The 57,671-nt window shown below is 71.9% G+C and carries 42 protein-coding genes (2 of these 42 cut by a window edge); 22 read left to right on the top strand and 20 right to left on the bottom strand.

Annotated elements, in window-relative coordinates; all coding sequences use genetic code 11:
- Together BJ961_RS19285 and BJ961_RS19280 are read left to right on the top strand one after the other, a co-directional pair.
- Positions 1-510 carry the 3' portion of a GNAT family N-acetyltransferase gene (locus BJ961_RS19285; protein WP_271414028.1) on the top strand. It extends 24 nt beyond the left edge of the window, so the window shows 510 of its 534 coding nt (coding positions 25-534); its start codon lies beyond the left edge, outside the window; its stop codon occupies positions 508-510.
- Positions 511-678: 168 nt separating this feature from the next.
- A complete protein-coding gene (locus BJ961_RS19280) occupies positions 679-1,170 on the top strand; it encodes a GNAT family N-acetyltransferase (RefSeq protein ID WP_271417098.1) in 492 nt (163 codons plus the stop codon).
- Between the two features lie 4 nt (positions 1,171-1,174).
- Here the strand turns inward: BJ961_RS19280 and BJ961_RS19275 are convergent, their stop codons facing one another.
- Positions 1,175-2,068 carry a helix-turn-helix transcriptional regulator gene (locus BJ961_RS19275; RefSeq protein WP_271414027.1) on the bottom strand — a complete coding sequence of 298 codons (894 nt, stop codon included), beginning with the start codon at positions 2,066-2,068 and terminating at the stop codon, positions 1,175-1,177.
- Positions 2,069-2,181: 113 nt separating this feature from the next.
- Positions 2,182-4,164, bottom strand: a complete 1,983-nt coding sequence (locus BJ961_RS19270; RefSeq protein ID WP_271414026.1) for an RICIN domain-containing protein — start codon at positions 4,162-4,164, stop codon at positions 2,182-2,184.
- 238 nt (positions 4,165-4,402) lie between these two features.
- On the opposite strand from BJ961_RS19270, the gene BJ961_RS19265 reads away from it, so the two are divergent.
- The 4 genes from BJ961_RS19265 (at position 4,403) to BJ961_RS19250 (ending at position 8,962) form a co-directional block, all read left to right on the top strand.
- A complete protein-coding gene (locus tag BJ961_RS19265) occupies positions 4,403-4,843 on the top strand; it encodes an OsmC family protein (RefSeq protein WP_271414025.1) in 441 nt (146 codons plus the stop codon).
- A gap of 121 nt (positions 4,844-4,964) precedes the next feature.
- On the top strand, positions 4,965-5,978 hold the full coding sequence (locus BJ961_RS19260; protein WP_271414024.1) for a hypothetical protein: 1,014 nt from the start codon (positions 4,965-4,967) through the stop codon (positions 5,976-5,978).
- A 324-nt stretch (positions 5,979-6,302) separates the two neighbouring features.
- Positions 6,303-7,502, top strand: coding sequence for a phosphatidylserine decarboxylase (locus tag BJ961_RS19255; RefSeq protein WP_271414023.1), 1,200 nt, complete (start codon positions 6,303-6,305; stop codon positions 7,500-7,502).
- A 209-nt stretch (positions 7,503-7,711) separates the two neighbouring features.
- Positions 7,712-8,962, top strand: coding sequence for an NAD(P)/FAD-dependent oxidoreductase (locus tag BJ961_RS19250; RefSeq protein ID WP_271414022.1), 1,251 nt, complete (start codon positions 7,712-7,714; stop codon positions 8,960-8,962).
- A gap of 213 nt (positions 8,963-9,175) precedes the next feature.
- On the opposite strand, the gene BJ961_RS19245 is transcribed toward BJ961_RS19250, so the two are convergent.
- The 4 genes from BJ961_RS19245 to BJ961_RS19230 all read right to left on the bottom strand — a co-directional run bounded on the left by BJ961_RS19245 (position 9,176) and on the right by BJ961_RS19230 (position 21,882).
- Positions 9,176-10,006 carry an ABC transporter permease gene (locus BJ961_RS19245; protein ID WP_271414021.1) on the bottom strand — a complete coding sequence of 277 codons (831 nt, stop codon included), beginning with the start codon at positions 10,004-10,006 and terminating at the stop codon, positions 9,176-9,178.
- A complete protein-coding gene (locus BJ961_RS19240; protein WP_271414020.1) occupies positions 9,994-11,001 on the bottom strand; it encodes an ATP-binding cassette domain-containing protein in 1,008 nt (335 codons plus the stop codon). The genes BJ961_RS19245 and BJ961_RS19240 overlap by 13 nt, the downstream gene beginning before the upstream one ends.
- A 95-nt stretch (positions 11,002-11,096) precedes the next feature.
- On the bottom strand, positions 11,097-11,300 hold the full coding sequence (locus BJ961_RS19235; protein WP_271414019.1) for an MbtH family protein: 204 nt from the start codon (positions 11,298-11,300) through the stop codon (positions 11,097-11,099).
- 97 nt (positions 11,301-11,397) lie between these two features.
- Positions 11,398-21,882: a non-ribosomal peptide synthetase gene (locus tag BJ961_RS19230; protein ID WP_271414018.1), complete on the bottom strand. Its 10,485-nt coding sequence runs from the start codon at positions 21,880-21,882 to the stop codon at positions 11,398-11,400.
- A 334-nt stretch (positions 21,883-22,216) separates the two neighbouring features.
- On the opposite strand from BJ961_RS19230, the gene BJ961_RS19225 reads away from it, so the two are divergent.
- From BJ961_RS19225 to BJ961_RS19210, 4 genes are all read left to right on the top strand, one after another.
- On the top strand, positions 22,217-22,531 hold the full coding sequence (locus tag BJ961_RS19225) for a hypothetical protein (RefSeq protein WP_271414017.1): 315 nt from the start codon (positions 22,217-22,219) through the stop codon (positions 22,529-22,531).
- Between the two features lie 68 nt (positions 22,532-22,599).
- Positions 22,600-22,737, top strand: coding sequence for a tyrosine-protein phosphatase (locus BJ961_RS19220; RefSeq protein WP_271414016.1), 138 nt, complete (start codon positions 22,600-22,602; stop codon positions 22,735-22,737).
- Positions 22,738-22,894: 157 nt separating this feature from the next.
- Positions 22,895-23,065 (top strand): hypothetical protein, encoded by a 171-nt coding sequence (locus BJ961_RS19215; RefSeq protein ID WP_271414015.1) that lies wholly within the window; start codon positions 22,895-22,897, stop codon positions 23,063-23,065.
- 5 nt (positions 23,066-23,070) lie between these two features.
- A complete protein-coding gene (locus tag BJ961_RS19210; protein WP_271414014.1) occupies positions 23,071-23,760 on the top strand; it encodes a haloacid dehalogenase type II in 690 nt (229 codons plus the stop codon).
- Positions 23,761-23,779: 19 nt separating this feature from the next.
- Here BJ961_RS19210 and BJ961_RS19205 read toward each other — a convergent pair whose 3' ends face one another.
- The 3 genes from BJ961_RS19205 to BJ961_RS19195 all read right to left on the bottom strand — a co-directional run bounded on the left by BJ961_RS19205 (position 23,780) and on the right by BJ961_RS19195 (position 25,748).
- Positions 23,780-24,151 (bottom strand): SpoIIE family protein phosphatase, encoded by a 372-nt coding sequence (locus BJ961_RS19205; RefSeq protein WP_271417097.1) that lies wholly within the window; start codon positions 24,149-24,151, stop codon positions 23,780-23,782.
- Positions 24,049-24,954, bottom strand: coding sequence for a SpoIIE family protein phosphatase (locus tag BJ961_RS19200; protein ID WP_271414013.1), 906 nt, complete (start codon positions 24,952-24,954; stop codon positions 24,049-24,051). Before BJ961_RS19200 ends, BJ961_RS19205 begins: the two co-directional genes overlap by 103 nt.
- A gap of 125 nt (positions 24,955-25,079) precedes the next feature.
- On the bottom strand, positions 25,080-25,748 hold the full coding sequence (locus tag BJ961_RS19195; RefSeq protein ID WP_271414012.1) for a Type 1 glutamine amidotransferase-like domain-containing protein: 669 nt from the start codon (positions 25,746-25,748) through the stop codon (positions 25,080-25,082).
- 107 nt (positions 25,749-25,855) lie between these two features.
- On the opposite strand from BJ961_RS19195, the gene BJ961_RS19190 reads away from it, so the two are divergent.
- The gene (locus tag BJ961_RS19190; RefSeq protein ID WP_271414011.1) at positions 25,856-26,548 is read left to right on the top strand and encodes an Lsr2 family DNA-binding protein; all 693 of its coding nucleotides are present in this window, start codon (positions 25,856-25,858) and stop codon (positions 26,546-26,548) included.
- Positions 26,549-26,577: 29 nt separating this feature from the next.
- Here the strand turns inward: BJ961_RS19190 and BJ961_RS19185 are convergent, their stop codons facing one another.
- Positions 26,578-26,889, bottom strand: a complete 312-nt coding sequence (locus tag BJ961_RS19185; protein WP_271414010.1) for a hypothetical protein — start codon at positions 26,887-26,889, stop codon at positions 26,578-26,580.
- 319 nt (positions 26,890-27,208) lie between these two features.
- Here BJ961_RS19185 and BJ961_RS19180 point away from each other — a divergent pair, with 319 nt between their 5' ends.
- From BJ961_RS19180 to BJ961_RS19165, 4 genes are all read left to right on the top strand, one after another.
- Entirely contained in the window at positions 27,209-30,223 is a 3,015-nt protein-coding gene (locus tag BJ961_RS19180; protein ID WP_271414009.1) for a glycosyl hydrolase, read from the top strand.
- Between the two features lie 216 nt (positions 30,224-30,439).
- A complete protein-coding gene (locus BJ961_RS19175) occupies positions 30,440-33,049 on the top strand; it encodes a glycoside hydrolase family 127 protein (protein ID WP_271414008.1) in 2,610 nt (869 codons plus the stop codon).
- 66 nt (positions 33,050-33,115) lie between these two features.
- The gene (locus tag BJ961_RS19170; protein ID WP_271414007.1) at positions 33,116-36,511 is read left to right on the top strand and encodes a glycosylhydrolase-like jelly roll fold domain-containing protein; all 3,396 of its coding nucleotides are present in this window, start codon (positions 33,116-33,118) and stop codon (positions 36,509-36,511) included.
- A 268-nt stretch (positions 36,512-36,779) separates the two neighbouring features.
- Complete coding sequence (locus BJ961_RS19165) at positions 36,780-40,034, top strand: family 78 glycoside hydrolase catalytic domain (protein WP_271414006.1); 3,255 nt, start codon at positions 36,780-36,782, stop codon at positions 40,032-40,034.
- A gap of 72 nt (positions 40,035-40,106) precedes the next feature.
- On the opposite strand, the gene BJ961_RS36030 is transcribed toward BJ961_RS19165, so the two are convergent.
- Positions 40,107-40,220, bottom strand: coding sequence for an NAD-dependent epimerase/dehydratase family protein (locus tag BJ961_RS36030; protein WP_333782088.1), 114 nt, complete (start codon positions 40,218-40,220; stop codon positions 40,107-40,109).
- A 362-nt stretch (positions 40,221-40,582) separates the two neighbouring features.
- On the opposite strand from BJ961_RS36030, the gene BJ961_RS19160 reads away from it, so the two are divergent.
- Complete coding sequence (locus BJ961_RS19160; protein ID WP_271414005.1) at positions 40,583-42,094, top strand: carotenoid oxygenase family protein; 1,512 nt, start codon at positions 40,583-40,585, stop codon at positions 42,092-42,094.
- 263 nt (positions 42,095-42,357) lie between these two features.
- Here the strand turns inward: BJ961_RS19160 and BJ961_RS19155 are convergent, their stop codons facing one another.
- Both BJ961_RS19155 and BJ961_RS19150 read right to left on the bottom strand, forming a co-directional pair.
- Positions 42,358-43,215, bottom strand: a complete 858-nt coding sequence (locus tag BJ961_RS19155; RefSeq protein WP_271414004.1) for an aldo/keto reductase — start codon at positions 43,213-43,215, stop codon at positions 42,358-42,360.
- Entirely contained in the window at positions 43,212-43,646 is a 435-nt protein-coding gene (locus BJ961_RS19150; protein ID WP_271414003.1) for a cupin domain-containing protein, read from the bottom strand. The genes BJ961_RS19155 and BJ961_RS19150 overlap by 4 nt, the downstream gene beginning before the upstream one ends.
- A gap of 559 nt (positions 43,647-44,205) precedes the next feature.
- Here BJ961_RS19150 and BJ961_RS19145 point away from each other — a divergent pair.
- Positions 44,206-44,541, top strand: a complete 336-nt coding sequence (locus BJ961_RS19145; RefSeq protein ID WP_271414002.1) for a lysine transporter LysE — start codon at positions 44,206-44,208, stop codon at positions 44,539-44,541.
- Between the two features lie 192 nt (positions 44,542-44,733).
- Here the strand turns inward: BJ961_RS19145 and BJ961_RS19140 are convergent, their stop codons facing one another.
- Positions 44,734-45,654, bottom strand: a complete 921-nt coding sequence (locus BJ961_RS19140) for a helix-turn-helix transcriptional regulator (protein WP_271414001.1) — start codon at positions 45,652-45,654, stop codon at positions 44,734-44,736.
- Positions 45,655-45,800: 146 nt separating this feature from the next.
- Between BJ961_RS19140 and BJ961_RS19135 the strand changes: the two genes are divergently transcribed.
- Complete coding sequence (locus BJ961_RS19135; RefSeq protein WP_271414000.1) at positions 45,801-46,754, top strand: aldo/keto reductase; 954 nt, start codon at positions 45,801-45,803, stop codon at positions 46,752-46,754.
- A gap of 167 nt (positions 46,755-46,921) precedes the next feature.
- Here BJ961_RS19135 and BJ961_RS19130 read toward each other — a convergent pair whose 3' ends face one another.
- Complete coding sequence (locus tag BJ961_RS19130) at positions 46,922-48,367, bottom strand: helix-turn-helix domain-containing protein (protein ID WP_271413999.1); 1,446 nt, start codon at positions 48,365-48,367, stop codon at positions 46,922-46,924.
- A gap of 268 nt (positions 48,368-48,635) precedes the next feature.
- Between BJ961_RS19130 and BJ961_RS19125 the strand changes: the two genes are divergently transcribed.
- Positions 48,636-49,259 carry a hypothetical protein gene (locus BJ961_RS19125; RefSeq protein WP_271413998.1) on the top strand — a complete coding sequence of 208 codons (624 nt, stop codon included), beginning with the start codon at positions 48,636-48,638 and terminating at the stop codon, positions 49,257-49,259.
- A gap of 195 nt (positions 49,260-49,454) precedes the next feature.
- Here BJ961_RS19125 and BJ961_RS19120 read toward each other — a convergent pair whose 3' ends face one another.
- Both BJ961_RS19120 and BJ961_RS19115 read right to left on the bottom strand, forming a co-directional pair.
- A complete protein-coding gene (locus tag BJ961_RS19120) occupies positions 49,455-50,984 on the bottom strand; it encodes a WD40 repeat domain-containing protein (protein ID WP_271413997.1) in 1,530 nt (509 codons plus the stop codon).
- A 213-nt stretch (positions 50,985-51,197) separates the two neighbouring features.
- Entirely contained in the window at positions 51,198-52,145 is a 948-nt protein-coding gene (locus tag BJ961_RS19115; protein WP_271413996.1) for a LysR family transcriptional regulator, read from the bottom strand.
- Between the two features lie 114 nt (positions 52,146-52,259).
- On the opposite strand from BJ961_RS19115, the gene BJ961_RS19110 reads away from it, so the two are divergent.
- Positions 52,260-52,787 (top strand): DapH/DapD/GlmU-related protein, encoded by a 528-nt coding sequence (locus BJ961_RS19110; RefSeq protein ID WP_271417096.1) that lies wholly within the window; start codon positions 52,260-52,262, stop codon positions 52,785-52,787.
- A gap of 412 nt (positions 52,788-53,199) precedes the next feature.
- On the opposite strand, the gene BJ961_RS19105 is transcribed toward BJ961_RS19110, so the two are convergent.
- On the bottom strand, positions 53,200-54,033 hold the full coding sequence (locus BJ961_RS19105; RefSeq protein ID WP_271413995.1) for a M55 family metallopeptidase: 834 nt from the start codon (positions 54,031-54,033) through the stop codon (positions 53,200-53,202).
- A 455-nt stretch (positions 54,034-54,488) separates the two neighbouring features.
- On the opposite strand from BJ961_RS19105, the gene BJ961_RS19100 reads away from it, so the two are divergent.
- Complete coding sequence (locus tag BJ961_RS19100; RefSeq protein WP_271413994.1) at positions 54,489-54,860, top strand: hypothetical protein; 372 nt, start codon at positions 54,489-54,491, stop codon at positions 54,858-54,860.
- A 359-nt stretch (positions 54,861-55,219) separates the two neighbouring features.
- On the opposite strand, the gene BJ961_RS19095 is transcribed toward BJ961_RS19100, so the two are convergent.
- Positions 55,220-56,614: an MFS transporter gene (locus tag BJ961_RS19095; RefSeq protein ID WP_381161393.1), complete on the bottom strand. Its 1,395-nt coding sequence runs from the start codon at positions 56,612-56,614 to the stop codon at positions 55,220-55,222.
- A gap of 153 nt (positions 56,615-56,767) precedes the next feature.
- On the opposite strand from BJ961_RS19095, the gene BJ961_RS19090 reads away from it, so the two are divergent.
- Entirely contained in the window at positions 56,768-57,157 is a 390-nt protein-coding gene (locus BJ961_RS19090; protein ID WP_271413992.1) for a winged helix-turn-helix transcriptional regulator, read from the top strand.
- An 84-nt stretch (positions 57,158-57,241) separates the two neighbouring features.
- On the opposite strand, the gene BJ961_RS19085 is transcribed toward BJ961_RS19090, so the two are convergent.
- Positions 57,242-57,671: the 3' portion of an SDR family oxidoreductase gene (locus tag BJ961_RS19085; protein ID WP_271413991.1), read on the bottom strand. The gene runs 335 nt beyond the window's last position; only the last 430 of its 765 coding nucleotides appear in the window; its start codon lies off the right edge, out of view; the stop codon is at positions 57,242-57,244.

Here is a 57,671-nt window from a genome sequence, read left to right as displayed (position 1 = left end):
CTCGTCCTGCGCCGTTGGCTGGACGACGACCTCGTTCCGTTGTCCGAGATCCACGCCGACCCGGTGGTGATGCGGAACATCGGCGACGGCGGGCCGCGCTCGGCGGAGCAGACCGCCGAGGACATCGAGGCGTGGGAGGAGGAGTGGGACGAGGAGGGCTTCGGGCTGTTCGCGGTCGAGTTGCTGGGCTCCGGTGAACTGGTGGGTGCCGTGGGCCTGTCTGTCGCCGACGCACCGGCCGAGGCAGTCGGTCAGGTCGCGATCGGCTGGCGGCTCGGGCGAGTGTTCTGGGGGCAGGGATACGCCTCCGAAGCGGCGCACGCCGCCCTGGAGTTCGCCGTGCAGGACCGCGGGCTCGACCGCGTGATCGCCGTGTTGCGGAGGGGCGACAGCGCTTCCGCGGGGGTGGTCGACAAGCTGGGCATGGAGGCGGAGGACACCGCCCCCCACCCGGTCCACGGCTACGACGTGTCGGTGTTCGGCATCGACCTGACGCAGTACCGGGAATAGCTTCAGCGCACGGTGGCCGGGGGACCTGCCCCCCCCCCCCCGCGAAACCGGTGGACACCCTTCGGGGCCGTCGGAGAGCATGCGCGGGTGGCAGATGAAACCGGCCGTCACCGGCCGCCCGCGCAGAGTCCGAAACGCGTCCGTTTCGTCGAGCTGTCCGGCGGGGCGATGTCCGCTTTGCTCGACGGGGACCTGTCCGAAGCCGGCAGGGTGGCCGGGGTCACGCTGACCGAGTACTTCGTGACCGACAGGGCACGGTGGCTGTGGCGGTACCGGCTCGACCAGATGGCCGCCGATCCCGGCCGTGCGCGGTGGATGGCGCGGCAAGCGGTCGTCGGCGACGAAGGTCTCGTCGTCGGGCATGCCGGGTTTCACGGACCGCCGGACGAGTCCGGCATGGTCGAGATCGGCTACTCCGTCGCTCCCGAATTCCGTCGCCAGGGGTACGCCCGAGCCGCACTGACCGAGTTGCTCCGCCGGGCAGCGGCCGAATCCGCGGTCAGGACCGTGCGGGCGACGATCGGCCCCGGCAACGTGGCATCCCTCGCCACGATCGCCGGCTTCGGCTTCGTCGAGGTCGGAGAGCAGTGGGACGAGGAGGACGGGCTCGAACTGGTCTTCGAGGTGTCTGCGGACTTCTCAGCCTCGGGAGCGGGGTAGCGGGTCAGCGGGCGGCGGACCGTTCCGTGTCCGGGACGGCGTCCTGGGTGGCGGCCCAGGACGCCAGGAGACGCAGGCCTTCTTCGGAGGGCGAGCCGGGTTCGGCGGTGTAGACGGTGAGGGTGAGGCCGGGGGCGGCGGCCATCTCCAGGCCCTCGAAGGCGAGGGTGAGGTCGCCGACGGCGTGATGGTGGAAGCGCTTGGTGCCCGTGCCGTGGTGGCGGACGTCGTGAGCACCCCATCGCGTACGGAACTCGTCACTGCGGGTACACAGCTCCCCGACCAGATCGTGCAGCTCCTTGTCGTGCGGGTTGCGGCCGGCTTCGGTGCGCAGAATGGCCACGGCGACGTCCGCGAAGGTGTCCCAGCCCGGGTAGAAGCGGCGCGAGGCGGGGTCGAGGAAGTTGAAGCGGGCCAGGTTCCGCTGGTTGCCGGGCGTGGCGTACACGTCGGTGTAGAGAGCACGGAAGAGCGGGTTGGCGGCCAGGACGTCCATCCTGCCGTTGCGCACGAACGCGGGGCCCGCGGTGATCGCGTCCAGGGTCCACTGCAGGCTGGGGTGGGGCTTCCACTGGTCCTTGGTGCGCCGTCGGCGAGGGCGGGTGAGGACGTCGGAGCCGTCGGCGGCCTGGGCCAGATTCACCAGGTGGGCGCGTTCGGCGTCATCGAGCCGGAGGGCCCGGGCGAGAGCCTGGAGGACAGCCGGGGAGACACCGGCGAGACTGCCGCGCTCCAGCTTCGAGTAGTACTCGACGCTCATGTCGGCCAGCGCCGCGACCTCGCTGCGGCGCAGACCCGGCACCCGGCGCCGGGTGCCGGAGGGCAGTCCGGCCTGTGCGGGGGTGATCTTCGCGCGCCGCGAGGTGAGGAACTCGCGGACCTCCTCACGGTTGTCCATGTCTTCGACGGTACGTCGTGCACGCGGCCACAGGGGTGTACTGCCAGTACACCCCTCGTCAGTGACTCGCTGGGTGCGGGAAGAGGCGGTTGCTTGGACTCAGGGCTCAGGGCTCAGGGCTCAGGGGTGAGGGTCCAGGTCTGGATGGCGTCGGGGGTCGCCGGTTGCTGGGTCAGCGGTGCTCCGTCGGCGGCGGACGCCGAGGTCAGCAGGAGGCGGCTCGACTGTGCGGCGAGGGTGTAGCCGCCGTCCTTCGGCGTGGCGATCCAGCGTTGGTTCGCGGCGCCCGTGCACGTGTACTGGATGACGGCCGCGCCCGCCCGCGTGGAGTTGGCGTCGACGTCGGCGCAGAGGCCCGAGTGCCGGTTCCTCAACGTGTGGGTGCCGTCCGGGTTCACGGTGACGGCCCACTTCTGGTTGTCGCCGCCGTGCCACTGGTACCCGATCAACTGTGTGCTCGGAGCGGTCGAGTTGGCGGGAACGTCCACGGCCTGGCCGCCGGCCGTGATGCGGTGGACGCCGTCGGCGGGCCCTTCGGGGGCCGTGCAGGACGTCGACGACTGGTGGGCGCCGCGGTCGGGAGCGCAGCCCGCCGTGACCGGGTTGCCGAAGTAGTCGCGGGTGCCGGGCGACGGCATGGCCCGGCCGTTGGCCAGCGCGGACGAGGCGGCCCGCAGACGGTAACCGTCGGCGTCCGTACGTGAGGTCGCCGAACCGGGCGCGGTCAGGCGGGGATCGGTGGTCACCTTGCGGGCGTCGGCCGGTTCACCGGCCGGGTGGTTGCCGTAGAAGACGTTCGAGTCGAAGACGAGGGCGGCGGCGTCGACGTAGGCGGCCTCGGACGTGGCCACGTGGAAGATGTTGTTGCTGAAGGCCACGGAGGCACCGGTGGAGCCGTTGGCGTTGTTGATGACGTCGACCGGCCTGGAGAGGAAGAAGGTGTTGTTGTAGATCTGTGTGTTGGTGGTCTTCGCGCAGACCATGTCGAAGAGTTGCCCGCCGTCGTTCTGGCTGATGTTGTAACGGACGACGTTGTCGGCGGTCGTGGATCCGGCGCCGTTGCACAGGAGGATGAAGCCACCCTCGTTGTCGTGGCTGTAGTTGTACTGGTAGACGGTGCCGATGTTGGCCTCGTCGAGGTCCAGGCCCTGGCCGTCGCACTCGCTCTTGCCGCCGCTGACCTCGTTGTACTGGTACAGGGCGCCGTCGGTGTTCCAGCCCCAGATGCCGGCGGCGCAGTGGGCCGGCTCGCGTTCGCGGAAGCCGTCGACTCTGTTGTACTCGACGAGGGCGCTCTCGGTGTGGTGCGGGACGATCGCGTCGCCGCCGATGTCGGTGACGGTGTTGCCGCGGACCACGACTCGGGTCTGCGGCGTCCACGGTCCGCAGGCCGTACCGCAGTTGGGGTTGTTCAGTTCCGGTCGCTGCATCCAGCGGGTCCAGAAGTGGATGCCGTAGCGGTCGACCGTCCGGACCGTGTTGTTCTCGATGACCACGTCGTCGAACCTGGTCGGCGTCGTCTGGCCGAGGACCTCGAAGAAGATGCCCGCGCTGGCGTCGTCGTCCTTCTTGGTCTGGTTGCCGTTGACGTCGTGGACGTCCAGACCGCTGAGGCGGTAGTGCGTCCCGGTGCCGGAGTCGGCGCGGGTGATGTGCACGCCGCGCCGGGTCGCCGCGGTGTCGCCCCGGTTGGAGACGTCGAGGTCGCGGATCTCCCAGTACTGCTGGTCGGCCAGCCGGACCACGTCGGTCACCCGGCCGGCTCCGGCCAGCGCCGGCTTGGCCCCCGAGCCGTACGTGTCGACGGTGATCGGCCGGTCCTCGGCCCCGGATCCCTTGGGGAACAACTGCTGTCCGGTGCACGTGGAACCGCGCTTGAGGAGGATCGAGTCGCCGGGCTGGAAGGTGTGGGCGTTCACCCGCGCCAGGTCGTTCCAGGGGCTTGCTTCAGTGCCGTTGCCCGCTGCCGTGGCGTCGCAGTCCACGTAGAAGGGCCGTGGTTGCTCCACCGCCTGTGCGAGCGGGGCGGTCCCCAGCGGCGTGAGGGGAAGGCACAGGGTCGAGAGGAACAGGGCGAGTCTTCTTCTTGCCTGCACGGATGGCTCCCTGCTGGGTCGTCGTGGACCGGACGGGTGGCGCGCTCGTTCCGTTGTGACGGCTGGCTCAACAGACGTCTGATGTCTGAACCTCTGGGAAGTTAGGCAGCCCGTGCGGTCCGCGTCAAGGGTCTGGACGCCTCCGCGGGTGAACCGTCGCGCCTCGGGCGGCCGGGCTTGTCCGGCTCACGTGCCGGCATCGTCCATGGATCGTGCCCCGGCGGCTAGTGTGACGGGCATGAGCGAACACTCGGAGCGTTCCGTCGTCGTGGAACGCACCAGCAGCGGCCAGTTCACGGCGACCAACGCCCGCGGTGGATCGATCAGTTTCGGCACGTCCTCGGAGAGCGGACAGGACACCGGATTCACCCCTGTCGAGCTGTTCCTGGCCGCGATCGGCGGCTGCGGGGCTGTGGACGTCGACATCGCCACCAGCCGTCACGCGGAGCCCACCCGGTTCTCGGTGACCGTCGTGGGGGACAAGGTCAGCGATGACCTGGGCAACCGCATGACGAACCTCAAGGTCTCGTTCACCGTGGACTTCCCGGACGACGAGGGGGCGGAGCGCGCCCGCGCGATCCTGCCCCGCGCCGTCAAGGCTTCCCACGACCGCCTGTGCACCGTGAGCAGGACCGTCGAGATCGGTGCCCCGGTGACCACGACGGTCGCCGACGCCTGACTTCTCGCTCCCCCTCTCCTCGCCACCCGTTCGGCCCTGAGGCGACGCCCGTGCCGCCACCCCTGCCATACTGGTGCAAATAGGGTGAAATCCTAGAGGGCGAGCCTGCGGAGGCGCAGCGATGCAGCAGCACGCCGAGAACGGCGGCGATCACACGACAGACGCCGAAGAAGAGCCGGAGCCGTACGACGACGAGGTCTACGACGACGAGTCCGAGGACGACGAGTCGGCCTACCAGGACGCGGTGGTCCCGGGCGGCGATGCGACGGCGGCACGCTCCTCGCAGGAGCGCGGCCCCGACGTCTTCCTGGACGTCCCCCAGCTCAAGGTCGACGAGCTGAACCTCGACGTGGAGAACCTGCGGGCCCACGTCTCCCTCCAGGCCGAGGTGCTCGACCTGCTCAAGCTGAACGTGGGCGCCGATGTCGCACTCGGCCAGGTCCATCTCGGCATCTCGGGAGTCGAGGCACAGGCCCGGCTGGAGGTCCGGCTGGACAACGTCGCGCTGATCATCAACCGGGTTCTCACCACACTCGACCGGAACCCCCGGATTCTGGAGGACCTGGCCCGCGGTGTCGGGTCGGCCGTGCAGGACGTGGGCCAGGGCGCTGGATCGGCCGTGCAGGATGTCGGCCAGGGCGCCGGAGCAGCCGTACAGGACGTCGGCAGGGGCGCCGGCTCCGCGGTGGAGGACGTCGGCGGCAGTGCCGGTGAGGCCGTCGGAGAGGTCGGGCGGGGCGTCGGAAGGGGAGCGGGGGATGCTCTCGGCGAGGTGGGTGGAGCGGCGGGCGAGGCTGCCGCGGATGTGGACGACGTGGCCCGGGGCACCGTCCGCTCGGCCGAGCGAGGCGTTGGACGCACCGCGGAGGAAGCCGGTCCGGGGGAGGAGGCGGCGGGACGGATCACCCGTGGCGCCGCCGGGACCGCCGAGTCCACCACACGCTCGGGGCACGGCACGGATCGCGCCGGCCCCTCGCGCCGGACAGGGGCACGGCAGACGCCCGGACGGACCGGAGACGACGCCGCGAGCCGGCGCTCCGCCGTCCGGCGCCGCCGCACGCGCGACGACGACGAGTCCGAGGCGGTGCGACCCGCCAGGCGCGGCATGGTCCGCAAGCGCGACGAGCCGCCGTGAACGGACGCGACGCCGGCCCCGGACTCCGAAGCCTCGGGCCGCGCCCCCGGCCCTGCCATCTCCTTCGACGCGGTCGTCAGCGGTGACCGGCTGCGTTTCGAGGAGGTGCCACGAACGACGGTCTCCTTCCCCGGGACCGGAGCGCGCGAATCGGTGTCGCAGACGGAGCGGACGAACCTTCCGCCTCGGGTCGCCCCGGGGCTGGAGTATCGCGACGTGACCGTGACATACGGCCTCGCCAGCCGTCTCGTCGGACCCGAGCCGGTCGGCGAGGACGGGACATCGGCCTGACAGACGGTGTTCGACCCCTTGAAGGAGTACCCCATGCAGGGACCCGACCAGATCGTCCACGATCTGCGGGCGACCATCGAAAGAGACGACCGGGGCCTCGGGGCATTGATCGAGAAGTCCCTGGTCAAAGCCAGAGAACGCGCCGAGGCCGACCTGAACGCCGATCTGTTCGGGGCACTCGACTGGCCGCGGACCCTACCGGAGTACTACGAGTATCTGAAGCGCTTCATCCGGTGGGTCCCGCGCCAGTCCGCCGCGGCGGCATGGAAGGTCTCGGCTCCGGAGCAGCGATACGCGAGAGAAGTCAGCGACCGGCTCGCCCACTTCTACTGGCTGATCGACCAGAAGGTGGACGACGGCCGCACCGCCATCGCCGAGAACTCGGAGCCCTTCCGGGGATGGCTCACCGCGTTCGCCCGCCAATGGGGGGACTTCTTGGATACGGCGGAGTCCTTCAGCCAGGAGATCCTGGACACGTTCGTCCGAGACGCGCCCGAGTACCACGTGCACGAATCCCTCGTGGGCGGTCGACCGAACATGCCCAGCGGTTGGTTGACGTTCAATCAGTTCTTCGCCCGCGAGCTGAACCCCGGTCTGCGGCCGGTGTGCGACCCCACGGACAACAAGGTGGTGACCTCACCGGCCGACTGCGTGTTCCAGCATGCCTACGGTATCGACCAGTCGTCGAACATCCCGCGCACCACCGTCAAGGAATCGCACCACTACGGCAATATCCGGCAGCTGATCGAGGGAAGCCAATACGCCGATTCCTTCGCCGACGGCACCTTCGTGCACTACATGCTGCCGCCCTCGGCCTACCACCGATACCACGTACCCGTCTCCGGGCTGGTCAAGGAGTCGTACGTGATCAGTGGGAAGGTCTATATGCAGGTCGACCTCGAGAACCACGAGCTGGTCTCCAAGGACAGCGCCCGGAGCGGCTACGAGTTCTCACAGACCAGGGGCGTCCTCACCCTTGACACCTCGGGTTCGGACCACGGCGACCTGGGCGTCGTCGCGGTCGTCGCGGTGGGCATGGCCCACGTCGCGTCAGTGAACCTCACCACGGTCGTCGGCACCCACGTGACGAAGGGTGAGGAGTTCGGCTACTTCCAGTTCGGAGGCTCCGACATCATCGTCCTGTTCCAGGCAGGGGTCACTCCCGAGGTGAGCACCGACGAAGGCTTCCGGCTTGTCGGCTCGGTCATCGCGCGATGCGATCGGACCGTCTGAGCTGACTCCCTGTCTGCCGCGGTCTCCGCTTCGACAACCCCTTCGATCTTCTGGGGGGACCTCGCGGCGTGCGCAGACGACCGGTACAACACCTCCGCGGCATCGACCACCAGGAGCACGCACATGCGCGGCCGCGACCGCCCCTGACAACGGACCCCTTCCGTAGCACGTCACTCCCTCCAACCCGTCGCGCAAGCGAGGAGCAGAGCATGACCGACGAACACCGCCGGGGGCCGAGCGCCGTCGTCGTGGGCGCGGGCCTGGCCGGCCTCGCGTGCGCGCTGGACCTGTGCCGTGCCGGATGGCGGGTGACCCTGCTGGAGGCATCGGACGGTGTGGGCGGCCGGATGCGCACGGACCGGCAGGACGGATTCCTGCTGGACCGCGGATTTCAGGTGTTCAACACCTCGTATCCGCAGGTGAAGCGACGTCTGGACCTGAGGAGCCTGAGACTGCGGCCGTTCACGGCGGGCGTCGTCGCGCACACACCGAAGGGCCGGGTCCGTGTCACCGACCCGACGCGGGAGCCCGGCGCGGTGGGGGAGCTGCTGCCGGGGCGGATCTTCTCGGCCCGCGACCTGGCCGCGCTGGCGGCACTCACCGCGCGCGACGCCGTGCTGCCCGCTTCCGTCACCAAAGGGCGCGGGGACGGCGCCACCTCGGCGGCCCTGACCCGGGCCGGAGTTTCGGACGGCGTGATCGCCGACATCCTGCGGCCGTTCCTGTCCGGCGTGTTCCTGGAAGACCGGCTGGAGACCTCCGCGCGCTTCTTCCACCTCGTCTGGCGAAGCATGGTGCGAGGGTCCCTGTGCCTTCCGGAGAAGGGCATCGGCGCCGTACCCGCCCGGCTCGCCGCCGGCCTGCCCGACGGCGTCCTGCGCCTCGGCACGTCCGTCGCGGAGGTCACCGACGCCGGAGTGCTGCTGAGCGACGGCAGCGAGGTGCCGTCCAGGACGGTCGTCGTGGCCACGGACCCGGCGACCGCCGCCCGCCTGCTCAGGGGCCTGACCGTGCCGGACACCCGTACCGTCACCACCTACTACCACGCCACCGACAGAACCCCGATGCCTGAACCGACCCTGATGGTGGACAGCAGCGGCGCGGTTCTGAACACCTGCGTACTCAGCGAGGTGGCTCCCGCCTACGCGCCTCCCCGCACCGCGTTGGTCTCCACCTCCGTACTGGGAGGAGACCTCCCCGGCAGATCAGAGGCGACGCTCCGGCGTCTGGCCGAGCTGTACGGCACCGACACGGGCGACTGGCACCAGGTCGCCGCCTACACGGTCGAGGGGGCGCTGCCGGCGATGCTCCCTCCCTGGCCGCTGAGCCGCACCGCCCGCCTCGGTCCGGGAAGGTACGTGTGCGGGGACTACCGGGCGACGGGCTCCGTGCAGGGCGCCCTGGCGTCGGGTGCGCGCGCCGCGCGGGAGGTGTCCGCCGACGCGGGACGGCAGCGATGACCGCGAGGATCAGGCGTCGTCGAACTCGGACCGGTCGGCCGGAGCGCGGCCGCGGTCACTCTCGCCCAGGTCGAGGTCCTGACGAAGCGTGGCCGCGGACAGGGGGGAGGCAGCGGTGGTGTCACGGTTGGTGGCCCCGCCGCGAACCCACCGCGCACCGCGCCTCGCCCGGCCCTCGGTCCGCCGGGCGACCGCACCGCTGCCGCCGACGCCTCAGCCCCGGGCGACGCGTCGGTACCGGCCCACGGCCAGGGGCATGAAGACGGCGATGATGGCGGCCGTACACAGCAGCGCGTACCCGGTCGCGTGCTCGACCGGCCAGGAGTCCGGCGGGACCATCGTCGGCGGGGCCTCGTTGCCGAAGAGGGAGCGGGCGGCCGTCGCGGTGGCGGAGACCGGGTTCCACTCGGCGATCGTGCGCAACGGGCCGGGCATCGTGGCGACGGAGACGAAGGCACCCGACACGAAGGTGACGGGAAAGAGCCAGACGAGCCCCGCGCTCTGCGCGACTTCGACGCTTCGGGCCACGAGGCCGATCGTGGCACCGACCCACGACATGGCGAAGGCGAAGAGCAGGATCAGTCCGTAGGCGGCCACGGCACCCAGCACGGAGCCCTCCACCCGCCAGCCGATCAGGAGCCCGCACAGCGAGGTGACGGTGAGCGTGACGGCGCTCATCGTGAGGTCGGACAGCGTGCGGCCGAGGATCACGGAGCCACGCGGCATGGGCAGCGCACGGAACCGGTCGACCATGCCCTTGTCCATGTCCGCGGCCAGCCCGATCGCCGTGAACGAGGCGTTGAAGGTGACGGCCTGCGCGAAGATCCCGCCCATCAGGAACGAGCGGTACTCCGCACCGCCCAGGCTGCCGCCGAAGACGTAGGCGAGCAGCAGGACGAACATCAACGGCTGGACGAGGGCGGCGACGAGCGCTCCGGGCGTGCGGCGCAGGTTGAGCAGGTTGCGCTCGGCGATCAGCAGTCCGTCGCGGACGGTACCGGCCGGTCCGGCCGGCTTCTGCGCGACCGGGTTCACCGTCGCCATGCGTGCGCTCCCTTCCCGGACCCGGCGCGCTGCCGGGGCCGCTCCGTGTCGACGGGATCGTCGCAGGGGCGGGGCTTGCCGGTCAGCGCCAGGAACACGTCGTCGAGAGTGGGTGGCGCCAGGGACACGTCCCGCACACCGAGGCGGGCCTCCGCCAGGGCGCCGAGGGCGCGCTGCAGTGCTGCCGCGCCGAGGTCGGTGGCCACCGAGACCCGACCGGTGCGCCGGTCCGTCTCCGGCCGGTACGGACCCAGCGCGGCCAGCACCTCGGCGATCGCCCCGACGGTCTGCGGCACCGCCGGGCTGAGCGTGATCCGCTCTCCTCCGACGGCCTCCTTCAACTCGTTCGAGGTGCCGCGGGCGATGACGCGGCCGTGGTCGATGACGGCTATGGAGTCCGCGAGCCGGTCGGCCTCCTCCAGGTACTGGGTGGTGAGCAGGACAGTGGTGCCGTCCGCCACCAGGTCCTGCACCGCCTGCCACGTCTCGGCGCGACCGCGGGGATCGAGGCCCGTGGTGGGCTCGTCGAGGAAGACGACGGCAGGCCGGGCGGTCAGAGCACCGGCGAGGTCCAGCCGGCGACGCATACCACCGGAGAAGCCTCCACTGGGCCGATCGGCCGCCTCATTGAGGGAGAACCGGTCGAGCAGGTCGCCGGTGCGCCGACGGGCCGCTCGGCGGCTCATGCCGTACAGACGGGCGACGAGGTGGAGATTCTCGCGCGCGGTCAGGCGTTCGTCGACGGCGGCGTACTGGCCGGACAGACCGATGCGTGTGCGTACGGCCTCCGGCGCATCCGCGATGTCGTGTCCGGCGACCGTGGCGCGGCCGCCGTCCGGGCGCAGCAGTGTCGTGAGGATGCGCACGGTGGTGGTCTTGCCCGCGCCGTTGGGGCCGAGCAGGCCGAGGACGCTGCCCGCCGGGACCCTCAGGTCGATGCCTGCGAGGGCCCGGCGGTCGCCGAAGCTGCGGGTGAGCCCCTCGGCCACGATCATGTCCCGCGTTCCGCCGGGCGCCGCCTCCGAGACGGCACGGCCTGGTCGGGGCAGGGGCTGCCCGACCGGACCCAGGAGGTTCACTCCGGAGGCCTTCACCGGGCGGCCAGCGCGCTGCGGGGGGTGAGGTCCGTCCAGTGGGCGTCGACGTAGGCGATGCATGCCTCGCGGGTCGTGGGCCCGTGGACGGGACGCCAGCCCGCGGGGACGTCGGCGAACTCGGGCCACAGGGAGTGCTGGCCCTCGTCGTTGACCAGGACGCGGTGCTGGACGGCGGGGTTGTCGAAGGGGTTGGTCATGGTGCGGACGCTCTCCTGTTTCGGTGGGGGAACTGGACTGCTCTGGATACCGCTTCGGTAGTCCGGCGGCCGGACGCGGTCGCCCGGTGCGGCCGGTTCAGGTGGCGCGCAGCGCCGCGTCGAGGACGGGTCCGACGACGGCCCGGGAGTCGGGACGGAGCATCTGGGCGTGCCCGCACGGCACGTCGTGCACCACCAGGGCGCCGTCGACGTACGGAGCCCACAGGGCGGGGACAAGGCCGTTCGCGGGGTCCTCTTCCGTGGCGCGGAAGAAGAGCACGTCGCCGCGGAACGTCCGCGGTACGTACCGGCGCATGAGCCGGGCCTGGTCGGCGAAGTTGCCGACCATGGTCCCGATGGCCTCCGGCTCCAGAGCGCCGAGGGGGCTGCCGGTGTCACGCAACGCGTCGCGCACGGCCCCCGCGTCCAGGGGCGCGTCGGCGTCCCAGGCGGACAGGTCGACGCCGAGGGCGGTCAGCAGGGCACGGAAGACGACATCGCGCCCCGCGTCCTCCAGACCGTCGGCGGGCGGCACGGGGAAGGCGTCCATGACGGCCAGCAGCGCCACCTCCTCGCCCGCTTCCTGGAGTTGGACGGCGATCTCCTGGACGACGTTGCCGCCGAAGGACCAGCCGAGCAACCGGTAGGGACCGTGCGGCTGCACGCCGCGCAGCCGGTCGACGTAGTGGGCCGCCATCGCCTCGATGCTGTCGGGGAAGCGCCGCGTACCGGCCAGGTTGGGCGTCTGGAGCCCGTACACCGGCCGGTCGGCGACGTGTTGGAGAAGGCCCCCGTAGGACCAGGCCAGGCCCCCGGCCGGATGCACGCAGAACAGCGGCGGCAGGGCGCCGTTGACACGCAGCGGCAGCAGGCAGTCGAGGTCCGCGCCCGGGCGGCCGGCGTCCGCGTCGCCCTCGCGCGCCGCGAGCGCGGTCGCGAGGCCGGCCGGGGTCGGCGCCTCGAACAGGTCCCTGATGCCGAGCTCGGTCCCGGTGGCCTCCCGGACCCGGGCCAGCAGTCGGGCCGCCAGCAGGGAATGGCCGCCGAGGGCGAAGAAGTCGTCGTCGGACCAGCACCGCTCGACGCCGAGCGATTCCGCGAACAGGGCGCACAGCAGGTCCTCGCGCGGACCGGCCGGCGGCCGGCCGGCCCCGCGTGCCAGATGCTCCTCGCCCGGTGCCGGCAGGGCGTTGCCGTCGAGCTTGCCGCTGGGGGTCAGGGGCAGCGCGTCGAGGGTGACGAACGCGGCGGGAACCATGTATCCGGGCAGTTCCGCGGTGAGGGCCGCGCGCAGCGCGTCACGGCCCGGGGCGGCCGGTCCGTCGGCCGTCGGCGTCTCGTCGTCGGTCACCACGTAGGCGATCAGCTGCGCCGTGCCGTGGGCGTCCGTCGAGCCCACGGAGCGGATCGCCACGGCCGCGCGGGATACGCCGGGCTGCCGCTCCAGCGCGGCGACGATCTCGTCGGGTTCCACGCGGAAGCCGCGCACCTTCAACTGCCCGTCGGCACGGCCGCGGAACTCCAGTCGTCCGTCCGTCGTGCGGCGCACGAGGTCGCCGGTGCGGTACATGCGTTCGCCCGGGGGACCGAACGGATCCGGCACGAAGCGAGCGGCGGTCTCGGCCGGCCGCCCGAGGTAGCCGCGGGCCAGACTCGTACCCGCCAGATACAGCTCGCCGGTCGCGTTCGGCGCGGCCGGCCGCAGGAAGCGGTCGAGCACGTGGCAGCGGGTGCCGGCGACGGGCTCACCGAGCACGGGCCGGTCGGTGTCCCGCACCGACGCGTAGAGGGTGTCCACGGTGGTCTCGGTGGGGCCGTACAGATTCCACACGGTGAGGCCGGGAACGTCACGCAGCCGCCGCCACAGGCCGGGCGGCACGGCTTCGCCGCCGAGCGCGAGGACGGCCGGGCGGTGCCCGGAAGCGTCCTGGTCGCACAGTCCCGCGTCCAGCAGCGCCGCCGCGTGGCTCGGAGTGGTCTCCAGCACGTCGACGCGCTCGTCGCGCACGGCCTGGACGAGAGCGGCCGGGTCGCGGCGGGTGTCGTTGTCGACGACCAGGAGCTCGTGCCCGTCGAGCATCCAGAGCACGGGGTCCAAGGACGCGTCGAAGGACAGCGACGCGGTCAGCGCGACCCGCAGCCTGTGCCGTCCGGTCGCCGCCCGGGCGGGCTCGAACAGCGCTTGCCGGTGGTGTTCCCGCAACTGGGCCAGGGACCGGTGCTCCACGACGACGCCCTTGGGGCGTCCGGTGGAACCCGACGTGTGCAGCAGGTAGGCCGCGTCGCGGGGCGCCGGCATCGCGCCGCGCGGCGGTTCGCTGGGGAGCGCGGCCAGCTCGGCCCGGACGTCGGCGGAGTCCAGCAGGACGGTCTGCCACGGCCCTTCGGGGATCGCGCCGGCGGTGGCCGCGGTCGCCAGCACCACGGCGGGCCGCGCGTCCGTCAGTACGGCGCTCACCCTCGCCGGCGGGAGGGAGTCGTCCAGCGGGGCGTAGGTGCCGCCCGCGGTCAGTACGCCGAACAGCGCGGTCAGCGAATCGGCGGAGCGCGGCAGCAGCACGGCCACCGCCCGGTCGGGACCAACGCCGCGACCCCGCAGCAGGTGGGCGAGGCGGGCGCTGTCCTGGAACAGCTCGGCGAAGGAGAGCGCGTGCGGTCCGCAGCGGACCGCGATGTCGCTGCTCCGCGCCGCCCGGGCGGTGGCCTCGAAGCCCGCGACCACGGTCGGGTGCCGCGGGACGGCCCGTGGGCCACGCCCGTGGTCGAGCTGTTCGGCACGCGGCTGTTCGGCCCGCTCGGGAGGGCCGAGCGGGTCGTGCCCGGACAGCGGGGTGTCGGGGGCGGCCACGACGAGCCGGAGCAGGGCCACGAAGGAATCGGCGAGGCCCTGTGCCGTGGCCGTGTCGAACAGGTCACGAGCGAACTGCAGCTCGCCGGTCAGCTCCTCGCCACCGGACTGCTCGGAGAAGTCGAACGACAGGTCGAACTTGGCGGCGGCCGTGTCCACACCCCGCACCTCGGCGCGCAGGCCGGGGAGTTCGAGGGCGGGACGACCGGCGTTGTTGAGGGAGAGCATCACCTGGAACAGCGGGTGCCGGGACAGCGAGCGCGGGGGCGCCAGGTGCTCCACGAGCGACTCGAACGGCAGGTCCTGGTGCGCGTACGCGGCCAGGTCGGCCTCCCGGGCCCGCTCCAGCAGGGCGCGGAAGCCGGGGTCGCCCCCGGTGCGCACCCGCAGGGTCAGGGTGTTGACGAAGAAGCCCACCAGTCCGGCGAGCGCCTCGTCGGTGCGACCGGCCACCGGGCTGCCGACGACGATGTCCTCGCCGGCCCCGTACCGGTCGAGCAGCGCAGCGAGTACGGCGTGCAGTGCCATGAAGGTACTGGCACCCTCGCGTCGGGCCAGCTCCGCGAGCCGGCGGCCGTCGTCACCGGTGAGCGGAAGGGTGACGCTTCCGCCGCGTCCGGAGGCGACGTCCGGGCGGGGCCGGTCCGCCGGCAGCGCCAGTTCGGCGGGGGCACCGGCCAGGGCGTCCCGCCAGAAGGCCAGTTGCCGTGCGTGCACGCTGTCCGGGTCGTCGGGGCTGCCGAGGAGGTCACGCTGCCACAGGGCGTAGTCGGCGTACTGAACCGGCAGGGGAGTCCACTCCGGTGTGCGGCCACTGGTCCGCGAGGCGTACGCGGCGGCGAGGTCCTGCGCCAGCGGCCCCATGGACCAGCCGTCGGCGGATATGTGGTGCACCGTCAGCAGCAGGACGTGTTCCTCGGCACCGGTCCGCAACAGCTCGGCCCGCAACGGCAGGTCGCGCGTGAGGTCGAACCCCGTGCGGGCCGCTTCACTCAGCAACCGGGGTGCTTGCTCGGGCGTGCTGTGCGTGACGGCGAGCGTCGGACGGCTCTCCCCCGGGGACAGGACACGCTGGACCGGGGAGCCGGTTCGGTCGGCGGCCTCCCGGAAGACGGTGCGCAGGCTCTCGTGCCGGGCCACCACGTCGCCCAGCGCGCTGCGCAGTGCCGAGGTGTCCAGGCGTCCTCGCAGACCGACCGCCATCGGCAGGTTGTAGGAGGCGTCGTCGGAGTGCATCCGGTTCAGGAACCACAGCCGTCGCTGCGCGAAGGACAACGGGAGGTCCACCGGCCGGTCCGGGTGGGGGCGCAGCGACGGGCGGCGGTGCGCGGCGCCGTCGAGGTGCCGGGCCAGTCCGGCGGGCGTGGGGTCCTCGAACAGCGCGCGGACCGGGACTTCGACGCCGAAGGCGCTCCGCACGCGGTTGACGACGCGGGTGGCCAGCAGCGAGTGGCCGCCGAGTGCGAAGAAGTCGGCGTCCCGGCCGACGGGGCCGGTGCCGAGGCACTCGGCGAACAGCGCGCACAGAATCTCCTCCTGCGGGGTGCGCGGGCGCTCGCCTCCTTCCTGTTCGACCGTTCCGGGCTCCGGGAGTGCGGTGAAGTCCGTCTTGCCGTTCACGGTCAGCGGGATCTCCGGCACCAGGGTGAGGTGCGAGGGCGTCATGTAGGCGGGGAGCCGGTCGCCGAGGAACGAGCGCAGTTGCCCGGGCGTCGGCCTCGCACCGGCCTCCGGCACGGCCCAGGCGACCAGCAGGCCGCCGTCCCCGCTCTCGCGGACGGTCACTACCGCCTGGCGTACGGCGGGGTGCGCGGTGAGCGCCGCCTCGACCTCGCCCGTCTCGACGCGGAAGCCACGCACCTTGACCTGGGAGTCGGTACGGCCCACGAAGACGAGGGAGTGGTCCGGCCGTCGGCGCACCAGGTCGCCGGTGCGGTACATCCGGCTGCCCGCAGGACCGTAGGGGTCCGCGAGGAACCGGTCGGCGGTCAGGCCCGTGGCTCCGTCGTACCCGCGGGCCACGCCGGCCCCGGCCAGGTACAGCTCGCCCGTGACCCCCGGCGGTGCGGGGTTCAGCCGGGAGTCCAGGACCCGGGCCCGCATGCCGGTGACCGCGTGGCCGATGGTGGCGGCGGTGGCGGGGGTGACCGGGGCGATCACGCTGTCCACGGTCGTCTCGGTCGGCCCGTACAGGTTCCACACCGTCACGCCGGGCAGGTCCGCGAGTTCCCTCCACAACCTCTCCGGTACCGGCTCTCCTCCGAGGGCCACGACGCGCGGCCAGGGCCTGCCGGGGGCGAACAGGCCGCAGACGCGGAGCTGTTCGAGGAAGGACGGCGTCGTCTCGATCACGTCGATCCGCCGCTCGTGCAGCAGTCGCACCAGCGCTTCCGGGTCGCGGCGGCTCAGGTCGTCCACCAGGTGCAGCTCGTGACCCGCGGCCATCCACAGCAGCGGGTCCCAGGAGGCGTCGAAGGTCGCTGCCGCCGTCAGGGCCACCCGCAGGGGCCGCCCGCTGTTGGCTCGTTCGGCGGGTTCGATCAGGTGGCGTCCGTGGTGGCGCAGCAGGTTCGCGAGCGCCCGGTGCTCGACGACGACGCCCTTGGGCCGGCCGGTGGATCCGGAGGTGTACAGCACGTAGGCGGGGTCGGCTCCCCGCGGTCCGTCGAACGGCGGCGGGCCGGAGGAGGGGCCGGTGCCGGCCGTTTCCTCCAGATACAGGGCGGGCGTGCGGGAAGCGGGGAGCGACGCCGCGCAGGCCCGCTCGGTCAGCAGCAGGGCGGGGCGTGCGGATTCCAAAATCCGCGCGTTGCGTTCGGCCGGATGCGCCGGGTCGAGCGGAACGTACACGGCTCCGACGCGCAGTACGCCGAAGACGGCGGCGATCTGGCGTGCGGACCGGGGCACCGCCACGGCGACACGGTCACGGGGACGGACACCGGCAGCGGTCAGACGCCGGGCGACGGAGTGCAGTTCGGCGGCCAGTTCACCGAACGACACCGTGTTCCGTCCGTCGGCCACCGCGGTACGGCCCGGGGTGACCGCCGCCTGTGTCTCCAGTACGTCGCAGACGCTGTGCACCAGTTCGTGCCCCGGCTCCGCGGAACCGTCGCGCGTCCCGGTGTCGAGGGCCGCGAGGCGCTGGTCCTCCGTGAGCATCTCAAGGGCGCCCAGCCGCGCCCCGGGCGCGTCCAGCGCCGACCGGAGCAGCCGGACGAAGTGGTCGGCGAAGCGGCGGACGGTGCTCTCGTCGAACAGCTCTGCGCTGTACTCCACCTCGCCCGTCAGCCCGTCCGGGCGACCGTCCGGGCCGTGGCTCTCCGTGAAGTCCCAGGTCAGGTCGAACTTGGCGGTGGTCCGCTCGGGCCGGAGCAGGTGTGCGCGGACGCCGGGCAGGTCGAGCCGGGGAGCGGGGGTGTTGTTCAGGGCGAGCATCACCTGGAAGAGCGGATGGCGGGAGAGCGACCGCTCCGGTGCCAGCGCCTCCACCAGCTGCTCGAACGGAAGGTCCTGTCGCCCGTAGGCGCTCAGGTCCGTCGTGCGCACCCGGTCCAGCAGCCCTCGGAAGGAGGGGTCGCCGCCGACGTCGACGCGCAGGACGAGGGTGTTGACGAAGAACCCCACGACGTCGTGGAACTCCTCCTCGTCGCGTCCGGCCACCGGGGTGCCGACGACGATGTCGTCCCCGCCGCCCAGCCGGTGCAGCAGGGTGGCGAGCGCGCCGTGCAGGACCATGAACGGGCTGACGCCCGCCTCCCGCGCCAGCGAGACGAGTGCGCGGTGCTCGGCGGCGTCCAGGCGCACCGGTACCCGGCCGCCGCGGAAGGTGGCGCGCTCCGGTCGCGGCCGGTCGCGGGGGAGGGGCAGCTCGGGCGGCAAACCCGCGAGCGCCGTCCGGGAGTGCGCCAGCTGCCGTGCCGCGAGCGAGTCGGGATCCTCCCGGTCGCCGAGCCGGGCCCGCTGACGCAGTGCGTGGTCCGGGTACTGCGCGGGCAGCGGTTCCCACCGCGGCGTGTGCCCGTCGGCGCGGGCCCGGTAGGCCGTGCAGAGATCGCGCACCAGGGGCCCCATCGACCAGCCGTCGGTAACGATGTGATGGAGGGTCAGCATGAGCCGGTACGACCCGGGACCGTCGCCGGCGCGCTCCGTGCCAGGAGCCAGCAGGGCATGTACCGGGGGGCGCCGGGCGAGGTCGAACTCCGGAGCCGGGAAGTCCCCGGGCCTGCCGTCCGGTGTCGCGGGGACGGTGTGCAACTCGATGCCGCACGCGTCGGGCGGCAGCACGACCTGGTGCGGTCCTTCGGCGTCTTCCGGGTAGACCGTCCGCAGACTCTCGTGCCGTGCCAGCAGGTCGCGGAAGGCCGCCCGCAGAGCAGGAACATTCAGGTCCCCGTCAAGACGCAGGGCGACGGGTATGTGGTAGCGGTCACCGCCCTCGCCCATGCGTTCCAGCAGCCACAGACGGTGCTGGCCCGCCGAGAGCGGCAGTCGCGCGGGCCGGTCGGCGACGCCGTTCCGGCCGTCGGCGGTGTCGCCCTGCCGCGGCGAGCGCCGCTCCGCGTCGACCAGTGCGGCGAGCCCGGCGACGGTGGGCGCCTCGAAGAGCGAACGCACCGGCAACCGGACGCCGGTCCGCTCGGCCAGGGCGGTCAGCAGCCCGCCGGCCAGCAGCGAATGGCCGCCGAGCGAGAAGAAGTCGTCGTCCCGCCCGACCTCGGCCAGGCCGAGCAGGTCCGCCATCACCGCGCGGACCGCTCTCTCGGCGGCGGTGCGCGGCGGGCTCTTGGGGCCCGTGGCGACCGCTGCCGCTTCGGGAAGGGAACTGGTGTCCAGCTTGCCGTTCGAGGTCAGCGGAAGCCGGTCGGTGACCGCGTACGCCGCGGGCACCATGTGCGCCGGAAGGGCCGCTGCCAGCGCGTCGCGGACCGGGCGCCGGTCGCACCGTACGTCCGCGCCCGCGTCGTCCGGGGTAGGGACGAGGTAGGCGGCCAGGGTGTCGCCCGGCCCGTCACCGCGCAGCACGACCGCCGCCTGCGCGATGCCGGGCAGCGCGGTGAGCGCCGACTCGATCTCGCCGGTCTCGACCCGCTGCCCGCGGACCTTGATCTGGGTGTCGCTGCGTCCGGCGAACTCCAGCGAGCCGTTCTCGTGCCACCGCACGAGGTCGCCCGTGCGGTACATGCGCGCCCCCGGTTCCCCGAAGGGGTCCGCGAGGAACCGGTCGGCGGTCAGCCCCGGCTGTCCGGCGTACCCGCGGGCCACCCCTTCGCCCGCCAGATACAGCTCACCCGTCGCCCCGCACGGCAGCAGGCGCAGGGCGGCGTCGAGCACGTAGCAGCGGGCCCCGCGGACCGGGCGTCCGATGACCGGCTCCCGGCCTCCCACCCGTGCGGTGACGGCGTCGACCGTCGTCTCGGTCGGCCCGTAGAAGTTGTAGGCGAGCAGACCCCGCTCGGAGGAGAGCCGCTGCCACAGCTCGCTGTTGACCGCTTCGCCGCCCAGCGCTATCACCAGGGGGCGGTGGAGGGAGCCGCCGTCCGACGCGGGGTGTCCGGCGGTGAGACCGGCGGCCACCATCTGCTGGAGGAAACTGGGGGTGGTCTCGACGACGTCGATCCGCTCGGCGCGCAGGAAGGCGACCAGCGCCTCGGGATCGCGGCGCGTGGCGTCGTCCACGATGTGCAGTCGATGGCCCGCCAGCATCCACAACAGCGGGTCCCAGGAGGCGTCGAAGGAGGTGGCGGCGGTGAGCGCGACACACAGCCGGCGCCCCGCGGCCAGTTCCGCGCTCGCGTGCGACTCCAGGCGGTGGTGGGCCAGCAGATTGCTGAGCGACCGGTGCTCGACCAGCACCCCCTTGGGACGGCCTGTCGAACCGGAGGTGTGGATGAGGTAGGCGGCGTCCTCGGCACGCGGCCCGGCGAAGGGGGCCCGTGACACGGTGCCGTGGGACTGCGACAGGCTACGTACGGCGGTTTCGGCGGGGGCCGTGCCCGCGACAGTGCTGCCCGGGTCGCAGACCAGGATCACCGGAGTGGCTTCGGCCAGCAGACGGGCGATGCGCTCGACCGGATGGGAGACGTCGACCGGCAGGTAGACCGCGCCGCTGCGCAGCACGGCGAGCGGGGCGACGACGGTGTCGACCGAGCGCGGCAGCGCGACGGCCACCGTCGTACCGGGGCCGGCGCCGTCGGCCCGCAGCGCCGACGCGGCCGTGTCGACCGCCCGGTCCAGCTCGGCGAACGTGAGGCTGCGGGTGCCGTCGTCGACGGCCGGCGCTTCGGGTGCCTCCCGCGCCAGTCGAGCCAGGACCTCCGGCAGCGTCGGCTCGCCCGCTCCGGCCGGCGCGGAGAGGGTGTCCGCGGCTGCCGAAGTCCGGGGCACGTGCCTTCCCAGGGCCAGTACCCGGTTCCGCTCGTCCGGACCGGTGAGGTCCAGAGTGCTGATCGGGCGTTCCAGGTCGGAGACGAGTTCCTCGGTCAGCCGCAGGATCCGCTCCAAGTGCCCCTGGGCCGCCGCCTCGTCGTACAGGGCCGCGTTGGCCAGCACATCCACGCGGGCTCCGGCGTCACCGGCGGCCGGGTGCACGGCCAGGGTGAGGTCCTCCACCGGGCCGAGCGAGAGATTGTGCAGGGAACCGGTCGCCGAGCCGAACCGCAGGTTCTCGTCGAAGGCCAGCACGTTCACCGACGGCCCCACCAGGGAGTCGCCCCTGACCAGTCCCAGGCCCCGGCGCAGTTCCTCCGCGGGGAACCGCTGGTGCCGCAGGGCGCCGCGCATCGCGAGGCTCACCTGTCGCAGCAGATCCTGCACGGATGCGGCGGGGGACATGCGCAGCCTCAAGGGAACGATCTGCGACATCATGCCCGGCGTCTGCCGTGCGATCCGGCTCCGGCGACCGGTCACCGGCATGCCGAGCAGGAGGTCCTGAGTGCCCCGCATCCGGTGCGTGTAGGCGGCCGTGCCGGCCACGAACAACGCCGGCCATGCCACCCGGCCCCGCCGGGCCCCGTCCCGCAGCCGCCGCCACCGCGCCCCGTCCAGCACCGCCGACTTCCGCAGCACCTCCGCGCCGGGGGACGCCGTGCCGTCCGTGAGCCGCTCGGCCGCGGGTGCTCCCTCCAGTTGATCGCGCCAGTAGGCCGCGTCCTCGACGTAGTGGGCCGACCGCGTGTACTGACGTGCCTCCGAGACCAGCGGGCCCAGCGGGAGCGGCTTGGCCGCGACGTCCGTCCCAGCGGCCAGGAGACCGTACGTCTCGGCGATCCGGCCGAGGGCCAGGGCGGCACCGTAGCCGTCGAGCACGAGGTGGTGTGTGCGCAGGTACAGCAGGTGGCGCGACGCCGACAACCGGTACAGGACGAGGGCCGTCACCGGTCCTCGCGTGACGTCGACGGGCGTGGCCAGGCCGCGCCGCATCGCCCGATGGGCGTCCGTTTCACCGTTCGCACTCGCGGACAGGTCGACGAGGGAGACGCCGAGGCCAGGGCCGGGACGGACACACTGGCCCGCCGCCCCACTGCTCGAGGCGTCGGTGATCGTGGTGCGGAGGGCCTCGATCTCCCGCGATACGTGCGTGACGGCCCGGCGCAGTGTGCCGAGGTCCAACTGCCCCTCGATGTCGACGTACTCGGCGATCGTGAAGCCGGGGTCCAGTGGCCGCAGGTGATGTGCGAACCACAGGGACTCCTGTGCCGCGGTCAGCGGCAGCCTGACGGTTCCCTCCTCAGCCATGTGTCCGCCTCCGTACCCATGTGACGCTCGCCGACACCGTCGACCACCCTCCCGATCTCACCTCGTCCAGTGCAGGTGCGAATTCCTCGCTGCACTGTCTCTCGTGGTTGATCCGCGACGCATGGGGCCTGTGGATTGGTGTGTGATGCAAGACACCATTTGTTACCAGTGCGTAGCCCGTCCCGTTCGCGCCAGTGGCCGAGGCATTTCAGACATCCGCGGGCTCGCGGCTCCGCACACCCATCCGGATCGGGGGAGTGCTACGGATCAACGCAGTCAGGTGCGGTGTGCGGTCAGCCCGCCGCCGGTCCCGAACGCGAAGGAGCACCTCCCTATGCAGCACCCACGAATCGCCCGGTCACTGCGCGGCATAGCCGTGGCCGGCGGTGCGCTGGCCCTGAGCATCGCCGGCGCCACGGCCGCTTCGGCCCACGGCGGGTCAGGAAAACCGGAAGGCGCATGGTCCCGGCAGGAGGCTCCCGCCCAGCGGGACGCCGCGACGACCAGCGGCTACCGCGGAACGCAGGGCTTCAACCTGTGCCTGCTGTCCCGCTGTTCGACGGGTTCCGCCGACGGCGGCGGAAGGGGCGTCGGCCTCGTGCAGGGCGGCAATCTCTGCCTGCTCTCCTTCTGTGAGTTGCGGCCCTGAGACGAAGCCGCGTCGCTGAGACTCCGTGAGGAGCGACCGGCAACCAGTACACCGGCAGTCCCCAGGCCGTGGAACCGAGCTGGCCGCGCGCGGCGTTCGCCGAGGTCGACCACCTCTACGGCGACTTCGACTCCTACGTAGGAGAGGGACTGCGGCTCGACGCGGAAACCGCGGAGACCTTGCGCGCCAAGCCGCTCACCGGCTGACGGGACCGGCGTCCACGTCTGCGGAGATCCGCCCACCGGAGCAGCCCGGAGCGCCATGGCGTCGGTCCAGGAGAGTGGCGAAGCGGGCCGCTCCGTTTACCTGCCCGGGCGAAGGGCCACCCACAGTCACACAGGGGAATGACCGAGGGAGGCCGTCATGACGCGAGCCACGGACGTCGAGATCACCGGGCTGCCCGGTGCCGGAGACCGGGCGGAGGGAGTCCGGAGCGGTGGGGTGCGAGCGCTGCCGGACGACGGTAGCCGTCGGCAGGACGCCGGGCTGGTGCGGGCCGCGGACGGCCCGGCGTCGCCGACCCCCGGGTGGTGACCGGCGTGCCCGACGGCGTCCGCCCCGAAGTTGTCGTCTTCGACGTCAACGAGACCCTCACCGACATGACCCCGCTCACGACTCGCCTCGTGGACATCGGACTGCCCGGGCGACTGCTCCCCGAGTGGTTCGCCGGTGTCCTGCGGGACGGCATCGCGCTGACCCTCGCCGGCGGCCGGGCCGACTTCGCCACCGTGGCCCGGGACGGCCTGCTCACCCACCTCGGCCAGGCGGGCTCCGACACGGCGGACCCCGAGGCCGCGGCGGCACACGTTCTGGACGCGCTGCCGGAACTCCCCGTCCACCCGGACGTCCCGGACGGCGTACGAGCCCTGCACGCGGCCGGACACCGCCTGGTCACGATGACGAACGGATCGGCGGTCACCAGCCGTGCCGTCCTGCGGCGGGCGGGACTGGAGCAGTACTTCGAGACCCATCTCGACATCGAAGGAGCCGACGGGCACTGGAAGCCCTCCCCGGCCGCCTACGCCTACGCCCTGGGTGCGGTCGGCGTCCCGGCCGGCGCTGCCGTGCTCGTCGCCGTGCACCCCTGGGACATCGACGGCGCGGCGCGAGCCGGACTCGGCACGGCGTGGCTGCGGCGCACACCGGTCCCGTACCCCTCGGCGCGGCGGCCCGCCGACCACTGCGCCGACGGACTGGGAGACCTGGCCCGGCAGTTGGGCGCCGTCTGAAACCGCGTGCGCCGGCGGGTCACTCGTCGTCGGACGGGGCGGGCTGGAAGGCGATGGCGACGAGGTCGTCGCTCAGGGTGGGCGCCCACCGGGCGACGTCCTCCTCGACGAAGGTGACGAGACCGGTGGGGGAGACCGGCCCCGCACTGTCGGCGCAATGGTCCTGGAGGCGTTCGCACAGCGGGTAGAACGTCCCGGTGCTGTCGCGCGCCTCGGTCACCCCGTCGGAGTACGCGAGCAGGATGTCACCCGGGCTCAGCGGAAGCGTCACGCTGCGCGGCGGCGCGGTCAGCAGGTCGCCCATGCCCAGCGGCAGGCTGTGCTCGGTCTCCACGACGGACGCCGTGCCGTGCCGGACGGTGAGCAGAGGCTGATGGCCCCGGTCGAGGATCCGTACGGCACGCGCGTCCGCGGAGAACTCGAGCAGGACCGCCGTGGCGAAGACCTCGTCCGCCGGCCCCGGTGCCCGTCCGGGCGTGTAGGCCGGCCGCCGCCCATCGGCTCCATGGGAGGGTTGTCACGGTCCAACTGCAGGGCCACGTCGATCCGCTCGGCCACCTGGCTCAGCGACGGATGGAGCAGCGCCGCCTCCTGGAACGAGGAGATCACCGTGGCCACGGTCTGCGTCGCGCTGATGCCCTTGCCCTTGACGTCCCCGACGATCGCCCGGATGCCGAACGGTGTCGGGCGGACGCTGTAGAGATCCCCGCCGATGAGCGCCTCGTCGTCGGCCGCCCGGTAGAAGCCGGCCAGACGCAACGGGCCGACCCGGGCGGGCAGCGGACGCAGCAGGGCCAGTTGCACCGCCTCGGCGACCGCCTGTACGCGGCGGAAACGGCTCTCGGCCCGTCGGCGCACCACACACAGCGATGTGGACAGCAGGGTGACGGTGGCCAGGACGGTCAGCGTCACCACGGTCAGTGGACCGACGTAGTCCTCGAGCACCTCGGTGACCGACAGCAGCACGCATCCGGCGGCGCCGACGGCGAGGACACCGAGCGGCGGGTACGTGAAGAGGGCCAGCACCACCGACGCCGTCAGCAGCGAGCCGAAGAAGTAGCGCGGCGGCGTCACCTGGTCCAGCACCATGGTCATCACGATGAGCGCGGGCGGCACCCAGCGGAGCCAACGGGGCGGCCAGGGATGCTGCTCGTCCCACTGTCTGTGCTCCGCCGCGGCCCGCCCCGCACCCACACCGTCACCCCGTTCCTCATGAGCTCCCGTTCCGAAACCCCGGGGAGAATCATGCACGAATCAGGACGTCCTGGACGGCACCAACCCACCGCGCGACGGCTCTCGGCGGAGCACCGGGTACGGAGTCACGGATGGAACCGCCACCGGCCTTCGGACACGACGTCCACCTTGCCGTCCCTCACGCGAACCGCCGTCTCGTCGTCGATGAAGTACGTCGGGAAGTCCGCCCGCGCGACGATGCGGTCGGCCCAGGCGTCGTCCCGCTCCGGGAAGTCCGGTGAGTACAGGTGGGGCTTCAGGTACCAGTCGAAGAGCCCGAACGGCGGCTCCACGGTCGCCGCGCCGAGCACATGAAGGTCCGGGGCGTCCCCGACGACGTCGGCGGAATGAGCGGTGAGGTTACGGCTGAAGATCATCGAGCCGGCGCTGAACCCTACGTAGACCCGGCTCTCCAGCGCCTCGAGGAAGCCGTCGGCCAGACCGTTGCCGGTGATGCTGCGCGCGAGATGGTAGTGGTTGCCGCCGCCGACGTAGACGACATCGGCGTGGAGCAGCCGGTCGAGCACCATCTGCCGGGGCAGGCCGTTCAGCTCCAGGAGGTCGAATTCCCGCCAGCCGAGGTCGTGCAGCCGGTTCATGTCCGCGAGGGACCACCCGTGGTCCCCGGGCTCGGCGACCGATGCCGTGGGCACGTACACGACGTTCGCCGATCCGAACGGCCTGCCCAGCATGTCCCGCAGGGCGTCCCGCAGCGTCTCGTTGCGCAGGCCACTCGCCGTCAACAGAAGGTTCATCCGGCGAGCCAAGCACGCCTCACGGGCCCCGCGCAACGAGACCGGGAGCCACCGGCAGGCCGACCGGGACTCCACGAGCTGTCGGTCGCGGTGAGTATGGTCTGCCCATGGATCACCAGAGGGCAGGAGACATGGGGCAGGCGTGGGGCCGGGTGACCGGGTGGCTCGAACAGCACGGCCCGGACGTTCTCGCAGCCCTCGGCGGTCCGGGGAGCCGGACAGCCCTGTACGAGGCCGAACTGCGCATGGGGCTGCGACTGCCGCGGCAGATGCGGCAGTGGCTGCTGGCCAACGACCTCGATGCCGGCCGGCAGCCTCACTCCGGGTCCGGTCTGGTGGCGCTGGGGTGCCCGGGCGTCGTCCCCGGCGGCGGACTCCTTCTGGGCCTGGTGGACATCGAGCGTGTCTACTTCCACAAGACGGCCCTGGAGGAGACGGCGCCGTCGGGGGACGGCGACTGCCCGTCCTGGCGCAGGGCATGGGTGCCGATCCTCTCGGAGCGCGACGGTGCGTACGGGAAGTTCGTGGACACGAGCACCGGAGCCGTGGGGTCCTGGAGTGAGGGTTCCTTCCCCGAAGTCAGCGAGTACGTCTCGCTGTCCGCCTTCTTCCAGGATGTGGCTGACCAGCTCGAGGGGGCTCCTTGGGGTGACCGGAGCGGACCCGGCGGGGCCCGCAGGCTCGCTCCCAGGCCGGAGGACGAACCCGTACGTCTGTGGGCTCGCGCGAACGGCTACCTCGTGAACGACCGCGGACGTGTCCCCGCAGCCGTCCGTGAGGCCTACGAAGCGTCACGGTGAAGGTCGTCCGCGGGGCCGCGCCGCGGGGCCTACCCCTCCAGGAGGGACGTGATGACGGCGTGCCACCGCTGGTCGGCCGTCGCGGGGTCCTCCGTGCCGGTGACCCGTACGGGGGCGTAGCGGGCCGGGTAGCCGGCGAACACGAAGAAGCGGTCCACGACGTGTGAGTTGAGGCTCCAGGGCGTCCCCCGCGAGAGCCAGGCCTCATGGAGTCGGTCCAGATGGGCGCGGTCGGCCTGGCGCAGTCCGAACACCGCCCGGCTCGTCCACTCGCGCCACCCTCGAAGACCCGAGACGGTCCTGATGACGCCGTCGGTCTGGGCGACGAGGTCCCAAGCCACGGTGGCGCCCCCCGGCGCCCCGGCCCTGCAACGGCGGTCCCCACTATGGCCCACCCGGCGGCGAAGCAGGAAGGATTCGACCAAGAACGCGTAACGCGACGCCGGTTGGATGCTCCGGACCAGGCATGACCACGGTGAACGGGCCGCCGAGGGCAGACACAGGCGGTCTCGGTCCTCGACCCGGCCGTCGCCCTCACCGGCGACCACCTTTCGCACATGTCTTGACCCCCATGATCGCCCCGGATTACGGTTCCCGCGTTTGATCCGATTTGAAACGATTCAATCGGTAGGACTCCACTCCGAACCCTGGGGCGCACTCATGCACGAACCTGTTTCGCAGCGCGGCGGGATGTCCCGGCGCGCGGTGCTGGCCGCCGCCGTGACCGCGGGGACGACCGCCACCGCGACCGCCGCCTCGTCCGGCGCCGCGGCCCTCCCCACCGGCCCGGCCGCCGCTCACGCGACCGGCTCGGCCCGGTGGTTCACCGACCCCGCTCGCGCGGTGCGCCCGAAGTTCCGCTGGTGGTGGCCGGACGGCCTGGTCGACCCCGACGAGGTGGCCCGCGAGATCGACCAGATCGCGGACGCCGGGTTCGGCGGGGCCGAGATCGCCGCCGTCCACCACAGCATCCGGGACAAGTCCCTCCTGGACACCGCCCACCACGGCTGGGGCAGCAGACCCTGGCGCGAAGGAGTCGAGGCCGCGCTGCGCCGGGCCGTACGACGCGGCCTGACCGTCGACCTCACCCTGGGCCCCAGCTGGCCCGCGGCCGTCCCCGGAGTCACGCCGGACGACGAGGCCGCCGCCAGGGAACTCGCCCACGGGCACACCACGCTCACCCCCGGCGCCACCTACCGCGGACCCGTGCCCGCGCCCGTCCACGCGGCGGCGTCCGGCGTCCGCACCCAGCGTCTCCTCGCGGTCCAGGCCGCCCGCGTCGAGACCGCCCACTCCACCCGCAAGGAGACCGGCCTCGACCCCGACAGCGTCCGCGACCTCACGGACACCGTCACCGACGGCGCACTGACCTGGACGGCACCCGCGGACGGCGAGTGGGTGCTGATCTCCTACTGGCAGCGCGGTTCGGGACAGCAGCCGGAATCGGGCCCGCACTCCGCACCCGCCGCCTTCGTGGTCGACCACCTCAGCGCGGCGGGCACCACCGCCGTCACCGACTACTGGGAACGGCACATCCTCACCGGCTCACTGCGACGTCTGCTCAAGGCCGCGGGCGGTGCCTTCTTCGAGGACTCGGTGGAGCTGGAGTCCGAGGGACTGGTCTGGACGGAGCGCCTGCCCGAAGCCTTCGAGCGGCGGACCGGCCGGCCGCTGCTGCCCTTCCTGCCCGCCCTCGTCCTCGACGACAGCGACCAGGTCTTCGCCTTCGAGGCCCAGCTGACCCGGCAGATCCGGCACGACTTCTGGGCCACGGTCTCCGACCTGTTCAACCGGCACCACGTGGGCGCGCTCCGAAACTGGGCGCACTCCCTCGGCATGGCCCTGCGCGCCCAGCCGTACGGCCTGCAGACCGACGCCATCGCCACCGCGGCGATCCTCGACATCGCGGAGGGCGAGTCCCTCGGGTTCAAGAACCTGGACGACTACCGGTGCCTCGCCGGCGGTCGGGACATGGCGGGCCGCACCGTCCTGTCCTGCGAGGCCGGTGCCTACAACGGCTCGGCCTACAGCACCACCTGGGACCGCGTGCTGCGCACCATGGGCGGCGCCTACGCGGCGGGCGTCAACCAGACGGTGCTGCACGGCTTCTCGTACGCGACCGCACTGGAGGCCCAGTGGCCCGGCTTCGCCGCGTTCAGCCCGTACAACGGAGCACCCGGATACGGCGAGTCGTGGGGACCGCGGCAGCCGACCTGGCGGCACGCGGCGGACCTCGCCGGATACCTCGGCCGCGTCCACGCGGTGCTGCAGGCGGGCACGGCCCGCGCGGACGTCGCCGTCTTCCGGCAGACCGGCTACACGGCCACGGGCATCGGCGCCTCCTGGTTCACCTCGACCGGCGTCCCGCTCGGATGGACACACCAGTTCCTCAGCGGCCCGCTCCTCGACCTGCCGAACGCCACCGTCGCCGGCGGGCGGCTCGCCCCGGACGGACCGGCCTACAAGGCGCTCTTCGTCGAGGGTGACTTCTTCCACGGCTCCACCCCGACCCTCGCCCTCGCCGACGCCCGCAAGATTTTGGGCTACGTCGAGGCCGGGCTGCCCGTGGTCCTCCTGGGAGCCTTCGACCAGGCGCTGACCCCGGGCGTGCCGGCGGCGGGCGAGACCGAGCGGCTGCGCGACGTCCTCGCCCGGCTGCTCGCGCTGCCCAACGTCGTCCGCGTCACCGAGAAGCCCGCGGTCGGCGACGCCCTCGCCGCGCTCGGCGTCGCCCCGGACGTACGGCACGCCGCCCCGTCGACGCTCCTGAACGCCCACCGGGTCACGGCGGACGCGGACTACTACTACCTGGTCAACGGCAAGCACGCCGAGACCGTCAAGCCGCCCGTGGCCGCCATCGACCACGACGTCACACTGCGCCGCACCCGCGGCCGCGACGCGGTGCCGTACCTCCTCGACCCCTGGACGGGCACAGCCGTACGGGTGGGCCGGTACACCCGGGACGGTCAGGACGTGACCCTCCGCGTCGCCCTGCGGCCCGGCCAGACGCTCGTCGTCGCGCTGGGGCGCCCGGGGCTCTTCGGCGACCGGCACGGGAACCGCCCGTACGCCCTCTCCTCGGAGGCCGACGAGGTGCTGTTCACCGCGCGCGGCCTCGCCGTGCGGGCCGGAACGGCCGGCACCTACCGGACACGGCTGTCCCAGGGGCGTACCGTCACCACCACCCTCCCCGCGGTGCCCGGCCCGATCGAACCGGGCCGGTGGCGCGTCGAGGTCGAGGACTGGCGCCCCGGTGACGGCCCGACCCGTACCGAGCGGGTGCGCCGCACCCTGACGCTCGACACCCTGCGGCCCTGGTCGGCCCTTGCGGAACTGGAGGACTGCGCGGGCGTCGGCCGCTACCGGACCACGGTCACCCTCCCCGGCGACTGGAGTTCCGCCCACGGGGCCCTCCTGGAGCTGGGGCAGGTGAGCGACACCTTCCGGGTGACCGTCAACGGCACCGACACGGGACCGGCCGACCGGCTCGACCCCGTCGTGGACGTCGGCCCGCTGCTGCGCCGGGGCACGAACACGATCGAGATCGAGGTCGCGACGCCCCTCGTCAACCGGCTGCGGGTGAGCCGCCCGGAGGTGTTCGGAGGACTCACCCGACAGGAGTACGGGCTGGTGGGGCCGGTGCGACTGGTCCCGTACGCACAGAAGACGGTCTGACACCGACGGGATTGAACGATTCAAAACGCGCGGACGGTGCCGAGGCCCGTCCGCGCCGAGTCATGCCCGTTCGGCGCCCGCCGGCTCGCGCCACGAAGGGACTTATGAGGCGTCAGGAGGTTCTTGTGAGAACCCTTGACGCTCCTGAGGGCGCCGCTTAGCGTCTCCGTCGAATCGAGTAAAACGATTCAATCGAAGGGAGCTGAGCCCCGCACCATGCCCGCACCGCACAGCAGACCCGCCCCCTCCCGACGCCAGGTCCTGTTCACCGCGTCGGCCGCCGCGGCCACCGCCGCGATCCCCGTCGTCCCCGCCACGGCGGCACCGACCGCCTCCGGCGCTGCCACCCCGGCGCTCCCCGGGGCGACGTCGTCCCCGCCGTCCGGCGGTGCGCGCCGCCCGCAGGCCGCGGCGGCCGCCTTCCCGCTCTCGGCCGTCCGCCTGCTCGACGGACCCTTCCTCGCCAACATGCGGCGCACCTGCGCGTACCTCCTCTTCGTGGACCCGGACCGGCTGCTGCACACCTTCCGGCTCAACGTCGGCCTGCCCTCCGCCGCCGAGCCCTGCGGCGGCTGGGAGGCCCCGGACGTCCAACTGCGCGGCCACACCACCGGGCACCTCCTCAGCGCACTCGCCCAGGCCCACGCCAACACCGGCGAGAGCGCCTACGCGGACAAGGCCCGGCTGCTCGTGTCGGCACTGGCCGAGTGCCAGCGGGCGGCGCCGGCGGCCGGGTTCCACCGCGGCTACCTCTCCGCGTTCCCGGAGTCGGTCTTCGACCAGTTGGAGGCCGGGGGCAAGCCGTGGGCGCCCTACTACACCCTGCACAAGATCATGGCCGGTCTGCTCGACCAGTATCAACTCAGCGGGAACCGGGAGGCGTTCGACGTCCTGCTGGACATGGCCGCCTGGAGGGAGGCCCGCACGGCCCCGCTCTCGCGCGAGCGGATGCAGAGCGTGCTCACGGTCGAGTTCGGCGGCATGAACGACGTCCTCGCCCGACTCCACCTGGAGACCGGCGACCCGGTGCACCTGCGCACCGCGGTCCGCTTCGACCACGACGCGCTGTACGCCCCGCTCGCCGCAGGCCGCGACGAACTCGCCGGGCGGCACGCCAACACGGAGATCGCCAAGGTGGTCGGTGCCGTACCGGCCTACGAGGCGACCGGCGACCGGCGCTACCTGGACATCGCCGACGCCTTCTGGACCACCGTCGTACGCCACCACTTGTACGCCATCGGCGGCAACTCCAACCAGGAACTCTTCGGACCGCCCGACGAGATCGCGAGCCGCCTCTCGGAGGTCACCTGCGAGAACTGCAACAGCTACAACATGCTCAAGCTGGGCCGGGACCTCTTCCGCCACGACCCGGAGCGCGCGGAGTACCTGGACCACTACGAGTGGGCCCTGTACAACCAGATGCTCGCCGAGCAGGACCCGGACTCGGCGCACGGCTTCGTCACCTACTACACCGGACTGTGGGCGGGCTCGCGGCGCGAACCGAAGGGCGGCCTCGGCTCGGCGCCCGGCAGCTACAGCGGGGACTACGACAACTTCTCCTGCGACCACGGCACGGGCCTGGAGACGCACACCAAGTTCGCCGACACCGTCTACTTCCGCACCGCCGGCACCCGCCGTCCCGCGCTGTACGTGAACCTGTTCATCCCCTCCGAAGTGCGCTGGGACGAACTGGGCGTGACACTCCGCCAGGAGACCGACATCCCCACGGGCGACCGGGCCCGCCTGACCGTCACCCGGGGAGAGGCGCGGTTCGCCCTGCGGATCCGCGTGCCGGGTTGGCTGGCGGCGGGCGACGGCCGCGCCGCGCTGACGGTGAACGGCCGACACGCCGGCGCCCGCCTCCAACCGGGCACCTACACGACCGTGACCCGCCACTGGCGCACGGGGGACCGCGTCGAACTCGTCCTGCCCCGCACCCCCGTCTGGCGCCCGGCCCCCGACAACCCGCACGTCAAGGCGCTGTCGTACGGGCCGCTCGTCCTGGCGGGCACCTACGGGGACACCCCCCTCGCGACGCTGCCGGCCATCCGCCCCGACACCCTGCGCCGCACGCCCGGCGAACCCACCCGGTTCACGGCCCTGACCGACGGCGGGCGGGTCTCCCTCCGCCCCTTCCACGAGATCCACCACCAGCGCTACAACGTCTACTGGTCCGTCGTGCCACCGCGCCCGGCCGCCGGTGACGTGGCCCGCTACCCCCTCGACGACGGGTCCGGAACGTCGGTGGCGGACCGCACCGGGACGTTCGCCGACGGCTCCCTGGCCGGCGGCGCGGCCTGGCACACCGACGGCGACACTACGGCGGTGGCCCTCGACGGCCGTGACGGCCACGTCGTACTCCCCGCCGGACTGCCCGCCGGACTGGCCGAGTTGACCGTGTCCGCCCGCGTCCGCGTCGACACCCTCGCCCCCTCCGTCCGCGTCTTCGACCTGGGCTACAGCAAGGACACCTACCTCTTCCTCACGGCGACCACCGGCGCCGGGCGGGCCCGCGCCGCCCTGAAGATCGCGGGAATGGAGACCGAGGACTTCGTCGACGCCACCGGACCGCTGCCGCTGGGCCGATGGACCCATGTGGCGCTCACCCTCGCCGGCGGCACCGGTGTGCTCTACGTCGACGGAACCGAAACCGGGCGGAACGCGGCCATGGTCGCCGGTCCCCTCCTGCTCGGCCGGACCAGCCGGAACTACATCGGCCGGTCCCAGAACAGCACCCACCCCTACCTGCACGGCGCCGTCCGCGACTTCCGGCTGCACAACCGAGCCCTGTCCGCCGACCAGGTCCGGCGCCTCGCCCAGGGCTGATCACCACACCACCACCGCGGTCCACGCCCCCGCCCCTCGCACCACGCCACCACCAGGAGCACAGCCATGCCCGAACACCCCCTGTCCAGACGCCGTTTCGTCGCCGCCGCCGGAGCCACCGGCGCCCTGGTCGCCGTAGGTCTTCCCGAAGCCGCCACCGCCGCGGGCGCACCGGCCGGACCGGCCGGGCAGGAGCGGGACGCCTGGTCCGCCCGGCACTTCGCCGACCCGCGCCACGACAGCCGTCCCACCGTGTACTGGTACTGGAACGGTCCCGTCACGCCCGAACTGGTGGACCGCCAGCTCGCGGACCTGAGGTCCAAGGGCATGTACGAGGTGATCCTCTTCTCCTTCGACAACGCCGAGATGACGCCGGTGTTCTTCACCGAGGAGTGGTTCGACATCGTCGGCCACGTCCTGCGCACCGCGGAACGCACCGGTATGCGCGTCTGGTTGTTCAACGACGACCACTTCCCCAGCGGGCGCGCGGGCGAGTACATCGTCAAGGGCGGACAGGTCGGCATCCGCACCTACGCCCCCCGTCCCGAACTGCGCCTCAAGGCCCTCGCCCGCTCCACCACCGTGGTGCGCGGCCCCGCGTCGGTCGACCTCAGGCGCAGCACCGGAGTCGGTGTGGACGCGGGGCGGCTGGTCGCGGACGCCGCGGTCCTCGACGGTGCCGCCGTGCTGCGGGACAGCACGGAGTGGGGCGACTGCGCCGTCACCGGCAGCGCGAAGGCCGAGCACGGCGCGGCCGGACTCCTCGTACGCGCGTCCGCCGACGGGCGCACCGGACACGCCGTCTCCTTCGACCAGACCGGCGTGGTCACCGTGGAGCGGCTGGCGCCCGGTGCCGAACCGGCCGAACTGCTGCGGAGCACCCGCACCGACGGCTTCAACAAGACCAAGTTCCACACCCTGCGGGTCACCCTGAGCGGCGGCGGCCTCTCCGTCACCCTCGACGGCAAGGACAAGGGCACCCTGGAGAACCTGGCCCCGGAGTCGGGCGGAGTCGGGGTGCGTGCCGTCGGCGACCAGCGCGCGGTGTGGGAGACCCTCACCGTCGAGTCGGCCGAAGGCACCGCCCTGTACACCGGTGCCTTCGACCGGTCGGCCGCCGCGGGCGACTTCCCCGAACGCGCCCTGCCCGCCGCGGGGTTCACCGTCGCGGCCGCCGCCGCCCGTCCCACGGCAGCCACCGACGGCACCGACGTCGTGGACCTCACCGACCGGCTCGGCGGCGGCCACACCTGGCAGGTCCCGGCCGGGGAGTGGCAGGTCGACCTCTTCGGCGGCGTGCTCCTCGCCGACGACAGCCAGGGGTACAGCCGCAGTTACGTCGACCTGCTCGACGACGAACCCGTCGAGCTGTTCCTGGACATCCTCCCCGGCGAGTACCACCGCAGGTTCGGGCACTACTTCGGCACGGTCGTCCCCGGGTTCTGGGACGACGAGCCGTTCTTCGCGTCGGCCGAGGCCCACTTCAAGCGCCTGCCGTGGTCGCCCACCCTCGACCGCGCCCTGCGCTCCGTCGGCGTCGAGCCCGGGCTCGCCTACGCCGCCGCCTTCGACGACCTCGGCCGCTCGGGCCGCATCGCCCGCGGCAACTACTGGAAGGCCGTCTCCAACCGCTTCGCCACCGCGTTCCGCAAGCAGGCCCAGTGGTACGAGAAGCGCGGCGTCGCCCTGATCACCAACCCCCTCTACGACGAGACCGCCCCCGCCAAGCGCATCGCCTCCACCGGCGACCTGCACAAGGTCAACCAGTGGGCCCAGGTGCCCGGCGGCGACATCATCACCGCCGAGTACGTGGCCGGCGAGCCCACCATGATCCCGCGCAACCCGGTGTCCGTGGCCCACCAGATGGGCCGCGACCGGGCCCTGCTGGAGATGTTCGGGAACATGGGCTGGCAGGTCACCCCCGGCTTCGTGCACGCCACCGTCGGCGCGCAGGCCGCCCGCGGCGTCAACCTGACCGTGTTGCACGCCCTGTGGACCGACGAGACCCGCGTCTACTTCCCGCCGCCCTTCGGACCCCGCGCCCCCTGGTGGTGGGCCATGCGGCCGCTCGCCGAGTGGATCGGCCGGGTCATGGAGGCCGGACGCGGAACGTCCGCCGCCCGCACCGCGCTGCTGCAGCCGCAGCGCGCTGCCGAGCAGTGGGCCGGCACCGACCGGCAGCAGGACGTGGACGCTCCGCTCGCCGAGGCGGCCTACGCGCTGGAACGCGCCCAGGTGGACTTCGACCTGCTGCACGAGGGCGCCCTGACCCGGGACCCCGCGCTGCTGGCCCACGCCGAGGTCCGCAAGGGCCGCCTCGTCGTCGGAGCGGCCGCCTACGACCTCGTCGTCGTCCCCGCCGCACCGGTTCTGGACGCCGACGGCGTGCGGGTGCTGCGCGAGTTCGTCCGGGCCGGCGGCACAGTGATCGCGGTGGGCGCCCTGGACACCGAGGAGGCCGACGGCGGCGACCGCACCCTCGCCCACGGGCTCGCCGACCTGTTCGGCGACCGGGTGCCGGCCCGCAGGCACCTCGGCCGCGGACACGCCGTCCGGGTCGCGGACACCGACGCGCTCGGAGCCGCCGCCGTCGACTCCGGTACCGCCGCCGCGATCCTGGACCCGGCCCAGGACGCCGTTCGGGTGCTGCGGGTGCGCCGGGGCGCCGACACCGTCTTCCTGATCAACAACGAGAGCGCGGCGCACGTACGCACCGTCGCCGCCCTCCCGGTCACCGGCCTGCCCGAGACCTGGGACCCCGCGACCGGCACCGGCGGACCCGCACCCGTCCACCGGGCCACCAAGGACGGCGTACGGGTGCCGCTGGACCTGGAGCCCTACCGGACCACCGTCGTCGTGGTCCGCGGCGGACACCGCGACCGGCCCCACGTCACCGAGTCGACCGTGCCCGTCCTGTCCGTCGAACGCCACGGCCAGGTGCTCCGCGCCACGGTGGAGGCCACGGCGGCCGGGACCCACCGGCTCGTCGGCACCGACGGCGGCCACTCCTACCACGGCACCGTGCGCGTCGACGACACGCTCGCCCCGGTCCCGGTGGACGGCGACTGGACCCTCACCTTCGCACGCGAGGGCGCCGAACCCGTCACCGCGCCCCTGGGCAGCTGGACGGAGCACGACGCTCTGTTCTCCGGCAGCGGCACGTACACCACCGGCATCGACGTCGACGCCGCCCGGTTGCGCGGACGCCGGGTGCTGCTCGACCTCGGGGACGTCCGCGACGTCGCGGAGGTGTCCGTCAACGGCACCGTACTGCCGCCGCTGCTGTGGGCGCCGTTCGTCGCCGACGTCACGGGACACGTCCGGGCCGGGCGCAACACGCTGCGGGTCCGGGTCGCCAACACGCTGTCCAACGAGCGCAAGAAGCCACTGCCGTCCGGCCTGCTCGGCCCGGTGACCCTGCGCTTCCGGCGCCGGACCACGGTCGAACTGCGCCGCGTCTGAAACAGCCCCGGCCCGCGCGCACCGGTCTCAGCCCTGGTTCGTCTGCACGAGCCTCAGCCTTGTTTTGTCCGCCTCAGCCCTGCCCGTCCGCACCGGTCTCAGCCCCGGTTCGTCTGCACGAGCCTCAGCCTTGCCTCGTCCGCCTCAGCTCCGGCCCGTCCGTACCGGCCTCAGCCTCAGCCCGTCCGCCCCTGCCCCTCCGCACCATCCCCACCCCTCCGTCCGCATCTTCCCCCCGTCCGCCCCAGCCGTCCGGCAAGGAGCCGCCATGCCCAGAACCAACCCGCTCGGCAGACACCGAACCGCCGCCGCCCTCGCCGGTGTCACCGCCTTCGTCACCCTGCTCGCCGGCGCGGTCACCGCCGACGCGGCGACCACCGGCACCATCGCCCCGACAGAGCTGCGCACCCAGCACCTCACCGAGGCCCTCGGCATCGACGACACCACGCCCGAACTCAGCTGGCAGACCACCGCCGGCGCCCCGAACACCCGCCAGGCCGCCTACCGCGTCCAGGCCGCCACCTCCCTCCAGCGGCTGCGCTCCTCCCGTCCCGACCTCTGGGACTCCGGGAAGGTGGAGTCGTCCGCGCCCGGCACGACGTACGCGGGGAAGGACCTCGGCTCTCGGGCGAAGGTGTACTGGCGCGTCATGCTCTGGTCCGGCGACGGGAAGCGGCACAGCGGCTGGAGCACGGCCGCCGTCTTCGAGACCGGCCTGACCCGGCAGTCGGACTGGGACGCCCAGTGGATCACCCACCCCGACTGGCGGCTGAGCGACCGGACGGTCGAACCGGTCGTCGTCCACCTGCCCCGCACCACCGCCCGCTACGTCCGACTGGACGTCACCCGGCTCGGCCTGCCGCTCGCCGAGTCCTTCCCCGACCGCACCTGGCGCCTCCAGCTCGCCGAGATCGACGTCCGTGACTCCGGCACCGCCACCAGCGGCCTGGCCCGCGGCGCCGCGGTCACCGCGTCCGAGACCAACACCGTGCGCAAGACCTGGGAACCCGCCCTCACCGTCGACGGCCTGCCCAACAGCGCCCTGCAGACCGCGGCGGGCTACGCGAGCGCCGCGCACACCGGGCCGGACGTCTCCGACGCGCCGATCACCCTGACCCTCGACCTGAAGACCGCGAAGACCTTCGACGAGGTGGCGCTCTACCCCCGCGCCGACGTCCTCACCGACGACGGCCGAATCCCCGGTCTCCCCGTCGACTACACCGTCTCCGCGTCCGACGACGCCGAGGGCCCCGCCACCCGGCTCGCCCAGGTCACCGGCCAACGCCGGCCCACCCCCTACCTGCCCGCCGGACTGCCCCTGCTCACCGACGACTTCACCCTGCCGAAGCGCGTCCGCAGCGCCCGCCTGCACATCGCCGGGCTCGGCGTCTACGAGGCGACCGTCAACGGCGAGCCGGTCGGCGACGCGGTCCTGGAGCCGGCCAACACGGACTTCGCCGAACGCGTCCAGTACGCCACGTACGACGTGACCGACCAACTGCGCACCGGCGCCAACACCTTGGGCGTCGCCCTCGGCAACGGCATGTCCAACGTGGTCAGCACCGCCGACCGCTACCGCAAGCTCTACGGCAACCTCAGCGACCCCAAGCTGATCGCCCGGCTCGAAGTGACCCTGGCCGACGGCCGGGTACGCACCGTCACCAGCGGCGACGACTGGCGCACCACGCTGGGCCCGACCACCTCCTCCAACTGGTACGGCGGCGAGGACTACGACGCCCGCCGCGAGATCCCCCGGTGGGACCAGCCCTCCGGCGACCGGCGCGGCTGGCGGCACGCGGTCGCGGTGGCGGGCCCCGGTCCCGCCGACCGGCCCGCGCAGCTCAGCGCCCGGGAGACCGAGCCCGTCCGCGTCGTCGAGACACTGAACGGCCGCGAGGCCGACGGCGCCGAGGGCAGCCGGGTCTTCGACCTGGGCCGCAACATCGCCGGCTGGCCCGAGATCACCGTCCGCGCGCCGAAGGGCACCGCGATCCGCGTCTACCCCGCGGAGAGCCTGAAGGACGGCCACGCCTTCCAGTCCATCAGCAACGTCGGCGCCCCCCTGTGGGACAGCTACACCACCGGCGGCCGGGGCACCGAGACCTGGCACCCCCGGTTCAGCTACCACGGCTTCCGCTACCTGGAACTGCGCGGCGTGCCCGAGGGCGCGACGGTGAGCGTCCGCGGACACGTCCTGCGCGCCGACAACGCCTCGGCCGGCGACTTCACCAGCTCCGACCCGCTGATCAACGGCATCCACTCGCTGATCCGCCGCTCGATCGAGGGCAACATGATGAGTGTGCTCACCGACTGCCCGAGCCGCGAGAAGCTCGGCTGGCTCGAACAGAACCAGCTCGTCTTCCCCGCCCTCGCGGGCAACTACGACATGCGGGCCTACCTCCGCAAGATCGTCCGGGACATGGCCGACGCGCAGACCACCGACGGGCTGGTCCCGAGCACCGTCCCGGAATACACCAACCTGCCCGGTGCCTACCGCAACGACTCCAACTGGGGCGGCGCCTTCGTCCTCGTCCCCTGGCAGCTCTACCTCACCTACGGGGACCGCCAGACCCTGGAGACGTACTACCCGGACATGCGGCGCTACGCCGCCTTCCTGGAGAACCAGGTCGCCGACGGCATCCTCGACTACGGCCTGGGCGACTGGTTCACCCCCGACCGGACCTTCCCGCGCGCGGTGGCGGGCACCTACGGGTACTGGCGGGTGGTCGACACCCTCGGCCGCATCGCGTCGCTCCTCGGCGACAGCGCCGCGGCCGACGAGTACCGCCGGAAGGCCGCCGCGAGCGTCGAGGCGCTGACGGCGAAGTACTACGACACCGCCACCGGCACCTTCGGCGGCGGCGGACACGGCGCCGAGGCGCTCGCCCTCGACATGGGCGCCCACCCGCGCGGCGAGCGGGACCGCCTGCTCGCCCACTTCACCGGCGCGATCAGGGACGCCGGAAACCACCTGGTCCTCGGTGAGATCTCACTGCCCGCAGCCTTCCGGGTGCTGAGCGAGGCGGGCCGCGACGACCTCGTGCACGCCATCGCCACGCAGACCACCAGCCCCAGCTACGGCTACCAGGTGCTCGCCGGAAACACCACCCTGGGCGAGTCCTGGGACGGCGGACCCGGCCAGTCCCAGAACCACTTCATGCTCGGCGCCATCGACTCCTGGTTCACCACCCGCGTCGCCGGCATCGCCCAGACCGAGGACTCCGTCGGCTACGCGAAGCTCCTGATCGACCCGGCGGTGGAGGGCGACATGACCTCCGCCGCGGGCTCCTACCGCACCCCGTACGGCCTCGCCCGCACCGACTGGCAGCGCTCGGACGACCGCTTCCGCCTCACGGTGGACGTCCCCGCGGGCAGCACCGCGGAGGTGCACGTGCCGGTCTCCGGCAGACACGCCCAGGCGCCCCACGGCGCGCGGATGCTGCGGCTCACCGGAGAGGAGGCCGTGTACGAGGTCGGGTCGGGGCACTGGACCTTCCGGTCGACCATGGCACGCGGCCGGTAGATCGCCGCGGAGCCGGGCGGGGCGGTCGCACCCATGGAGGCGGCAGCCCCGCCAGAGTCGCGGGCCCGGAGGTCAGGCGGTGCCCTCCAGTGACGCGGTGTCGCGGTCGAGTACGGCGACGTCGTGTCCGTCGGCGGCCAGCCGGACGGCGGTGGCCCGGCCGAGGGCACCGCCCGCACCGGTCACGAGTGCGGCCCGGCGTTGGTTCGTGAAGTTCCCCGGCTCGGCCCGAAACGTCCCGGTCCAGTTCGCCGCCGACGGCCTCGCGCACCCCATCGTGCCCAGGACCGAGCACCAACCGCTCGTCACCTCACCCCTCACGCGGACAGAGCCGCACCGGGAGGCCCGCCGGACAGGCGCTCACCAGGATCCGTTCCACCACTCCAGGCCACGGCCACCGCGGCGACGAGCCCCGGGGTGGTGCCGGCACCACCCCGGATTCGGAGGCTGGGTCACCTGCTTCGCGGGCGTCCGCGGAGGAGGGTTGATCCCGTCACCACGCATCCGGCCGACGCGGCCGGACACCGACGACGGAGCGAGGGATCACGATGGCCGGTCACACACGGCGGAAACTCCTCAAGGGCGCCGCGGTCGCGGCAGCGGGCAGTGCGGTCGGCTGCGGCCTCGGACCCGGCCCCCTCGCCACTGCGGCGCGGGCGACTCCCGCGGCCTCGAAGAGCGCCGGGACCGGCGCGACTCCCTTCCTGGAAGGGGCCTTCGCGCCGGTCACCGAGGAGCTGACCGCCTTCGACCTCGACGTCGTCGGCCGCATCCCCCGTGACCTGGACGGCCGCTACCTGCGCAACGGCCCGAACGCGCTGGGCATCGAGGACGTCCGGGCCCACCACTGGATGCTCGGCGACGGCATGGTGCACGGGGTACGGCTGCGGGACGGCCGCGCCGAGTGGTACCGCAACCGCTGGGTGCGCTCCACGCAGGTGACGACGAAGCTCGGCGAGACATATCCGGGCCCGGTACCGCAGGACGACTTCGCGTGCAACACACACGTGATCCCGTACAAGGGTCGCATCCTCGCGACACAGGAAGGCGGCCCCCTGCCGTACGAACTGGACGGCGAGCTCAACACCGTGCGCCCGTACGACTTCCGCTCCACGCTCCGGGGACCGCTCGCCGCGCACACCAAGTACGACGCCACCGCCGACGAGTTGCACGCGATCGCGTACTACCCCACCTGGGACCACGTGCGGCACATCGTGGTCGACCGGACCGGCAGGGCGCGGTCGGCCACGCGGATCCCGGTCGCGGACGCGCCGATGATGCACGACTTCGCGCTCACCGAGAAGTACGTGGTGATCGTCGACGTCCCGATCACCTTCGACACCGCCGCGGCAGAGGCCGGCGCGACCGTGCCGTACGTGTGGAACGACCGGCACCCCATGCGCATCGGGCTGCTGCCGCGCGCCGGAGGCGCCACGCGCTGGTTCGAGATCGACCCCGTGTACTACTCGCACACCCTCAACGCCTACGACCAGGGCGACACGGTCGTGCTGGAGTACATCGGATTCCCCGCGCCCTTCCACGCCGCCGGACGCGGCACGGGAGGGCCCACCGCGACCGGGTCGCCGACGCTCGACCGGTGGACGATCGACCTGCGCGCGGCCCGGGTCCGCAGCACTCGACTCGACGACCGCCCCCAGGAGTTCCCGCGCATCAACGAAGCCCTCGTCTCGCGACGCCACCGCTACGCCTACACCGCGTGCGCCGCCGAGATGTGGCACGCCTACGAGACCGTCGACGGAGCGTGCCCCGACGAGAAGTTCACCAACTACCTGGTGAAGCACGACATGCTGCGCGGCAGCGGACAGCTCCACCGCTTCCCCCGGGGCGCGGCGGTCGGCGAGCCGGTGTTCGTCCCACGACGCGGGGCACGCGACGAGGACGACGGCTACGTCCTGTCGTACGTGAACGACCCCGACCGCGGTGCGAGTGACCTCGTCGTCCTCTCGGCCCAGGATTTCGGCGGCCGCCCGCTGGCCCGCGTGCGGCTCCCCGGCCGGGTACCGCTGGGATTCCACGGCAGCTGGGTCGCGGACGCGTGAACCCTCGCACCTGCCCGGCCAATCGGCCTCCCGCCGTCCACCTGCCGCCGACCACCTGCCGCCGTCCGCCCCGGCCCGCGCACACCGGGCCGATCGGTGCGCTGTTCCGGCCCGGCGTGCGCGTGACCGACGGGTACCACCCCGAGATGACGGTCGGGAAGCCGCGCCGCATCGGCACCCTGCGCATTCCCAGTGCGCTGCCGGCCGTCTGCGGCCCGGACACTCCTCGCTCTTCGCCGCTCGCCGGCTCGAGTGCCCATGACTCACTTGCCGCTGTACACGGGAAACGCGCTGTGCTCGCCGTAGTCCACATCGCGCAGACCCCGCAGGGCGTCCATGTCGTCGGCGGAGATCTCGAAGTCGACCTCGGCGTTGGTGCGCATGTGCTCGGGGTTCGCCGTCTTGGGCAGTGACACCGTGCCCAGCTGCAGGGTGTAGCGGATGCACAGCTGCGGGACGGACACGCCGTACTTCTCTGCCATCGCCCGGACCTCGGCGTTCTGGAGGATCGCCCCGTGTGCGATCGGCGAGTACGCCTCCACGAGGATCTGCTTGCCCTCGCAGTAGTCCAGGAGCTGTGAGGGGGTGTTGCCGGCGTGGACGAGCAGCTGGTTCACGTGCGGCACGACGGTTGCGCCCCGGAGGATGTTCTCCAGGTCCTGCTGCTGGAAGTTGGACACCCCGATGGAGCGGATCCGGCCGGCCTGATGAGCCTCTTCGAGCGCGCGCCACGCTTCGCGGTTGCCCTCGGCGTAGTCGCCGCCACGGAAGTCGTTCCACGGCTGCGGGCTGTGAATGAGCATCAGGTCGATGTACTCGATGCCGAGTTTCTCCAGTGACCCGTCGATCGCGTCGACCGCCTGGCCGTAGTCCTTGATCTCCGCGGCGAGTTTGGTCGAGACGAACAGCTCGTCGCGCGGCACGCCTGCGGAGCGCACCCCCTCGCCGACGCCGCGCTCATTGCCGTAGGCCTGGGCGGTGTCGATGTTGCGGTAGCCGATCTCCACGGCTGCGCGGACTGCCTCGGCCGTCCGGTCGTCGTCGATGAACCAGGTGCCGAGCCCCAGCTTGGGGATCTCGACGCCGTTGGACAGTGCGTAGGCTTCGTCGAGGATGGTCATGCGCTTGCTCCGTTCTTCGGCAGCTCGCCGTACGCCTCGTCGGTGACGGGCTCGAGCCATTCGTTGCTGACGTCTTCGCCCGGGGTGATGAAGGCGAGGTGGGAGAACCAGGAGTCGGCCTTCGCGCCGTGCCAGTGCTTCGTCCCGGCCGGGACGCGGATCACTGTGCCCGGCTCCATGCTGACGGGATCCTCGCCCTCGGCCTGGTACCAGCCGCTGCCCGCCGTACACAGCAGGACCTGGTCACCGCCACCGCCCGTGCCGTGGTGGATGTGCCAGTTGTTCCGGCAGCCCGGCTCGAAGGAGACATTGCTGACCGGAACGCTTCTCGAGACGAGCGGAGCCAGGTAGCTCTGGCCTATGAAGTACTCCGCGTAGGCGTCGTTCTTCTCCCCGAGCGGGAAGACCTGGTCAAATCCGTGGGCAGTCATTTCCTTCTACCTTCTTCCCTCTGCTTCAGCACGTCCCGCCGCATGGCTGAGCAGGCTTCCTGGGGCCGACGTGGGCCGTGTGTTCCACGCTAGGCCGCGAAGCCCGAACGAGGGATGCCCTGCCAGTACGCCCCTCACCAGGGACACCCTCGCCGGGCCTGTCTGACGACGTCCTTCGCTTGCACCTTCGAAGATGGTCCGAGGACGTCGTCGCAGGTAGGGAGAGACCATGGCTGAGAACACGAGCACCGGCCGGTCCGGCGGGAAGGACGCCTTCGGCGACTTCGCCCCGGGGATGGTCCATTACACCGACAGGGTCCTCCTGGTCCAACGGCCCTCCCGACACGACGCGCCGCCCCGGGTGGCGCCCAGCCCGATGTGCGCCGGAAGCCGCTTCGCATCCACCCGACAGGAGAGCGGGGCATGACCGTGGTGGCCATCGCCGGAGCCCGTGGAAGGATCGGCCTGAGTGGCACCTCCACAACCGTTTCGGCTCGGCCGGAGTCCTCTCTGTCAGGTCCCGCTCGGGGCCATCGGATGCGAGAGCCAGGGGAGTGGCGTGGGGATACGCAGGGCAGCGAAGGGCGTAGGCGACTTCCTGATGGAAACGGTGGGAGAAGCCGTCGCCGAGGCGATTCTCACTCTGCTCGCCTGCGTCCTGCTCGGCGGCCTGGTTCTGATCGCCTACGTGAGCTGGTCCGCGAGCCCACGCTTCACCATCGCGGGGGCCGGGCTGATCAGCTGCTTCCTTGCCCACGGTGCCTGGCAGACCTTCCGTACCTCTGCGAAGCGTCCTCGTCTGGGCCTTGCCGCCCTGACCGCTGCCCTCTTCACCGCAACGGCCATGACGGCTCTCTTCCTGCTGCTCTACGCCCCAGGCTGCGGCTGCCTGTGAAATCGTTCGGTCCCTTCGGCGGTGCGAAGCATGAGCGCCATGCCGGGTTCGGCAACACCGATCTGAGCCGGTCACCGAGCGCCCCTTCGGGGTGGCACCGACTTGGCGCACAGACGGCCCGGACGGCTCCTCGGCCCACCCGGTTCATACCGACCTCGCCCCGTGCGTCCCGCACAGGTGGACCGCGACCGATCAGAGCGGTCCGGGCTGAGGAGAGCGGCGGGTGGGCTGGGCCGGCCGAGATTGCGTAGCGGCCCAGATGGCGAGGAGTTCGAGCCGGTCCTCGGACGCGGTACCGGGTTCGGCAGTGTAGACGATCAGGTCGTGCACGGCTCGGTCCGACAGGGGCAGGTCGAGGGACTGGAAGGTCAGTTCCAGGTGGCCGACGGAGGGGTGCTGGAGCCGTTTGACGCCGTCGTGGCGCATCAGGACGTCGTGCGCGGCCCAGTGGCCGCGGAACTCCGGGCTGAAGGTGGAGAGCTCTTCGACGAGTCCGCGCAGTTCCCGGTCGCGGGGCTCGCGCCCGACCTCGGCACGCAGAAGGGCGGCGGTGGCGACGCCGGCGGCATCCCAGTCGACGAAGAAGTCACGTGCGCCATGGTCGAGGAAGATGTATCGGGCGATGTTGGGGCGGCCGCGCTCGTCGATGGTGGCGCTGTCGAACATCGGCCCGAGCAGGGCTCGGGCCAGGGGGTTGCCGGCGACGATGTCCGTGCGGCCGTTGCGCACGAACGCCGAGGACGTCGTCATGGAGTCGAGCAGCCACTGGACCCGGGGCGGGACCTCGACGTCCCTGCGACGCGACGGCGTGCGACTCGCGTGCCGCGACGACCGGGCCAGGCCGAACAGGTAGGTGCGTTCGTCGTCGTCCAGTCGCAGGGCCCGGGCGACGGCGTCAAGGACGTTCTCGGACACGCCGCCGATGTGGCCCTTCTCCAGCCGCGTGTACCACTCCGTACTCACGCCCGCCAGGACGGCGACCTCCTCGCGCCGCAGCCCCGCGACCCGGCGACGGCCACTGGTCGGCAGTCCGGCCTGGGCCGGGGTGATCCTGGCGCGTCGGCTGGCAAGGAAGTCCCGGATGTCGCCGCGGTTCCCCGGCTGCTGATCCATGTCATTCATCGTAGCCACTGGTCACGGCGTGAGGGGGGTTGAGGTTGTACCCCCCATGGACACGGCCTTCTCCGGTGGCGGCGACCACGGTCTCCTGGGGTCGAACGTCGCGACACCATCCCGAGAACGAACAACTGAGGTAGGACATGACGAGCAAAGTGCTGGCTGTGCCGGCGGTGGCGTTGGGCACGTGGGCCTGGGGAGACAGCGGCGAGGCCGGTGACGGCTACTTTGGCAGCCGGCTGAGCGAGTCCGGCCTGCGAGAGGTCGTCGAGAAGGCGCAGTCGAACGGGTTCACCTTGTGGGACACCGCCGTGGCGTACGGCATGGGCCGCTCGGAGTCGGCCCTCGCCCAGGCACTGAAGGGCTGTCACCGCAGCGAATACCAGCTGTCCACCAAGTTCACCCCGCAGATCGCGGGCGACGGCGACGATCCGGTCGCGGACATGCTGGAGCAGAGCCTCGAACGAATGAGTACGGACTACGTGGACCTCTTCTGGATCCACAACCCTGCCGACGTGGCACGATGGACGCCGCCTCTGATTCCGCTGCTCAAGAGCGGCAGGATCAAGCATGTCGGCGTCTCGAATCACAACATGGCGGAGATCGCTCTCGCCGATCAGATCCTCGGCGAGGCCGGCTTCCGCGTGGAGGCCGTCCAGAACCACTACAGCCTCCTGTACCGGAGCTCCGAGCGCGCGGGCATCCTCGACCACTGTCGCGAGCACGACGTGCGGTTCTTCTCCTACATGGTCCTCGAACAGGGCGCGCTGACCGGTAGGTACAGCCCGGCGAACCCGTTGCCGGAGGGAAGCAGCCGGGCGGAGGTGTACAACGGCGTCCTGCCCCAACTGCGGGCGCTGACGGACCGGATGGGGGTGATCGGCAAGGACCGAGGCGCGTCCGCCGCCGACGTCGCCACCGCCTGGGCCCTCGCCAAGGGGACCACCCCGATCGTCGGGGTCACGAAGGCGGGTCACATCGACGGGTTGGTCCGAGCTCACGGCATCGAGCTCGCCGACGAGGAGATCGCGGAACTGGAGGCGCTGGCGGAAGCCGCAGACGTCGACACACGCGGCTGGTGGGAGCAGGAAATGTAGTACTCGCCGGAACCGAGGAAGGGGCCGAAACCGAAGAAGGGGCCGGGGCCGTGCCGAACACGGGCCCGGCCACGCCACCCTTCAACGGCACACTGCCGTCGTCGGTCGTTTCCCGAGGGCGGTGCGCAACCGTCAGACCGGACGCCGAGCGGGTCCGGCGGAACCGGTCAACCGTAGGGCCCCCACCGGCGTTCCAGGGTGTCGTACGTGTACCGGGACAGGCCCTCGATGGCGCTGGTGCGGAACGGGCGGCCGTCGTCGTCGATGCGCACGGTGCCCCTGCGGCCCTGGGAGGACCAGTCCAGCTCGAGGTACCAGCGGCAGTCGCACGAGCTGGTCTCGGCCGTGACCAGCAGCACCTCGGGGTCCGTCGCGGACACACGGTAGGGCATGCGCACGGCCGGGATCGGCGTGCCGGAGTCGTTCCCGGCGACCGCGCGGGCCAGGGGGCGGTCCTTGTCCAGGTCCACGGCGAAGTACCGGGGAGTGAGCGAGCCGCCGCAGCCCTGATCCATGGCGTAGGCGTTGCCCTCGACCGGAGCCGTACGGCCCACCACACGCACGCGTAGCGCCTCCAGCACGACGGCCGTGTCGCTGCGCCCCTGCACGGACACGTGCACGAGTGTCTCGCCGCCGTGTACGGCGTTCTGTGTCGTCGCCCAGGGCGCCGCGTCCTGCGGGGCCGGTGGTGGGGGCACCTGGCCGGGCGGTTTGTCGATGACGTAGTCGTGGCCGCAACCGAGCTTCCACGCCTGTGAGTTGACGGCCCAGGTGAGCGGCGATCCGGCGGGCTGTTCGCCGCGGGGCGAGGCCGATGTCGCGCCGGGTGGGCGGGCGATGCCGGGCTTCCTCTCCAAGGTGGCGGAGCCCGACGGCCGTTCGGTGGTGTCGGTGGTGGGGGTGCGGCTCGGACCTGGCGAGGCGCCACGCCGCTCGGACGCCGGGGCCTCGGCCGAGCTGGACGCCGCCGGTCCGGCGACCTGGGCCGGACCCTCGGCGGACGGACGGCGCCCGTCCGGCAGCGCGGACAGGGCCCCGAGTGTCGCGAGCACAGCACAGACGGAGGCCACCCCGACCACGGGACGTCTGCGCCGGTACCAGGGGCGGCTCGGGGGCAGGGGCACGGGAGTGCCGGGTTGCCCGGGCGCCGCGGGGTCCGTTTCGACGACCGGGCTGCCGCCGGTGGTGGCCTTCGGAGCGGTGTCCGGTTCGGTGGCGTCGTCCACCGTCGTGTCCTCGGGGCCGTGAGCCGCGTCGTTCACGGTCTCCGTCTCCGTCTCCGTCTCTGTTTCCGTCTCCGCGGCGCTGGGCGGGTTTTCCGCCGCCACCCCCGTACGAGGCCGGTGGCGGGTCGCCACTGCCAGGAGCCAACGCCGGTGGAGTTCCAGGCGCTGCTCCGAGGTCGCCCCGCACAGGGCAGCGAAGCGTTCGACGGGGGCGAAGCCGAGTGGCACCGCGTCCCCCGCGCAGTAGCGGTGCAGCGTCGAGGTGTTCATGCCCAGGCGGCGGGCCAGCGAGCCGTAGCTGCGGTCCGTGCGTTCCTTCAGCGCCCGCAGCAGCGCCGCGAACGCCGCCACCTCGTCGATGCCGTCGCCGTCGTCCTGTGCCGACACGGGCCCACCCGTCCTCGTACGACCCCACCGGGCCCGGGACGGTATCCCAGGCACCCCATGTACCAGCACGTCAGACGGGCTGGGATGGTTCCACCCGGCGTGACGGGCCGTCGGCTGTTGCGCCCGGCCCCCGTGAACGCCGATGCTCTTGGTGCCGCACCGGCCGGGCCCGGGGCGGCCGGCGGGACCTTCCCGCGGCATCAGTGCCCGCGCATCCCGAACGTCCACGCATCGTCCATGCCCACGAGGCAACCACCGGGGGACATCCATGTCCATGCTCACGCGAACGAGCACGCTCACCGCGCTCACCCTTGCCACCCTCGCGGCGGCCACGGTCCTCACGGCACCGGCCGCCGGCGCCGCGCCGAAGGCCGTCGCCCCCGCGTTCCTGTCGGCGTCCCAGTTGCCGCCGCACCCGACGTCGTCCTGGACCGCCGGTGCGGTCACCGACGGGTTCCCGGAGGAACTCGGCCTCTGTGTGAGCACGGAGGGGGTGCCCTCCTACGACTACCGGCAGCGGCGGTTCTGGACCGACCTGGACACCGGCGCCGTGCAGTTGACCGTCGTGACGGACACGGCGGCGCGGGCCAAGGCCCTGGCCAAGCAGTACGACGACCTGATCCGCACCTGCGCCGACCGCATCGAGGACTCCTCGCCCGACGTCGACGCCGAGGGCCGGGACTACGGCAAGCTGCCGGTCGAGGAGGGCGCCCGGGTCCGCGGCCTGCACACCGAGACGTCCTGGGGCGCCACCGACATCGCCCTGTTGTCGGTCGGGCGGGACGGCAGGACCGTGACCGTCGTCAAGTGGGGTCAGATGGGCGGCTTCCAGGACGCGCCCGTGGCCGCCTTCAAGAAGACCACGAGCACGGCCGTCGACAAGCTGTACTGACCGGACGGCCACCGAGAAGACCGGGGCCGTCCTCCCGCCACGGGGGTCGGGAGGACGGCCTCATGGCGTCATCTGCGGGGGCGGGTGCCCGAGCACTTCGGCCGCGTTCCCCCGGACCCCGGACGCACGCCGGGACCGCGCACCTACGGGGTGATCAGCCGCCCTGCCGGGGCAGTCCGCCGCTACGCGCGCCGGCTAGCTGCCGCCGCGGCCCACCGTGCCCGAGGCCTCGACCGTGTCCACCACAAGCCAGTACTCCGAGATGTAGTGGACCTCGTCACCCGCGTAACCGAGTACGTACTGGACGTTCCCGGGCTGGTCCGGCAGGACGTCCTCCAGGACGAACGTCCCGTCTGCGGCCACCGGGACCGGCGGCAGGTCGGTGAACTCCGAGCCGTTCAGCCGCCACACCGTGATCTGCGGTGCCTCGGTGGGCGCCAGTCCGTCCAGGTCCAGTCGTCCGCTCACCCTGAACGGCTCCCCGGCGACCGCCGGGCCGTGTGTCACGTCCACGATGCGCGAGGGGGCCAGTGCCTCCCGGGTCTGGATGGTGTGCAGCCAGAATCTGGTGCTCTCGTGGTTGGAGGTCACCACGAAGAGCTGCTCGCCGTCCCCGGAGAACTCCATGCCCCGCGGGACGACGCGGTGGCCCGCGTTCTCGTCCTCGAAGCTGAAGCGCAGCGGCTGCCGTTCGACCGAGGGATCGGCGAAGGCCAGGGTCAGGTCGGCTTCATCGCCAGACGCGGCGCCGCCCTGCGCGAACCACTTGCCGTCGGGACTGAAGGCGACGGCCGTGGGCGCCACGCCCTCCGGCAGCGGCGCGTAGTGGTTCTCCAGGAAGCGGGCGTCCTGGCCGCCGAGCAGCACGGTCCCCCGGACGCCGTCGGCCACCGCGAGGACGGAGCCGTCCGCGGAGAAGTCGGCGTCCCGGAAGTCCATGCCCCGGCCGGTGCCGTCCTCGCCGAACCGGCGCTCGCCCAGGAACTCCAGCACGTCCCCGTCCGCTCCGTCCGTCACCCGGTAGATCCCCAGGTCGGGGTCGTCGGTCGGGGACCAGCGCTCCGGAGCGGTCACCAGCAGACCGCCCGGCCCTCCCTCGAGATGAATCGAAGAGGACGAATACATGACCTCGCCGGCCGTGCCGCCCTCGGCTGTCGCGGCGACGCCGACACTGCCCAGTCCGTCGGCGCAGTTCCCGGGCGACGTGGCCGGGCGGCTGGTGTAGAACAGCCGCCCGCCGGTGTGCACCAACTCCCGACCGCAGCCGTCGGCCGGCGCCGGAATCGGGTCACCGGGGTACAGGTACCCGTTGGAGTGGGAGTAGGTCGCGATGTGGTCGGACTGCCCGGCGTAGACCTTCGAGCCGTCCGGGTCCACCGCGACGCCGGACAGGGGAGCGGCCAGGTGGGCGCTCGCGGTGGCGGGGCCCACGCCCCCGTAGAGATCGCCGATCAGCTCGCCGTCCCGCGACCCGTCCGGATAGACCTGGTCCCCGGCGATCCACAGGCGCCGGCTGGCTTCGTCCACGGTCATCTGAGTGAACGACGCGATCGACAGCTCCGTGCCCCGGTGCGACGGCACCACGACGGCTTCGGGCGCGTCCGGGGCGGCGGCCCCGTGGGCCGCGGACGCGGTACCGGGGGCGGCCACCAGAGCCGACCCGGCCAGGACGCCCGCCAGCAGCGTCGTCGTCAGTCTGCCGCCTCTTCCTAACGTGTTCCGCAACGCTGTTCCCCACCCCTGAAGTCGGCACGCCGCCGCGGATCGGGCAGCGCTCGTGGGGGATACGAAAGCGCCGCTCATGAGCTGAGGCAAGCGGTTTGTTGTTACCGGTACCTCACAGTGGCTCCCGAGGAGCACGTCGCTCAGACGGCTGGTCCCCTCACACCCGGCTCGGTGGGCCCGGTCGTCGCCCGGGGGACGCTCGCGCCATGACTGTCAGCCCGGCGGCTCGGCCGGCGGACCCGCCCAGTTGGGCGCCCACGCGTCGTGCGGGGTCCGCGGGCCCGCGGTGCGCAGGTGGTCGCGTAGCGCGGTCAGCGCGGGGTGCTGGTCTCCGCTGCGGAACAGCAGCACGTGCGGATAGACCGGGGTGGGGCCGTGCAACGGGATGCGTCGCAGGTCGTGGTTGTGGGGCCACAGGTACCGGTCCCCGCTGCCGACGAGGGTGGCCAGCGAGGCCGAGTCGGCCAGCGCGTCCATCAGGGCCTCGTCACCGAAGTTGGGGCCGAGCGCGTCGATGCTCAGGCCGAAGGCCTCGGACAGTGCCCGGTAGAACGCGGCCCACTCCGTGTCCGGCCTGATGCCGGGGATCCAGATGCGGTGGCCGGCCAGGTCAGCAGGGCCGACCCAGGGCGCGTCAGCCAGCGGGTGACCGGGCCCGACCAGGAGCTCCAGGGGAGTGTCCAGGAGCCGTTCGGCGTGGATACCGGCCGGGACCTGGTCTGCCGGGAGGGCACGGAAGGACGCGTCGACGGTCCCTTCGAGTACCGCCTGAGCGGCCTGGACGGCGTTCTCCTTGTCCAGTGTGACTGCGTCCAGGTCCGTTCCGGGGTGGGAGCGGTAGAACCGGTAGACGGCCTGGGCCGGGGCAATGCGCCGATTGAGCACGTCGACGCGCAGGGGGCGGCTTCCGGGGCGGACGGCCCGCTCGGCCTGCTCGACGGCCGCCAGGATCCTCCTGGCGTGCGGCAGGAAGACCTGTCCGTCCAGACTCAGCCGGGAGCCTCGTGAGGTCCGCACCAGGAGCGTCACCCCGATGTGCCTCTCCAGGGCCGCGATCCGCTTGGAGACGGCCTGCTGGCTGACCCCCAGCTCGTCGGCCGCAGCCTGGAACTGCCCGGTCTGAGCGACGGCCACGAACGTCCGCAGCGCTTGAACATCCACGCTCCCACCGTACTTCCACAACCGTTCATTGTGGCTGGTGAGATGAAGGGTTGTTTGATCGCGGGTTCAGCCTGGTGGTGGGATCGGCGCATGTCCACTCGCACACAGCAGGTCATGTATGTCCGTACACCTGAGTTCGCACGTCACGCGGAGCGAATCACGGAGGTGACCGATGCGACGTCTCGGCTGAACGTCCTTCCGTTCAGCGACACCGAACGGCGTGATGCACTACTTTCCGTTGTGTTCGGTGGTCCGTTGCCCGAATCGGTGACGATCTACCCGCCGTTCTTCACCGAGTACGGGCTGAACACGACGTTCGGGAAGAACGTCTTCGTCAACCAGGGATGCACCTTCATGGACAAGGGAGGAATCCGTATCGGGGACGGCGTCATGATCGCCCCGAAGGTCAGCCTCATCACCGGAGGCCATCCACTGCCCCTGGCGGAGCGACGGGAGTACCTCACCTTCGCCCCGATCAGCATCGAGGACCACGTCTGGATCGGGACGGCCGCCGTCATCACGCAAGGGGTGACCATCGGTGCCGGTGCGGTGGTCGCCGCCGGCGCGGTGGTCACGCGTGATGTTCCCGCCGGCACCATGGTCGCGGGAGTGCCCGCCCGAGTGATCAAGAAGATCGACTGAGCGGTCTGCGTCCCTCACCTCACCGCAGTGCTGGTCCGGACTCGCCGATTCCGCAGCGCGCCGGCGCCGACTGACCAATGCCAACTACCAGAGCAGGACGTTCGACACTCCCGGCTCCAACGTCACCTTCAAGATCAAGCTGTGCGTGTCGCTGAACAGCAGCACCGGTAGGTACCACGCGTACGCCAGGGGCAGCTGGAGCGGCGGCGGCGACCACGTCGTCGGCGAGATGGACAAGTTCCTGCTGGACCTCAGGCTGGAGCGCAGCGACGCCCTCATGAGGTACGAGAGCTGCACCGGGCCCGCCCACAGTCCGACGGGCGGGCCCGGCCGCGTTCCGGCCAACGGCGCCCTCGCCTCACTCGGCCAAGGCCAAGCTTGTCGATGTTGGCTTGGGCGTGGCCCGTGACGGTCAGCAGTACGGCGGCTGGTTGGCCAGAGACGCTGCCACCCGCATCCACACTCCGAACAGCCGGTAAAGGCCGGGCAGAGTTCCCTGCGCCTGAACGGTCCGCGTATCCACCGGGGAGACTCCCGGAATTCCCAGAAGCGTCGAGGCCACTGAAGCCGACTGCCAGCGGACCGTGAGGGTGGACGAGGCCGCATGGGCGGCCACCGGAGCCTCCGGCGCTGCGGAGAGACCGGCGGTGACCGCCTTCTCGATCGCCGCGCGTGCTTCGGCCGCCGGTCGCAGATCAGCCGCGAAGCGATCCCGCGCGTATTTCACCGCCACCGTCTCGACAGAGGCGTCCCATTCCGTCATCTCCGTGCAGGCACAGTCGTCACCGGTGAGGACGATCAGGGCGACACCGATGGCGGCCGCGGTCGCGTGGGCCAAGCCGATCTCACCCACAGGCCGGCCGTCCAGCCACATGTCTTCGATCTCATGGCCCATGAAGCTGTGGCTGAGCACGCCGAGCGCACCGGCGCGGGAGTGGTAGCCAACGCAGATCACGGCGTCGTGCTCGGCGGTGAGACCTTCGAGCATGCCCATGTGCTTGGGCCTGCCGCGGATGAGACGGGCCGCCGGGTGCAGGGACTCCGGCAGGATGTTGCGCATCGGTCCGTGCGCATCGTTGACGGTGATGTCCGTGGCACCGGCCGCGACGGCTCCACGTACGGCCGCGTTGACGTCCTCCGCCATCATCAGCCGTCCACGCTCGTAGTCCCGTCCACCGGGCTGGACATCCTGAGCGTCAACGAGTCCCGTGACGCCTTCCATGTCCGCACTGATGTAGATCCGCACTGCGCAGCCCCCTCAAGATTGATCACATGGGAGACGTCCTCCGCAGTTCCTCCGGTTCCTCAACCGGCTTGCGACTGTCTGCTTCGGCCTTGACCGCGCGGCTCGTTCAAGCGCCCGACCCGCGCATCCCCTCCCCGTCTCACGCCTCGCACTGAACTCGGCGGGCAGGTGTCGCCGGTACGACCATTGCACTCACACGGGGGGCGCACTCACCGAACGCCGGACAGCGCCCCCGGCGTGCCGTTATCACCGGAGCATGCTCAAGTCCGTGTTGCGAGGACCTGGCCGACGCGGCGCCTTGAGGCATGCGCCAATGACACGAGCGCCCCCACCGACCTCGTCGCCGGCGCTGCCCGCTCAAAACCGGGCAGCCGGCTGCCCGGACCAGAACGCCCCGTACGAGCCGGTCCCGCCATCGGCGGGGTCGAGCACCGCACGCGAACAAGGAGAGGCTCATGATCGAAGTACGAAGGACACGACTGCGGGCGGCCACCGTCACAGCCGCGCTCACGGCCGCCGGCGGGCTGCTGCTGGCAACCGCGGCGCCCGCGAGTGCCGAAGTGAAGTCCACCTGCGGCACTTACATCTGCGTCGCCACCGCCTATCAGGGCCGGGACTACGTCCAGGACATCACCGTCACCACCAGGGATGGCCTGCCGGGAACGCTCCGTGGGTTCGTCGGTGACTACCGGGGGAGCAAGGCGAACGTCGCGCGGTGGCGGTTCGTCGTCAACCGGGAGATCAGGGCGTACCCGAGGCTGGCCATCTGCGGCGGCCTCGATCGCGGTGGCCGGGTCATCGAGAACCACTGCGTGATGATCCCCTGAAGCGTGCGAGGAGGGCGCCCACTGCGCAGCCGTGCGGCACGGCTTCCCCGCCGCAGGGGAGGGCGTGCCGCCCTGGCGCGGCGGCGTGGTTCAGACCGTCGGCCTCTCTCTGTCGCCGGGCACGTCGCGTCCGCCACTCGCTCGTACCCATCCCGGACACCAGTACCGCGACGAGCTTGTCGGAGACCACCTCGTCCGGGCTCCGTCGACGGTGACATCCCAACGGATGGGTGGTGACCCGCTGCGGCAGTGACGCGAGGAACTCCTCACGGATGGGGGCGGTGATCAACGGTGGCACGACAGGCACATCTCCTCCTGCGAGCCCGGAATGCTCCCCGGCCCGGGGCGGCGGTGCCTGGTCAGCGAGTGGCGTTCTCGGCGACCGGCTTCTCCTCGGCCGCTGGACGTTGCGCTGTGGCGGGGGATCGCAGCAGGGTGGCGGCGAGGAGGAGGGCGACGGCGACGAGGCCCGAACCGATGCGGAAGGCAAGCTGGTAACCACCCGTGAGTGCCGAGGCGTTGCTCACCCCGTCACCCAGCAGGGCATCCGTATGCGAGGTGGCGAGCGTGGTGAGGACCGCGAGGCCGAAGGCGCTGCCGATCTGCTGCATGGTGTTGAACATGCCGGAGGCGATCCCCGAGTCCTGGGGCGTGGCCGCTGACATCGCGAGCGTGGCCAGCGACGGCATCGCGAGGCCGAAGCCGATGCCCAGAGGCAGCAGCGCGGGCAGGACGTCCACGGCATAGCTCCCGCCTGCCGGTACGCGGCCGAGCGCGGCGAGACCTGCCGTGACGAGGGAGAGTCCTGGAAGGAGTACGGCACGGGGGCCGAAGCGCGCGATCAGCTTGGGCGAGAGGCCGAGGGAGAGCGCGCCGATCGCGACCGAGACCGGAAAGATGCCGAGGCCGGTGTGTATCTCGTCGAAGCCGAGGACCTTCTGCAGGTAGAGCACGCACAGGAATTGGAAGCTGAACATCCCCGCCACCATGAGGGCCTGGATACCCATCGCTCCTGAGACGTTGCGCGAGCGGAACATACGCAGCGGCAGGAGCGGGTGGGCCGCCTTCGCCTGTCGGGCGACGAACCCCAGGAGCAGGGCGAGTGCCGCGGCGCCAAAGCTCAGCGTGTGCGCGGAAGTCCAGCCGTAGTCCGACGTCTCGACGATCGTGTAGACGCTGAGCATCAGTGCGGATGTGACCAGGAGCGCGCCTACGACGTCGGTCCCCTTGCCGAGGCCGACAGCGTGCTCGGAGGCGAGCACGCGTCCGGCCGACAGCGCGGCCATGATGCCGATCGGTACGTTGACGAAGAAGATCCAGTGCCAGCTGATGGTCTGCGTCAGGGCGCCTCCCGCGAGGAGGCCCATCGAGCCGCCGGCGGACTGGACGAAGCTGTAGACGCCGATGGCCTTGGCCCGCTCCTTCGGTTGTGGGAACAGGGTCACGACCATGCCGAGAGTGACGGCGGAGGTCACCGCGCCGCCGATGCCCTGGACGAACCGGGAGGCGAGCAGCGTCGCTGGGTCCTGGGACACACCGCACAGCAGCGAGGCAGCGGTGAAGATGCTCAGGCCGGCGATGAAGACGCGCTTGCGTCCGATGAGGTCGCCGAGCCGTCCCGAGAGCAGCAGCAGGCCACCGAAGGGGACCAGGTAGGCGTTGACCACCCAGGCCAGGTCCGACGGGGAGAAGCCGAGGTCCCGCTGGATGGACGGCAGCGCCACGTTCACGACGGTCCCGTCGAGGATGACCATCAACTGCCCGGCACAGAGCACGGCCAGTGCCGACCAACGTGACGTCTGTGCTGATGCGTTGATTCTTCGCACGGGGATTCCTTCCAATGGTGCACGACTTGTTACAGCAGTCATCCTCTGTAACCATGACGTGCGGCGGAAGGAGGCACTTTCATGTCACGCAGTCACACCGATGTGTCCGACCAGGTCAGCAACGAGGCGTGCCCGCTCACCGAGGTCCTCGACCATGTCGCGGGCAAGTGGAGCATCGGAATCCTCGTCGCCGCCGCACACGGGCCAGTTCGGTTCACCGAGTTGGAACGCGCCATCACAGGCATCAGCCGACGCATGCTCACCTTGAACCTGCGCAAGCTGGAACGCGACGGCCTGCTCATCCGTACCGTCTACCCCACCGTGCCGCCCAAGGTGGAATACAGCCTCACGCCCATGGCCCGCGAACTCCACGCAACCCTCGCCGGGCTCGTCGGCTGGGCAGAACGCCACCGAGCCGACATCACCGCCGCCCGCGCCACCTACGACACCGCCACGGCACCGGCCCCCTGACGCCTCTGGAGGACCCAGCCGAGCGCAGCGCGACGTCTCCCCTTCTGCCGACGAACCTGGACCGTTCGATCCGGGCCTGAGTGCTCAGCTTGCCGGACCGCCGACGAGGACCGACCAGCCGCCGTCTACCCGCAGAGTCGTGCCCGTGGCGGGGCGGAGCGCGGGGTCTGCGGCCAGTGCCACCGCGGCGGCGACATCTTCGGGCTCAAGCACCCGGCCCAGCACCGACTCGCGGGCGAGTGCAGCGCCGCGCTCGCCGGTCAGGACTTTTGCGGTGGCGGGCGTCCGGACTGCGCCGGGCGCGACGACGAGGACGCTGACGCCGTCGCGCGCGCTCTCCGCAGCGACGTGGCGGGCGAAGGTGGCCAACGCGGACTTCGCTGTGCCATGCGCAAGCCGGCCTTCGCCGACGTAGTCTGCCGCGGTGCTGCCGATGTAGATGATCCGGCCCGCGCCCTGCGCCCGCATCGGCGCGAGGACGCGCTTGGTGATGTGGAAGGCTCCAGCAAGCTCG

Source organism: Streptomyces lienomycini (assembly GCF_027947595.1).
Taxonomy (GTDB): Bacteria; Actinomycetota; Actinomycetes; order Streptomycetales; family Streptomycetaceae; genus Streptomyces; species Streptomyces lienomycini.
Note: the sequence above shows the minus strand (reverse complement) of the source record. Positions and strands in the feature narration are given on the sequence as shown.

Bases quoted from the DNA above. Each gene is read 5' to 3' on its own strand.
- BJ961_RS19280 (WP_271417098.1), top strand. From the start codon at position 679: ATGTCCGCTTTGCTCGACGGGGACCTGTCCGAAGCCGGCAGGGTGGCC.
- BJ961_RS19275 (WP_271414027.1), bottom strand. From the start codon at position 2,068: ATGGACAACCGTGAGGAGGTCCGCGAGTTCCTCACCTCGCGGCGCGCG.
- BJ961_RS19265 (WP_271414025.1), top strand. From the start codon at position 4,403: ATGAGCGAACACTCGGAGCGTTCCGTCGTCGTGGAACGCACCAGCAGC.
- BJ961_RS19260 (WP_271414024.1), top strand. From the start codon at position 4,965: ATGCAGCAGCACGCCGAGAACGGCGGCGATCACACGACAGACGCCGAA.
- BJ961_RS19255 (WP_271414023.1), top strand. From the start codon at position 6,303: ATGCAGGGACCCGACCAGATCGTCCACGATCTGCGGGCGACCATCGAA.
- BJ961_RS19250 (WP_271414022.1), top strand. From the start codon at position 7,712: ATGACCGACGAACACCGCCGGGGGCCGAGCGCCGTCGTCGTGGGCGCG.
- BJ961_RS19245 (WP_271414021.1), bottom strand. From the start codon at position 10,006: ATGGCGACGGTGAACCCGGTCGCGCAGAAGCCGGCCGGACCGGCCGGT.
- BJ961_RS19240 (WP_271414020.1), bottom strand. From the start codon at position 11,001: ATGATCGTGGCCGAGGGGCTCACCCGCAGCTTCGGCGACCGCCGGGCC.
- BJ961_RS19235 (WP_271414019.1), bottom strand. From the start codon at position 11,300: ATGACCAACCCCTTCGACAACCCCGCCGTCCAGCACCGCGTCCTGGTC.
- BJ961_RS19230 (WP_271414018.1), bottom strand. From the start codon at position 21,882: ATGGCTGAGGAGGGAACCGTCAGGCTGCCGCTGACCGCGGCACAGGAG.
- BJ961_RS19225 (WP_271414017.1), top strand. From the start codon at position 22,217: ATGCAGCACCCACGAATCGCCCGGTCACTGCGCGGCATAGCCGTGGCC.
- BJ961_RS19215 (WP_271414015.1), top strand. From the start codon at position 22,895: ATGACGCGAGCCACGGACGTCGAGATCACCGGGCTGCCCGGTGCCGGA.
- BJ961_RS19195 (WP_271414012.1), bottom strand. From the start codon at position 25,748: ATGAACCTTCTGTTGACGGCGAGTGGCCTGCGCAACGAGACGCTGCGG.
- BJ961_RS19190 (WP_271414011.1), top strand. From the start codon at position 25,856: ATGGATCACCAGAGGGCAGGAGACATGGGGCAGGCGTGGGGCCGGGTG.
- BJ961_RS19180 (WP_271414009.1), top strand. From the start codon at position 27,209: ATGCACGAACCTGTTTCGCAGCGCGGCGGGATGTCCCGGCGCGCGGTG.
- BJ961_RS19175 (WP_271414008.1), top strand. From the start codon at position 30,440: ATGCCCGCACCGCACAGCAGACCCGCCCCCTCCCGACGCCAGGTCCTG.
- BJ961_RS19170 (WP_271414007.1), top strand. From the start codon at position 33,116: ATGCCCGAACACCCCCTGTCCAGACGCCGTTTCGTCGCCGCCGCCGGA.
- BJ961_RS19165 (WP_271414006.1), top strand. From the start codon at position 36,780: ATGCCCAGAACCAACCCGCTCGGCAGACACCGAACCGCCGCCGCCCTC.
- BJ961_RS19160 (WP_271414005.1), top strand. From the start codon at position 40,583: ATGGCCGGTCACACACGGCGGAAACTCCTCAAGGGCGCCGCGGTCGCG.
- BJ961_RS19155 (WP_271414004.1), bottom strand. From the start codon at position 43,215: ATGACCATCCTCGACGAAGCCTACGCACTGTCCAACGGCGTCGAGATC.
- BJ961_RS19150 (WP_271414003.1), bottom strand. From the start codon at position 43,646: ATGACTGCCCACGGATTTGACCAGGTCTTCCCGCTCGGGGAGAAGAAC.
- BJ961_RS19140 (WP_271414001.1), bottom strand. From the start codon at position 45,654: ATGGATCAGCAGCCGGGGAACCGCGGCGACATCCGGGACTTCCTTGCC.
- BJ961_RS19135 (WP_271414000.1), top strand. From the start codon at position 45,801: ATGACGAGCAAAGTGCTGGCTGTGCCGGCGGTGGCGTTGGGCACGTGG.
- BJ961_RS19125 (WP_271413998.1), top strand. From the start codon at position 48,636: ATGTCCATGCTCACGCGAACGAGCACGCTCACCGCGCTCACCCTTGCC.
- BJ961_RS19110 (WP_271417096.1), top strand. From the start codon at position 52,260: ATGTATGTCCGTACACCTGAGTTCGCACGTCACGCGGAGCGAATCACG.
- BJ961_RS19100 (WP_271413994.1), top strand. From the start codon at position 54,489: ATGATCGAAGTACGAAGGACACGACTGCGGGCGGCCACCGTCACAGCC.
- BJ961_RS19095 (WP_381161393.1), bottom strand. From the start codon at position 56,614: ATGGTCATCCTCGACGGGACCGTCGTGAACGTGGCGCTGCCGTCCATC.
- BJ961_RS19090 (WP_271413992.1), top strand. From the start codon at position 56,768: ATGTCACGCAGTCACACCGATGTGTCCGACCAGGTCAGCAACGAGGCG.